The sequence below is a fragment of the Vreelandella lutescens genome (genome assembly GCF_014640815.1).
Taxonomy (GTDB): Bacteria; Pseudomonadota; Gammaproteobacteria; order Pseudomonadales; family Halomonadaceae; genus Vreelandella; species Vreelandella lutescens.
The window spans coordinates 630,063-686,877 of record NZ_BMHM01000002.1 but is presented as its reverse complement, the minus strand read 5'-3'; the positions used below and the strand labels follow the sequence as shown (position 1 = coordinate 686,877).

Here is a 56,815-nt window from a genome sequence, read left to right as displayed (position 1 = left end):
CGGTGACGTGCTTTTCTGCGCTTTCGTGGAAGCTAGAAGTGCCTGCTTGGCGCTGCCCTTGGCTATCAACGGTATGGCGTGCCAGCGGACTAGAGCCTTGGATATGGTCATGCAGCTCGCGGCGTGCGCGGCTGCTATCACCGTCCAGCTTAGTGAGCGTACGCATGGAGCATGACCTCTTGTGTGGGTGCCGAAAGCGAAAGATATAGGCGCTCAAATAGATTGGCTGCCGCTTGCTGACGATAGTGCTGACTGCCTCTAACATCGCTCATCGGCTGAAATTCGTCAGCGAGTGACCGCTGTGCGGCTTGAAAGCTTTCTCGCGTGACAGGCTGCCCTGTTAACGCGGCTTCTGCCTTTAACGCTCGTTTAGGAACACCCGCCATGCCGCCAAACGCAATACGCACATCGCTTAATACACCATCAACGAGCCGGTAATGAAAAGCGCCTAGTACGGCAGAGATGTCATCTTCACGCCGTTTGGAAAGCTTCCATACCTTAAGCGTCGCATCCTCAGCCATCCGGGGTATGAAAATTTGGCTCACGACTTCATCGGCGGCTAACGCTGTCTTTTTATAATCGAGGAAAAAATCGCTAAGCGGGAGCGTGCGGGTGCCATCCTGATTAGCCAGCTCAACCCAAGCGTTGAGCGCCAGCAGTACCGGCGGGGTATCGCCGATAGGGGAAGCGTTGGCAATATTGCCACCTAGCGTGCCGCGGTTACGCACCTGCTGAGAACCTAGCCGATGAAGCAGGTGGGCGAAGGCCGGGTAATTAGCCGCGAACAAAGGCTCGAGCTGTGAATAGGTCACGCCTGCGCCGACCCACCAGCCTGGCTGTTCATTAAAGGGGCTCTCTTCAATACGGCCAAGCTCTTCGACGCGAGTGACGTCAATCAATTGATTCAGCACCGCTAAGCGCTGCGTGCTTTCCAACCACAGGTCAGTGCCACCTGCCACAAGGCGCGCAGAGGGGTAGCGTCGACGTAGTTCCGTCAGCTCACTGAGCGTGCTGGGTTGGGCAAAGAGGTCGATGTCATTGGTATTCGATTGAGGGGCTGAAAGCAGCGTTTGAGTGGGCTGGCAGGCATCAATCCACTGCGGGGCGTTCCAAGGCACTTCCTGCATGCTAAGCGCCGCATCACGAATAGGCCGATACCCTGTGCAACGGCATAAGTTACCGCCTAGGGCCGCCTCAAGCCGCTCTGGAGTCAGTGGGGCGGGGTGCGTTTGCTGCTGAGTATGTAGCGTAAATAGTGACATCACGATGCCGGGGGTGCAGAAACCGCACTGGCTGCCGTGGCACTCCACCATGGCGCGCTGTGCTGGGTGTAGCTCTCCGTTAGCAGCCAAACCTTCTACCGTCAGCAAATGCTGACCATGTAACTGGTGGGCGGGCGTAATACACCCATTGATACTCGCAAAGTGGGGGTCGTTATTGCCTTTGATCGCAACGGTACACGCGCCGCAGTCACCTGATGCGCAGCCCTCTTTCGTACCTGTCATCCCCAAATGATCACGTAACAGCGTTAGAATACTGGTGTCAGGGGGCACGTGACATTGGGTCGGGGTGCCATTGAGCAAAAACTCAATTGTAGCCATGCCAAACTCCGTTATGATTGTTCTGACCGATCGGTCAATAATATTGAGCTTGGGACAAAATGGCGCACCTTGCAAGACTTTGTTAAATGAGATCTGACATGCACGAGAAGCGGGCATTTAACAGACCATTGCACGCCTATAAAGCATGCCTTCTCAAACACATTACCTCGACAGCATGCCGCAGGGATTAAGACAGGAGCTTATGGAATGACAGCGGATACCGCGAACCAAGAAAACGCCAGCAGAGATCGTATTGAACAGACCATATTAAGCGCTGCGGAGCAGGTGTTTTCTCAACATGGGTATCGTGGTGCCAGCCTCCAGGCGATTGCAGACCAAGCCAAGCTGCCAAAAGCCAACATCCTGTATTACATGGGCAGCAAGCAAGCGCTGTACGTGCGTTTGCTCAACCGCATGATGAGCCGCTGGAATGCGGTGCTGGAAGATATTACGGCGGAGAGCGACCCAGGGCAGGTGCTTAGCGATTTTATTCGTACCAAAATGGTGCTTGGCCAACGTTATCCCGAAGGGTCAAAGCTGTTTGCTGCTGAGATATTGGCCGGGGCACCTTTTCTAAAAGAGTATTTGTCGGGCGAGCTGAAAGAGTGGGTGACTTCCCGTGCGGCGATTATTCGTCAGTGGTCTCAGCAGGGAAAAATGGATGATGTCGATCCGCGCTGGCTGATTTTCTTGATTTGGTCTGCCACTCAGCACTACACCGAGTACAGCGCGCAAATTAGCGGCATTCTGGGCGAAGAGGTGCTCAGCGATGCTGATTTGGCCTCTATCTGTGAGTTTTTGGAGCACGTGATCCTGAAAGGTTGCGGTATCGCCCGAACTCCCCCGGTCGCACACGCTTACCTATGACGACATCGCTTCCTATCGAGCAGCATTTAGCCGCTATTCAGGCGTCGTTAGCAGAATACCCGCGACTTATGCTGGTAGCGCAGCCGGGTGCCGGTAAAACGACCCGCGTTCCGTTAACGTTGCTATCAAGCGAATGGGCGAAGGGGCAGCGGCTGTTACTGCTTGAGCCACGTCGTGTCGCCGCTCGCCTTGTCGCCACGTTTATGGCAGCTCAGTTGAATGAGCAGGTGGGTGAGACGATTGGTTATCGTATGCGTGGCGATAGCCAGGTGGGCCCCGCGACTCGGCTTGAAGTGGTGACTCAGGGTGTGCTGACGCGGATGCTGCAAGATGACCCTTTGTTGGAAGGGGTGGCGGGAATTATTTTCGATGAATTTCATGAACGAAGCATCGAGGCAGACCTGGGACTGGCGCTAGCGCTTGATGTGCAGGAGAGTGTCCGCGATGACCTTCGCCTCGTCGTCATGTCAGCCACGTTGGATGTTACGGCGTTAAAAGACGTATTGGGGCATACCACACCTGTGATTGAGTGTGTTGGCCGCGAATTTCCAGTGGAAACGCATTATCGCCCCGTGGCCGCTTCAGAACCTTTGGAGAGGGCTGCGCTGCGCGTCACTCAGGAAGCAGTGGCACGCGAGGGCGGTGGCGATGTGTTGATCATTCTGCCGGGTGTTGCGGAAATTTCTCAGCTCGTAAACATGCTTGAACGCAGTGGTATGGACATTGAGGTTCGAGCGCTGCATGGCAGAATGCCAATCGATGCCCAGCAATCGGCATTAAAGCCTCATGCAACACGCCAGCGAGTGATTGTGTCAACCGCCATTGCTGAATCCAGTGTGACCGTTGATGGTGTGAATAGCGTGGTTGATGCTGGTTTGGAACGGGTGCCGCTATTTCATCCTCGCACTGGGCTGACGCGACTCACTACTCGGCGGGTCAATCGGGCGAGTGCTGACCAGCGGCGAGGTCGAGCGGGTAGGCAGCAACCGGGCGTTTGTTATCGCCTGTGGGCATCCGAGCAGCCATTAGTGCCTTATGGTGAGCCTGAGATGCTGCAGGCGGATCTATCTAAACTAGCATTGGAGCTGGCGCTATGGGGGGCGCGTGACCCTCGGGAGCTTTCTTGGGTCTCGCCACCGCCAGAGGGTGCATGGAATAGCGCCCAATCGTTACTTCGCCAGCTCCACTTGATTGACGCGGCCGGTATGCTGACGCCGCTAGGCCGGCAGAGTGCTCAATTACCGCTCGAGCCTCGTTTGGCAGCGATGCTCATAAACGCTATGTCTCTAGAGGCGATGCCGCTTGCCTGCGCACTAGCAGCCTTGCTAGAGGGAAGAGAGCGTATCCAGGGCAGCTTGCGTGATGCCGTGCAACAGCGTATTGACCAGCCATCGGCCTTTCCCCAATGGAGACAAGAGGTTAAGCGGCTTTCACGGCTCATGAATACATCATTGCCAAAGAGTCTGGCTTTTGAACCCCTAGGTGCGCTGCTTGCCGTAGCGTACCCAGACCGCATTGCTCAACAACTCCAACCAGGGCGGTTCAAACTTGCTAATGGCAAAACAGCCACACTGCCCACGAGCCATCCGCTGGCCCAGGCTGCTTTCATAGTGGCGGTTAACGTAGAGAGCGCGACAAGTGAAGCCAATATCTATGTCGCTGAAGCCATCACTAAAGAGACTTTAGTCAGCCTTTATCCCACCACCCAAGCGTGGGAAGAGCGTATTACGTGGTCGGAGGAGCAGGGCAAACTGGTGGGCGACGCTGTTCAGCGCTATGGAGAGCTTGTGTTAGCCTCGCGCCCACTGCAGCAATTGCCTGCCGAAGCGGTTGAAAGCGCATTAATAGCGGCACTTAAACAGCGACCAACGATGCTGCTTAACGAACATGTATTGCAATTGCAGGGGCGCATGGCACTACTGAAGATACATGATGAGCGGTGGTATGACTGGTCAACGCCTGCGCTACTAAGCATCCTGACGACATGGCTAGGCCCCTACATGGCTGGCGTTACTCGCTTAAGTCAACTGGAAAAACGGCCCTTTCACACCTACTTACTGAACACCCTCGATTGGGAGCAGCAGACTGAATTGGAGCGGTTAGCGCCTGTTTCTATCGTCGCACCCAGCGGCAACCGCATTAATGTAGATTACTCACCCTGCCGCGAGGGTGGGGCACCTGTGCTCGCGCTAAAGTTACAGGAAGCCTTTGGCTGGCAAGCAACGCCCACGGTCGTCGGTGGGCGTGTGACGGTAACGCTTCACTTGCTCTCTCCTGCACGGAGGCCGCTGCAAGTGACACAAGATTTGCACAGCTTTTGGTTAAACGGTTATTCAGAAGTACGCAAGGAGATGCGTGGTCGCTATCCTAAGCACCCCTGGCCAGAAGACCCCTTCACTGCTCCAGCGACCGCGTATACCAAGCGTCGTCTGGGTCAATAATCAGTTGTTTTACTCATCTTCTGAAGATGATTGCGGGATATCGCCCGGCTTGCGATAACGAACGCCATCGGCACGGGGCTCTTCATAGCGGCGGTTCTCATCTTCAGGTACCACGCCCAGTACGGTCTCTTGAGAGCCATCTGGCCATGTATATGTGGTACAGCCAGCGAGGGATAAAAGCAGCAACAAGGTGAAACACAAGTGGCGGGAAACCACTCCACGAGGTGTGGGCATATACGGCTCCATTAACAGTCCATTGCGATTTTAGCGAGGTAATGCGCGTAGTGTGAATTGCCTCGCTATCCGCCGCAAGCTTAATTGCATCGCTAGATTTCCTCCCACAGGCAGCGTCGAAAGTCGTGCGACAGCTGGGTTACTCCTGCGATACGCTCTGCATGGGCATCGGTCAACATTTTTGCCCAGGAGTGATAGTGTTCGTTCATTTCAGCGTGTGTACAACGCTTGGGGTTTTGCGTGAGGCACTGCATCAACGTAATGTTGCTTTGGGTAATGGCGTGAAATAAATCAGCCTCGAGCTGTATAGCCTGTGTCATGTTCTCAAGCCAGATTAACTGCAGTCGCAACAGTGGTTGCGCACTCTGCAAATAATAGTCTTGCCACTCCCTGGGTGTCAGCTGAAAAAAGTGGGTGGGAGATGGCACTGCTTCTTTCGCCTTCATGACGTACTCCTTTCTTATCCCGCTGCTTTTTAGGGCAGCACGATTCAAAAAATTGCCTATCCTCAACTATAGCTGAGTGCTTCAGGCCAGTTGCCAAATTGAGAATGAAAAATTCCAGTCTTAAGAGGGGGCGCTATGTGGCCAGTGGTCAAATCAGTGTTGGCAGCGTTGCTAGGCGTTCAGAATGACCGCCAGCGCCAGCATGATTTCTCAACCGGTAAGCCGGCAGTTTTCATCATTGTGGCGGTGCTGGTGACCCTTATATTTGTGCTGCTCTTAGCAGGTATTGCGATATTTGCTGCAGGATGATGCGTTGAGACACATCACGCTAGTAGTACGTGACGAATGCCACATGTTTTCTATACTGATCAATAACACTTAATCCTGACCTAATAAAAAGGTTGGCGAGCACAACAATAATAAAGGAGGTTTCTATGCGCCTACCGTGGCGATGGCTACTGTCCGTTACCAGTGCTGCAACTCTCTCTCAAGCCCACGCGAGCAGTTGGAATATGCCGGTGGGTGTTACTGACATCAGTCGCGATATTTTTGGCCTACACATGACCATATTTTGGGTTTGTGTCGTGATTGGCGTCATCGTGTTTGGTGTGATGTTCTACTCATTGTTTCGCTATCGCCACTCTAAAGGCGCGAAAGCTGCACAATTTCATGAGCATACGTCGGTCGAAGTGCTCTGGACGGCTATTCCCATTTTGATTTTAGTGGGCATGGCGGTACCGGCGACTGCCACGCTTAAAAATATGTATGACACCTCCGAGGCAGACCTGGACATTATGATCACTGGGCAGCAGTGGCGCTGGCGCTACGAGTATCTCGGCGAGGATGTTGCTTTTACCTCCAATCTCAGCACGTCTCGTGAGCAGATTCGCGGCGAGGCCGAGCGGGGTGAGCACTATCTATTAGATGTCGATGAGCCGCTGGTGCTGCCCATTAATCGCAAAGTACGTTTTCTGATGACCTCGGATGATGTTATTCACTCATGGTGGGTACCTGAGCTAGCCGTCAAGCAGGACACCATTCCTGGCTTTATTAATGAAAATTGGGTCCAGATCAACGAACCCGGTATTTACCGTGGTCAGTGTGCTGAGCTGTGCGGTGTGAATCATGGCTTTATGCCAATTGTTGTGCATGCCATGGAGGAAGCTGATTATGAAATATGGCTTGCAGAGCGCAAAGAAGCTGCTGAGCAAGAAGCGATGGGCGTTGATCGCGAATGGGCTCTGGAAGAGCTAATGGCACGAGGCGAGACGGTGTATCAATCCATTTGTTCTTCTTGCCATCAAAGTGAAGGCCAGGGCGCAATGCCTGCTTTTCCAGCACTGGCCGGTAACGAGCAGCTAATTGATGATCTTGATTGGCACTTGGATCGCATTATTAACGGCGTATCTGGTGCGGCTATGCCAGCTTTCCGCAGCACACTCAATCCCGTAGAAATTGCATCTGTTGTGACCTATACACGTAACGCCTGGGGTAATGATACTGGCGACGTCGTACAGCCAGCTGCAGTAGCCGAGCTGATCACCCAATAAGTATTGCTTAATTTCCACTAATAAAACAATAACGTATGCGGAGAGACACATGGCGCCTAAACTACCTCCACAACACTCCCTGCAGCATAGCTCGACTGCTGTGGCTGGTGGACCGTCTCAAGAGCACCATGCCCACGTCGCTCACCCTAAAGGTGTCATGCGTTGGCTGTTAACCACCAACCATAAAGAAATTGGCTCGCTATACCTGATCTTCTCACTCACGATGTTTTTTGTCGGCGGTATTTTTGCACTTGTGGTGAGAGCAGAGCTATTTCAGCCTGGCTTGCAGTTAGTAGAGCCTGAGTTTTTCAATCAAATGACCACCATGCATGGTTTGATTATGGTGTTCGCTGCCGTCATGCCTGCGTTTACCGGCTTAGCTAACTGGATGATCCCGCTGCAGATTGGGGCGCCTGATATGGCCTTGCCGCGGCTAAATAATTTCAGTTTTTGGCTGTTGCCCATTGCTTTTACCCTGCTGCTTTCTACTCTGCTAATGCCCGGCGGTGGGCCAAATTTTGGCTGGACTTTTTACGCGCCTTTATCCACGACGTATGCGCCTGCATCTACGACATTCTTTATCCTAGCGTTACACATTGCCGGAATTAGCTCCATTTTAGGCGCTATTAATATCATCGCTACCATCCTGAACATGCGTGCTCCCGGCATGCGCATGATGGATATGCCACTCTTTGTTTGGACATGGCTGATTACTGCCTTCCTGCTGATTGCGGTTATGCCGGTACTGGCAGGCGTCATTACCATGATGTTGATGGATATTAACTTTGGTACGAGTTTCTTTGATGCGGCGGGTGGGGGAGATCCTGTCTTATTCCAGCACTTGTTCTGGTTTTTTGGGCACCCAGAAGTTTACATCATGATCTTGCCAGCATTTGGAATTGTATCGGCGATTATTCCTACGTTTGCTCGTAAACCCCTCTTTGGCTATGCCTCGATGGTATATGCCACTGCAGCCATTGCCCTGCTCTCATTTTTGGTGTGGGCGCACCATATGTTTATTGTGGGGCTGCCACTGACGGCTGAGCTTTTCTTCATGTACTCCACCATGTTGATTGCTGTGCCTACAGGGGTGAAAGTATTTAACTGGGTGACAACGCTGTTTCGTGGATCCATCAGCTTTGAACCTCCGATGCTATTTGCCCTTGCGTTTGTGGTGCTATTTACTATCGGTGGTTTTTCAGGACTCATGCTCGCCATTGCTCCTGCCGATTTTCAGTACCACGATACCTATTTCGTGGTAGCACATTTCCATTACGTGCTCGTTCCTGGAGCGATCTTTGCCATTATGGCAGGGGTGTATTATTGGTTGCCCAAGTGGACAGGCCACTATCCCAATGAGCGCTTAGCGCAGTGCCACTTTTGGTGCTCAATTATTGGTGTGAATCTCACGTTTTTCCCTATGCATTTTGCGGGTTTGGCTGGCATGCCCAGGCGTATTCCTGACTATGCACTGCAATTTGCTGACTTCAATTTACTTTCCAGTATCGGTGCGTTCTTCTTCGGCGCTTCGCAGTTGCTCTTTGTTCTAGTAGTGGTGCTGTGTGTTCGAGGCGGCCAAAAAGCACCTGCGAAAGCTTGGGAAGGTGCAGTTGATTTGGAGTGGAGCGTGCCTAGCCCAGCGCCGCTGCACACCTTTGAAACGCCGCCAGTATTTCACCGTGCGCAATCACATGATTAATAGGCAAGTGCATGGTTGGGGGGACGTGAAATGACAGAAAATGGCGCTCAACAAGCTGGCGTTAAACGCACCGTGATTCGCACCGTGGCAGTCCTTATCGGCATGTTCGCCTTTGCCTTTGCTTTAGTGCCGCTATATGACGTGTTTTGTCGCATAACGGGATTAAATGGCAAGGTGGACACCACAGCGAAGGCGATTATTCACGAAGAAATCGATCAGTCGCGCTTCATCACCGTACAGTTTATCACCCGTGGTAGCGCAGGATTGCCGTGGCAAATGAGTGTTGAAGCACGCCAGATGCGAGTACATCCAGGCCAAACCGCTGAAGTGGATTTTACGTTTACCAACAATAGTCAGCGGGAGAGTTGGGGGCGAGCGGTGCCCAGTGTCTCTCCCTCTAGCGCCACAACGCATCTGCGCAAAGTTAGCTGCTTCTGCTTTCAAGAGCAGCAGTTACAAGGGGATGAGCGGCTAACTATTCCACTGATATTTCAATTAGCGAGGGATTTGCCGGAAGATATTCACACCATCACCTTGGTATATACCCTTTATCCAGTTCAGCGCGTTGCGTTGAGTCCAGTCAATAACAATAAGTCGGCGGGGGATAGCATATGAGCAGTGGCAGCTACTACGTTCCGGCAACTAGCCGATGGCCAATTTTGGGGTCGCTTGCGCTGGGCGCTATGATGGTAGGTATTGGTCTTAAGCTGGTATTTGATACAGGAGCACCCTTACTCATTATTGGCTTATTAGGCGTGATCAGTGTGATGGGGTTGTGGTTTCGCGATGTGATCCATGAATCCATGGGTGGATTATACGACACGCAAATGGATCGCTCGTTTCGCTGGGGAATGGGTTGGTTTATCTTTTCAGAAGTGATGTTTTTTGCGGCTTTTTTTGGTGCCCTGTTCTATATACGAACCTTTACGATCCCATGGCTAGGCGGGGAGGGGGCAAAAGGCGTTTCAGCCCTATTGTGGCCGGGGTTTGTTCCTCAGTGGCCGCTACTCAACCCACCTGATGCGGCCGTGTCGGGTCCTACTAGCGTGCTTAGCCCTTGGCAGCTACCGCTGGTCAATACACTCATTTTGGTCACTTCGAGCATTACCCTGACGGTTGCCCATGAAGCGTTAAAGCTGGGTTATCGCCAGACCTGTCGCAATTGGTTAGCAGGTACCGTGATGCTCGGGCTTTGCTTTATTGTGATCCAAGGCGTGGAATATTACGAAGCTTATCATCATTACGGCATCACCCTTGAGGCCGGGATTTTTGGCGCAACGTTTTTTATCCTTACAGGATTTCATGGTATTCACGTCATTATCGGTACGCTTATTTTAGCCAGTATGTTGGTGAGAATTATCAAAGGGCACTTTGCCAATGACCACCATTTCGGCTTTGAAGCTTCCTGCTGGTATTGGCACTTTGTGGATGTGGTGTGGGTGGGGCTCTTTATCTTTGTTTATGTTTTTTAGTCGGCTACCCAAGTTTGCCTGATAAAAAGCCAAAGAGGAGTAACCCCATCAGCACGCACCCTAACGCAATTCGCCATTTAAGCGATGTGATCAGACGTCGAGAGGCGCTATCGTCGTGAAGTAAAAAGCCTGCACCAGCGGCTAAGCTGGCCACCATTCCTATAAACACGAGTGCAATGAGCAGTTTTAACCACATGACGAAGCCCTCTTATTTTCCTGCGCGATTGTACGCATGGTATGTGTTTTGGAGTGTTGTAGTGGTGTTAGGTTTGTTCCTAGGACTATGGCAGTGGGAAAGGGCGGATGACAAGCGCGAACTGCTAGCAATGCGAGACGCGGCCCCTATGCTGGTTGAGCCAGAACAGACTCCATTAGAGGGTTCGGAGGTACATCTGCGAGGCGTGTATCTAGAGCAGCACACGCTTTATTTGGATAACCGTATTGTTGAAGGTCGCTTAGGCGTCGCCGTACTGACACCATTACGAGATACACACGGGCAGCTTTGGCTGGTGCAGCGTGGTTTTATTGAAACAGGTACCAGCAGAGCCTCGCCTTCTGTGTCAACCCCTGAAGGGATGGTTGAAGTATCTGGTGAGTGGCAACAAGCACATTCAATGGGGCAGCTTTATGGTGCCAATCAAGAGGGGGTGAGGCTTCAGCAGTTGAGCTTAACGCCTTGGGAGGCCGAATTAGGTGCGTTTAGTCACGATGGCTGGCTTCATGCTACACAGGGTACAGGCGTCTTTTCCCCTTGGTGGGAGGCAAATGTTATGCCGCCGAGCCGTCATATTGGCTATGCTTTTCAGTGGTGGGGGCTGGCACTAGCCGCGTTTGTCATCATGCTGTTGGGAGGGTTCCGACTAATAACGGATTGGCGTGATAATTATAAAAGGGGGTTCTAGCGTGCATCATTATCAACCTGTACGTTATCCAAGGCTTAAGGTGGCTCTCCTATTTGTCATTTTTGCCGCTCCCATTGTCACAGCATGGGGCATGATAACTTGGAGTGTAGGGATACCTCAGGATCATACGGCGCACGGGAAGGTCATCTCAAATGTGCCTCTCCTTGATGATTGGCCGTTGACCGCCTCCGTCGTTGACGCAGAGCAGTGGACGCTGGTACTTGACTGCGGCACTCGTTGCGAACAGCAGCAAGACGAGCTGTGGCGGTTGCACCGTGCTCTAGGGCGTGAGGCTGCTAGACTGCAACGGCTGAGAATAGGCGGCAGCAACGCCGCGCTACCAGGCGAAACCGTCGTTGCATGGCAACATCAACCCGCTTGGAGCCATGATCACACCGTTTGGTTATTTGACCCGATGGGTAGGCCTGCGCTTGCCTTCAGTCCCAACGTATCGACCTCTGACATCCTAGACGATATCCGGCACCTATTTAAAGTAAATCCGATTTAGCCTACGTTCGGTTGATCATAGCCGTAAGGAAACGCAATGCAGACCTACCAAGAGCGCAGACTTCGCTGGCTTGTAGGAATCACACTGGCTGGAACGCTATTGACCACGTGCGTCATATTAGTAGGTGCATGGACACGTTTAGTGGATGCTGGCCTGGGCTGCCCCGATTGGCCTGGATGTTATGGGCGCTTAGTGGTGCCTGATAGCGAGCATGCTGCGCTTCGTCATCCAGATGCGCCTTTAGAGCCTTTCAAAGCATGGGTGGAAATGGCTCACCGTTATGTGGCTAGCTTTTTAGGGCTGATTGTCCTGAGTGTATTAGCGCTTGGCTGGTCGATGCGAAAGCATGCAGGTTATCCATGGCGATTAAGTCTGGCGCTATTAGTGGTTATTCTTTTTCAAGGTGCGTTTGGTGCTTTTACGGTGACATTAAAGCTATGGCCGCAGGTGGTAACGCTACATTTGCTGGGCGGGCTTAGCGTTTTGATGCTGTTTTTTTGGCTGCATTTTCGTATGAGGCGTGTTTGGCGTGGCTCGATAGGGCAGCCTCAAAAAGCCAGTGGGCTTTGGTATATCGCTGGAGCGATGTTGGTACTCCAGCTCGCGCTGGGTGGCTGGGTCACTAGCAACTATGCTGGTATTGCTTGTCAAGGATTCCCCACCTGTAATACACAGTGGTGGCCGAGCATGGATTTGAGCGAAGGCTTCCATTTGACACAAACCGTTGGGCCTAACTATTTGCATGGTCAACTGCATGCAGATGCACGTACGGCTATTCATGTGGTTCACCGCATAGGGGCTATATTGTTAGGCGCTGCGTTGATAGCACTCTGGTGGCGTCATCGAGGTTTGAAAGCCGTCGGTACTGCCCTGAACGTCGTCATGGTTGCTTACTTTGCTCAGGTAGCACTTGGAATTGCCAACGTTTTACTGTGGTTGCCACTTTGGTTGGCACTCTTGCATACGGCGGGCGCTGTACTGTTAGTGCTCAGTATGGGCTGGGCATGGTGGTGCTGGCGGTATCGATATTCAGAAGAAGCGATGCATGTGCAACCACAGCGTGGAAGCATGACCTCCTTGTACAGCTAAATGGATGCTTTTTTACGAGTTAATGAGGCCGTGAAGATTGAGGTGCATGAATCAGATTGGTCTACGTGAGGTGATTCGGTGTACAATTCTCGTTAAGCTATTTATTACTGAAGAGAAGGAGCTCTATGAGTTCTACGGTTGCACTTGTACTGCTTGCCATTGCCATTGCGGTCGTTGCTGCACTTGGTGGTTACGCTTTCTCTCTGCGTAAGGAAGTAAGACGACGCGATGCGTTCCGGCTCGATGAAGAGCAGCGCGCACAGCAAAACAGTCTTGAAAATCTAGATTACGTGGTGAGTGCGCTTGTTCAAGAGCAGGTCGATATCACCGAGGGATCTTGGCGTTGTAAGGTGCTGCTCGAAATTGTTGATCCCAGCTTGACGGAGCGTCCTGAGTTCGAGGCATTTGCTCAGGTATACAACCGTACTCGCCATTTAAAAACACATTCTGCCCGTAAGCAGTTGACGCCTAGGGAAAGAATGCAAGAAGACAAAGAGCGCTTAGCGGTAGAAGAGGAAATGCGCCCGGCGGTTCTGGCGGCGGCTGCAGAGGTCATCAAGTGGCGCACCAAAGGACCCTCGGCACTTCATTAAAATTTTTTAATGTCAACGATGTCAGCTTTGCTATGCTGGAAGGGTCGGTATAGGCAAGAAGTTGATATCTCGGCATTGTTGCCTTCTAACGCTGAAACGTTAATGATAGGCACCTTGTTCGGTTTCAAGGGGCAGGGATTCCTAATCCTGAAGCAGAACAGCGAAAAATGGATGCTCTCGCGATAAGAAGCATTGGATAGATTTGGTCTTTAGACCATGTCAGCATTGGATCAAGAAGGAGTCTTGCATGAAAAAATCAACAACTGGCCTGCTAATCGGTTCTGCACTAGTAGTAGGTCTTTCTGGCTGTGCTAGCTCAGCCTCCCAGTCTTCCGGCCAGGCGAGCGCTAGCAGCGGTCAAAGCTGGTATCAGCACCCGGCAGTTTGTGGTCTTGCTGGCAGCATCATCGGTGGCAGCATTGGCTACGCGACGAGCAGCAGCTCTGATGAAGACGCTGGCGCAGCCACGGGTGCAGCAGCAGGCGCTGCTATCGGCGGTCTGCTGTGTGCAGATCGTACCCCTGAGCCGGTAGCTCCTCAGTGCCCGAGCTACGGCGAAGTGCCTGCTGGTGTTGCTGTTGACGCTGAAGGCTGCCCGCTGGACTCCGACGGTGACGGCGTGCCGGACTACCGCGATCAGTGCCCAGGCACCCCTGCTGGCGTTGAAGTGAATGCCAATGGTTGCCCGCTGGATTCTGATAACGACGGCGTTCCGGACTATCGTGACCAGTGCCCCGACACCCCGGCTGGCGTTGAAGTCAACGCACTGGGCTGCCCGGCAAGCGTTGTTCTGCGTGAAGTGAACTTTGAGTTTGACTCAGCTCAACTGACTGCTAACGCACAAAATGTCCTGAATGGTGTTGCTGAGCGTCTGGTTAACAACCCTGACGTTCGTGTAAGCATCGAAGGTCACACCGATTCTCGTGGTTCTGATCAGTACAACAAAGACCTGTCTCAGCGTCGTGCTGAATCAGTGGCTGCTTACCTGAACCAGCGTGGCGTTGAAGCTAACCGCATGCGTGCAGTTGGTTACGGTGAAGAGCGTCCGGTGGCGACTAACGACACTGAAGAAGGTCGTTTCCAGAACCGCCGTGTAGAACTGGATGAGTGGAACTAATCCAGTCATTCATCGCGCCATCAATAGGTAGCACCAGCTTGCTGGAGTGATCTATCTTTTGATACAGAACGGGAGGCTCATTGCCTCCCGTTTTATTTTACCAAGTCATAAAGTCTGATAGGCTTGGCAGCCTTCAAGATGTGCTTAATTCTCCGACCATTGATAGCGAAATGTGATCCTTGGTATGGATCACCACTGCGCTCAAGGAATACCTGAATGCCCATTGTAACACTGCCCGATGGCAGCCAAAGAACGTTTGAAGCTCCCCTTTCTATTATGCAGCTGGCAGAATCCATTGGCCCTGGTTTGGCCAAGGCCTGCGTAGCCGGCAAGATTGATGGTGTGCTGGTTGATGCTGCCGATATCATTGAGCAGGATGCAGACGTTTCAATTATTACTGCCCGTGATGAAGAAGGGCTTGAAATTATCCGCCACTCCTGTGCTCACTTAATTGGGCACGCGGTGAAGCAGCTATACCCCGATGCCAAAATGGCGATCGGTCCAGTCATTGATGATGGCTTTTACTACGATATCGATTTTGGTAAGTCGGTAACGCCAGAAGATATGGAAGCCATTGAAAAAAGAATGCAGTCGCTGATCGATCATGAATACGATGTTGTTCGTGAGTATGTCGACCGCGAGCAAGCGATGGCAGCCTTTGAGAAGCGTGATGAGACCTATAAGCAAGAGATCATTCGCGACATTCCCGAAGGTGCGACCATCCGTCTTTATCACCATGAAGAGTACACGGACATGTGCCGTGGCCCGCATGTGCCTAATACTCGGCATTTAAAAGCATTCAAGTTGACCAAGCTTGCGGGTGCTTACTGGCGTGGTGACTCCTCTAATCCGATGCTGACGCGTATTTATGGCACGGCATGGGGTGATAAAAAACAGTTAAAAGCCTACCTGAAGAGGCTGGAAGAAGCGGAGAAGCGTGATCACCGTAAGCTAGCGCGGAAAATGGATTTATTTCATCTTCAAGAAGAAGCGCCGGGCATGGTCTTTTGGCACCCTAATGGCTGGACAATGTACCAGGCATTAGAAGAGTACATGCGTAAAATTCAGCGTGAACACGGTTACCAAGAGATCAAAACGCCGCAAGTGGTGGATCTCTCTCTTTGGAAAAAATCAGGACACTGGGGACACTACAGTGAACTGATGTTTACGACAGAGTCGGAGAAACGTGAGTATGCCGTTAAGCCGATGAACTGCCCATGTCACGTGCAGGTTTTTAATCAAGGCTTGAAGAGCTACCGTGATCTGCCGCTGCGCTTGGCCGAGTTTGGCAGCTGCCACCGTAATGAACCTTCAGGTTCACTCCATGGTTTGATGCGAGTACGTGGGTTTACCCAGGACGATGCGCACATTTTCTGTACCGAAGGCCAAATTCAAGCTGAAGCTGAAGATTTTATAGCGTTAACGCTGCAGGTGTATAAAGCGCTTGGCTTCGAAGATGTTGAGCTGAAGCTTTCAACGCGCCCTGAAGACTTCCTTGGTGAAGCCGAAATGTGGGATCAGGCTGAGCAAGGTCTAGAGGCGGCATTGAATGCGACGGGCTTGAAGTGGGATCTGCAGCCGGGTGAGGGAGCGTTTTATGGCCCTAAAATTGAGTTCGCATTGCGTGATTGTCTGAATCGTGTTTGGCAGTGTGGTACCCTACAGCTCGATTTTAACTTGCCAGGACGTTTAGGGGCTCAGTACGTTGATGAAGATGGCGTGCGTAAGACCCCAGTGATGCTTCACCGCGCAATTTTAGGCTCCTTCGAGCGTTTCTTGGGGATTCTGATTGAGCACTATGCGGGCGCTATGCCATTATGGCTTTCGCCACAGCAGGCGGTTATCATGACCATCACCGATTCACAGCGTGAATATGCGCTTGAATTAGAGAATCGCCTGCAAAAAAGTGGCTTGCGTGTTAAAGCGGACTTGAGGAACGAGAAAATCGGCTTTAAAATCCGTGAGCATACGTTACAGAAAGTTCCCTATCTCCTTGTGGTAGGAGATAAGGAAGTCGAAGCTGACTCAGTGGCCGTGCGAACACGCAGCGGCGAAAACCTCGGTACAATGACGGTCGATGAATTTATTGAACGCCATACTGCCGAGAGAGCAGCCCTGGCGACATCGTCAATTGCCTAAGGAGACGGAACGATCAAGAGAAGCAACCAGCGCGGGCGTCCAGCAGACAAACGCCCACCAATGAACGAGCGTATTATCGAAGAAGAAGTGCGTCTAATTGATGCCGAAGGTGAGCAGTTGGGTGTTGTGCCCACCACCGAGGCTCTTGAACGTGCGGAAGCTGCCGGTTTAGACCTCGTGCAAATTTCGAATGCCGACCCCATCGTCTGTAAGATTATGGATTACGGCAAATTCGTTTTTGAGACCAAGAAGCAGAAAGCGGCTCAAAAGAAAAAGCAGAAGCAAATCCAGGTTAAGGAAGTTAAATTCCGTCCTGGCACCGACGAAGGCGATTATCAGGTTAAGCTTAAAAACCTGATCCGCTTTTTGGAAGGTGGTGACAAGGGTAAGGTCACATTGCGCTTCCGTGGTCGTGAAATGGCGCACCAGGACATTGGCCGTAAGCTAATGGAACGGATCGCGGCAGACCTGGAAGAGATCGGAGCGGTGGAGTCTTTCCCCAAAATGGAAGGCCGCCAAATGATCATGATTCTTGCCCCGAAAAAGAAGTGATCCAACGGCGAAGTTAACGGGCCAGCGCGAAGGCGCTGGTCGGCCCTGGGTTTTCTAAAAAATATCGAGCGGAGTTCTCTCATGCCGAAAATCAAAAGCAACAGCGGCGCTGCAAAGCGCTTCAAAAAGACCGCTAACGGCTTCAAGCACAAGCAGTCTTTCCGTAGCCACATCTTGACCAAGAAGTCGACCAAGCGTAAGCGTCAGCTGCGTGGCATGAAGCAGATTCATGCGTCAGACAAAGCGCTGATTCAGCGCATGCTGCCGAATCTGTAAGGTCGATTTATCTTATCTGAGCGCATTTAGCCTCAGTCATAAAGTCAGGAGTGTGTTATGACCCGTGTTAAGCGTGGCGTAGTTGCCCGTCGTCGCCATAAAAAAGTACTGAAGCAGGCCAAAGGTTACTACGGTGCCCGTTCGCGTGTTTTCCGCGTAGCCAAACAGGCTGTTATCAAAGCCGGTCAGTATGCGTACCGTGACCGCCGCAACCGTAAGCGCCAATTCCGTGCGCTGTGGATTCAGCGTATCAACGCTGGTGCGCGCATTAACGGCATGTCTTACAGCCGCTTTGTTGGCGGTTTGAAGAAAGCCGGTATTGAAATTGACCGTAAAGTATTGGCCGACCTGGCAGTACACGAAAAAGCGGCGTTTGCTGCTATCGTGGAAAAAGCCAAGGCTGCCCAATAAGGCAAATCACACTGATCCAGTATCAGTGTGAAATGTCCGAGGTCATTTCAGTGTGACCCATGCAGGGGAAGAGCAGCCGCTCTTCCCCTGTTTTTTTGTCACCTTCAACATGCCAGCCATCCTTAGAGATGGAACCGCTTAATTCGGAGTAAATCGGATGGACCACCTTCCTACTCTGGTGTCAGAGGCCCGCGATGCTATTCAAGCTGCGCAGAGCGTCTCAGCGCTAGATGAGTTGCGCGTACGTTACTTAGGTAAAAAAGGCGAAGTGACGGCCTTATTGAAAGGGCTGGGCAAGCTATCGGCTGAAGAGCGTCCTGCGGCTGGTGAGCAAATTAACCAAGCCAAGCAAACGCTATCAGCTGAGATCGACGCCAAGCGTCAGCAGCTTGAGAGCGAGGCGCTGAATGCTCGTTTGGCAGCAGAGCGGATCGATGTCACATTGCCGGGACGTGACCTGGAGAGTGGTGGCTTGCACCCTGTGACGCGCACGCTTGAGCGTATCGAAGGCTTGTTTACCCGCATTGGTTATGATGTAGCGGTGGGTCCTGAGATTGAGGATGACTACCATAACTTCGAGGCGCTCAATATCCCCGCCCATCACCCTGCGCGTGGGATGGCCGACACGTTTTATTTCGACGCCACCCGCTTGCTGCGTACTCATACCTCTCCCGTGCAAGTGCGCACAATGAAGAGTAGTGAGCCGCCCATCCGTATCGTGTGCCCGGGGCGCGTCTATCGCAGCGACTCGGACCTGACGCATACGCCGATGTTCCATCAGGTAGAAGGCCTGTTGGTCGATGAGGGCGTGAGCTTTGCCGATCTGAAGGGGACCATTGAAGACTTCCTCCAGGCATTTTTTGAGCGTGATGATCTATCGGTTCGCTTCCGTCCCTCCTACTTCCCATTCACTGAGCCCTCTGCTGAGGTCGATATTCAGTGCGTGATGTGTAGTGGCAACGGTTGTCGTGTTTGCTCACATAGCGGATGGCTTGAGGTCATGGGTTGCGGCATGGTGCACCCTGAAGTATTCCGGCACTCCGGCATTGATACCGAGCGATACACCGGCTTTGCCTTTGGTATGGGCGCTGAGCGTTTGGCGATGCTGCGCTACGGCGTTAATGACCTGCGCTTGTTCTTTGAGAACGACTTGCGCTTTCTTCGTCAATTCACCTAAGACCGCTGCCAGCGACGGGAATCCCTATGAAATTTTCAGAACAGTGGCTGCGTGAATGGGTAGCCCCGCAGCTTAATACGCAGGCCATTGCCGATCAGATCACCATGGCGGGCCTGGAAGTAGATGCCGTAGAGGCCGTTGCCGCTGCGTTTAGTGGCGTTGTTGTAGCTGAAGTGCTTACTAAAGAGAAGCATCCTGATGCTGATAAGCTTAACGTGTGTACCGTGAATGACGGCACAGGTGAGCCAGTGCAGGTGGTGTGCGGTGCGCCCAACGTCGACGTAGGCCAGAAAATTCCCTTTGCTCAGGTAGGGGGCGTGCTGCCGGGCGATTTTAAAATCAAAAAGGCAAAGCTGCGCGGCGTTGAGTCTCGCGGCATGATTTGCTCGGCATCCGAGCTGGGGCTGGAGGAAGAAACTTCGCCTGGCATTCTGGTGCTATCAGTGTCCGCGCCCGTCGGAACAAGCTTTCGCGAGTATATGCAGCTTGACGATATGACCATTGAGGTCGATCTCACGCCGAATCGTGGCGACTGTCTCAGCGTTAAAGGTCTTGCAAGAGAGGTGGGTGTTCTCAACCGTCTACCTGTCAGTGGCCCTGAGATCATTGCTGTTGAGGCGAGTATTGATGATACCTTTCCCATCAGTATTGAGGCTCCTGAGCAGTGTCCGCGCTATTTAGGGCGTGTCATTAAAGGCGTTAACGTTAGTGCAGAGACGCCGCTGTGGATGGTTGAGCGGCTGCGTCGTAGCGGCGTGCGCTCGATTGACCCGGTAGTGGATGTCACCAACTACGTGATGCTAGAGCTGGGTCAGCCGCTGCACGCGTTTGATCGTGATAACTTGCAGGGCGGTATTACTGTCCGTTTGGCACGAGAGGCTGAGCGTTTAACACTGCTGGACGGCCAAGAGGTGGCGCTGCGCCCTGAAACGCTGGTCATTGCTGATGAGCGTGGCCCCTTGGCCATGGCTGGCATCATGGGGGGAGAAAATTCAGGGGTAAACGAAAAAACCCACACGATTTTTCTTGAGTCGGCCTTTTTTGCGCCGCTTGGCATTGCCGGGCAAGCGCGTTCTTATGGTTTGCATACCGATGCGTCGCATCGCTTTGAGCGAGGCGTTGATCCAGAGCTTCCTGCCATGGCGGTGGAGCGTGCGACAAAGCTCCTTATAGACATATGTGGTGGTCAAGCGGGGCCGGTGGTGGAGTCCCTGAGTCAAGAGCATTTGCCTGCGGCTCGCTCTATTTTGCTGCGCGAGGCTCGGTTAGAGGCCGCTCTGTCCAAGCAGCTGCCTGCTGACGATGTGACCGATATCCTTCAGCGCCTGGGCCTTCAGGTCGATAAGCAGGTAGAAGGTTGGTCAGTTGTAGCGCCTAGCTGGCGTTTTGATGTTGCCATTGAAGAGGACCTCATTGAAGAAGTCGCTCGTATTCATGGCTACAATAATCTGCCGGTTCGTCGTCCAGCCGCTCGGTTATCGCTGCGGCCAGCCAATGAAGCAGTGCTGACGCTGTCACAGTTACGCAACCAAATGGTGGCACGTGGCTTCCAGGAAGCAGTCACTTATAGCTTTGTGGCACCTGACCTGCAGGCAGCGATGCTGCCCGAGGCGGTGTCTCCGGTGCTCGCAAATCCGATTTCATCGGATCTTTCGGTGATGCGGGCGAGCCTGTTTCCCGGCCTAGTGCGTGCTCTTGAACATAACCTCAATCGCCAGCAAACACGTGTGCGTCTTTTTGAGAGCGGTTTGGTGTTCAACGGCCATCTTGATAACTTAACCCAGGTGCCGATGATGGGGGCCTTGGTATGTGGTGGACGTGAAGCAGAGGGATGGAGCGGTGCCAAGGCCCCGGTAGATTTTTATGACCTGAAAGGGGATTTAGAGAGCCTGCTAGCAATGGGCGGTGCCTTAGATCAATGGCGTTTCGAGCCAGGTGAGCATCCTTCGCTGCATCCTGGGCAAACAGCGCAGCTATTCCATGAAGGCAAGCCAGCAGGTTGGATTGGCACGCTACACCCGCAAGTACGTGCCAAGTTAGGGCTCAAGGTGGATGCGGTTCTCTTTGAGGTTCGCCTTGATGCGTTGAGTCAGGGGGCCATTCCAGCCTTCGAGCCGCTTTCCCGCTACCCAGAGGTGCGTCGCGATTTGGCTTTTATGCTAAAAGAGGCAACGCCCGTGCAAGCGCTGCTGGATTGTGCAAAAGCGCAAGCAGGCGATTACTTGAAAGACATTAAGCTATTTGATGTCTATGCTGGTAAAGGCGTCGCCGATGGGTATAAGAGCATTGCATTGGGCTTGACCTGGCAGCACGCTTCGCGCACGCTAAATGATGAAGAAATCAACCAGTTGGTTGATTCGATCGTCACTAACGTGCGAGCTGAACTAGATGCCGAGCTTCGCGGCTGAAAAGCTATGTCATAACAAGCTATACCATGACACAGCGCTTATCACGTTCTTGGCAATGCGTTTGCTACACCGTTTGCTACATGGAGGAGCCATATGGGTGCGTTGACCAAAGCAGAGCTAGCTGAGCATTTGCATACTGAGCTTGCGCTGTCAAAGCGAGAGGCTAAAGCGATGGTGGAGGCTTTCTTTGAAGAAATCCGCGCCTGTCTGCGTGAAAACGAGCAGGTAAAACTGTCGGGGTTTGGTAACTTTGACTTACGTGATAAGCGCGAACGTCCTGGGCGAAACCCAAAGACGGGTGAAGAGATTCCTATCTCAGCCCGCCGGGTAGTGACGTTTCGTCCGGGGCAGAAGTTAAAGCAGCAGGTAGAGTGTTATTCAAGTAGCCAGTGATGGCACTGTTGATACTGTGAGCTTGCTCTATGTGAAGGAGTGCCATGTGGCACTCCTTTTTCATGATGGATAAGCGATGATAAGGAACCCGCTAGACGCCTCTACCCTCAATTAGCCACGTGATCACTACTTTTATGACATAGCCCAACATTCCCGCGCCCAATACGACAAACAGCATAATGGTGCCAAATTTACCCGCATTCGATTTCTTTGCCAGATCCCAAATAATAAAACACATAAAAATCATCAAGCCGCCAACCATGATGGGCGTGATCCATGTCTCAAAGGCCTGTTGCATAAGCGCTCCTCTAGAACGATTGTCGGTAGCCCATGGTGGGGCGTGCGTCATTTTTGCTAGTCGTGTTAATATTTGAGCAAATTCATCAGGTATTTGTCGACTCAACTTTGCTAGCTTCACAAAGTGCAGAGCGACACCTTTGCCGAGGAGTAGCCCGTGCCTAAGTTAACTATCCTGGTCGGCACCATGTACGGTGGTGCATTAGACGTTGCAGAGCAGGTCAAGCCGCTGTTTGAACAGGCGGGGTATGCGGTTGATATCTCAGAACAGCCCTCTGTTGAGGATGTGGTGCAAGCGAATGACCTAACGCTTTTTTGTGTCTCTACCACCGGGAGCGGTGATTTTCCTGGAAACTTTGTGCCTTTCGTTCGCAATCTTAAAACCCAAAGCCCTTCGTTGGCAGGTATGCGCTATGGGCTCATCGCGCTAGGCGATAGCTCCTATGGTGATACATTCTGTGGTGCGGGTAGGGCGTTGGACGATCTACTCCAAGACCACGGTGCCCATCGCTTGGGTGAGCGTTTGGAAATTGATGCGATGGAAACATTTATGGCGGATGACGCAGCAGTTCCTTGGGTAGAAGAGTGGATTAATACGCAGCAATTGAAGGTCGCGTGATTATGCAGCGAACGCTTTACTCTCCTCAGCGTGTGAGCGTGGCGATTGGATTATGTATCGTCATGCTCTCTGCGCTGCCGCGTTATATGGTGGGTGGACATGAAACTCGGCAAACGCTGTTGCTGATGGCCTTGGCCTTAGTGGCCGTGGCTGCCGCTGTTCAGTGGAAAATGTTGCCCTTATCTGCCCGGCAAGCACTGCCAGCCTTGCTGAAACGTCTTGCCGCGATGCTAGTGCTTGGTGCAGTAGTCATGGGGGCTTGGCACGCGGTGTTCACCGACTGGATCAGTTGGCAAGTATTTATCTCGCATGCGGCTACCTGCGGTTTATTGCTTCATGCTGTGTCACTATGGTGGTCGTCGCAAGAGTAAATGTTTTACAGTCATTAAGTGTCCAGATTCCATAGAAATGACTAAAAGCGGTGGTTTTCACTGCTTAAACCCTTGTAATTGATGCTTGCGCCCCCATCTTGCGAGCATGGCGCTTGCCACCATGCGTCAGGGTTCTTAAAATTGCCCCCTTGAACATATTTTACGCAATCAACACAACGCCCAGCCGCTAGAGGACAATTCATGCAAGTTTCCGTCGAGACGACCTCCCAGATCGAACGCCGCATCACTATTCAAGTGCCGGCAACTGAAATCGACGAGGCCGTCAGCGCTCGCTTGAAAGACACCGCGAAAAACGCTCGTTTGAACGGTTTTCGCCAAGGCCGGGTGCCAATGGCCGTCGTGCGTCAGCGCTATGGCGACAGCGTCCGCAGTGAAGTGGTCGGTGAAGTAATGCGTGAGCGTTACGTGCGTGCGATCACTGAAGAGGGCCTCAATCCCGCTGGTTTTCCGCAAATTGAGCCAAAGGTCAACGAAGAAGGTAAAGACCTTGAGTTTGTAGCGGTAATGGAAATTTATCCGCAGGTTGAGCTAGCGTCTATCGAAGGCACTGACGTTGAGCGCCCCGTAGTATCTGTTAGTGAAGCAGACGTCGATGAAATGATCGACACGCTGCGTAAGCAAAACGCAGGTTGGGAAGAAGTCGAGGCAGCTGCCGCTGACGGCGATCAAGTGACAATCGACTTCCAAGGCTTTTTGGGCGACGAGCCGTTTGACGGCGGTAGCGCAGAAGGGCACGCGCTAGTGATTGGCTCCAATAGCTTCATTCCAGGCTTTGAAGAGCAGTTGATCGGTGCTAAAGCTGGCGAAGAGAAGACTCTTTCTGTGACGTTCCCGGCCGATTACCAAGCCGAGCATCTGGCTGGCCAAGACGCTACCTTTAAAGTCACTGTTCATAAGGTAAGCAGCCAAAAACTGCCGGAAGTTGACGCTGCATTCATTGAGCGTTTTGGTGTGGAAGGCGGAGACGAAGCCAACTTCCGTGCTGAGATTAAGAAGAACATGACTCGTGAAGCCTCACAGGCGGTCGATAATCGTGTTAAGCAGCAGGTATTGGACGCGCTCAAAAAGGCGAATGATATCCCTGTGCCTAGCGCCCTTGTTCAGCAAGAGACGGATGGCATGAAGCGCCAAGCCGCTCAGCAGTTTGGCCTGGGTGAAGATTTCGACGTGAGCCAGTTGCCTAACGAGCTTTTTGAAGAGCAAGCTAAGAGCCGCGTCCAAGTAGGTTTGCTGCTGGCTGAAGTGATCAAAGCTAATAAGCTGGATGCAGACGACGCGGCCATTAAAGCTAAAGTAGAAGAGCTGGCTGAGCAATATCAGGACCCCTCTGAAGTCGTTGAGTACTACATGGGTAATGAGCAGCTGAAAACGCAGGTAAAATCTGCCATTCTCGAAGAGAAAGCCGTTGAGAAGCTGCTGGAGCAAACGAACGTTAAAGACGTAGAAATGTCTTACCAGCAAGCGCTGGCTGCTGCTCAGCAACAAGCTGAGCAAGATGAGAACGCCGAAGAAGGCGAACAGGCAGGCGCCTGATCTCATCGCGTGGCGCACCCTGTCGGGGTGCGCTTTTCCCTTACCGGACGCAAGGAATCACCCGAATGAGTGAGTTTGAAATTCAAAACGCCGGCGGTTTAGTGCCCATGGTGGTTGAGCAGAGCGCCAAAGGGGAAAGAGCCTACGACATTTACTCGCGTCTTCTTAAAGAGCGCGTGATCTTTTTGGTAGGCCCGGTAGAAGATTACATGGCCAACCTCGTCGTGGCGCAGCTGCTGTTTCTTGAGTCTGAGAATCCCGATAAGGACATTCACCTTTACATCAATTCACCCGGTGGTTCGGTAACGGCGGGTATGTCGATTTACGACACCATGCAGTTCATTAAGCCGGATGTATCTACTGTATGTATCGGTCAAGCCGCCAGCATGGGTGCACTGCTGCTAACCGCTGGCGCTGCTGGTAAGCGTTACTGCTTGCCTAACTCCCGCGTGATGATTCATCAGCCGCTGGGTGGTTATCAAGGTCAGGCCTCAGATATTGAGATTCACACTCGTGAAATCCTCGGTATCCGGGAAAAACTCAATCAAATTCTGGCCCATCACACTGGGCAGGATATTGAGAAGGTTGCCCAAGACACTGACCGCGACAATTTCATGAGCGCCAATAAAGCAAAAGAGTATGGCTTGATTGACGCAGTGCTGGATAAGCGGCCTACATCCTGATAGCGTGATAGGATTCTGCTTTTCTAACGAGCTTTTTAGGCGGCGTCAGCCGCCGCAGTGACAGAGGTACGCGAATGGCCGACGGCAAAGGCAAGGACGAAGGTGGCAAACTGCTTTACTGCTCGTTTTGCGGCAAAAACCAAAACGAAGTACGTAAGCTAATTGCTGGCCCGTCCGTGTATATCTGCGATGAGTGTGTCGACTTATGTAATGACATCATTCGCGAAGAAGTTCTCGAAGCCGATGCCGAGAGCGATGAGGAGCGTTTACCTACGCCTCGCGAAATACGTCATACATTAGACGACTACGTCATCGGGCAAGACCGCGCCAAAATGGTGCTGTCAGTAGCGGTGTATAACCACTACAAGCGCTTGAAGTCAGAAGTGCGTGAAGGCGATGTAGAGCTAGGTAAATCCAACATTCTGCTCATTGGTCCTACGGGCAGCGGTAAAACGCTGCTTGCTGAGACTATGGCGCGGCTATTGAATGTACCTTTCACTATTGCTGATGCAACGACGCTGACTGAAGCAGGCTACGTGGGTGAAGATGTTGAAAACATCATCCAAAAGCTGCTGCAAAAGTGTGACTACGACGTTGAGAAAGCTGAGCGCGGCATCGTCTATATCGATGAAATCGACAAAATCTCACGTAAATCGGATAACCCATCGATTACTCGTGATGTTTCTGGCGAAGGCGTACAACAGGCGCTGCTCAAGCTGATTGAAGGCACAACGGCTTCCGTTCCTCCTCAAGGTGGTCGTAAGCACCCGCAGCAGGAGTTTGTGCAGGTCAATACGGCCAATATCCTGTTTATCGTGGGTGGTGCGTTTGCTGGCCTGGATAAAGTCATTCGCGACCGTGCTGAAAAAGGCGGAATTGGCTTTAATGCCAGCGTGAAAAGTAAAGAGTCTTCGCGCGGTGTTGGCGAGCTGTTAGCGGACGTTGAACCAGAAGATTTGGTCAAGTTTGGCCTGATCCCAGAGTTCGTTGGCCGCCTGCCGGTCATTGCGACGCTGACCGAGTTAACAGAAGATGCATTGGTACAGATTTTGACGGAGCCTAAAAACTCGCTGGTCAAACAGTACGCTAAACTCTTCGAGATGGAAGATGTGGGACTTGAGTTTAGAGACGATGCACTACGTGCTGTAGCTACAAAAGCAATGGAACGTAAGACTGGTGCACGTGGCCTGCGCTCTATCCTAGAGTCTGTGCTGCTAGATACCATGTATGAAATTCCTTCTTTAGAAGGTGTCAGTAAAGTCGTCATCGATGGTTCAGTTATCGCTGGCGAAAGCGAGCCACTGTTGATCTACTCGCAGCAGGAAGACACCCGTGTCGACGGTACTGACGGCTAGCCCTTCGGTACGCTTCACGGCCTAGCTTTCACCGCTTGCGCCAAACCAAGGGGTCGCCTAGGCGGCCCCTTGTTGTTCATTGGTTATTGATGAAACGGCTGGCCTGCACACGGTTGGTGCACCAGGTCGTGCCTTTCACACTGTGAGGTACTTGGCTAAGTACCCTTCAAGTACTCATCCGAATTTGAGGAACGTCTGCGATGCAGCAGAACGCCGATCAGACACAATGTCTACCCCTGTTGCCTTTGCGGGATGTGGTTGTGTACCCGCAAATGGTTATTCCACTTTTTGTTGGCCGTGAGAAGTCCATCCAAGCCTTAGAAGCTGCGATGGAAGCCGACAAGCGTGTACTGCTGGTGGCTCAGCGCGAGGCCTCACAGGACGATCCTGATAATGCGGATCTCTATGCCATGGGGACTGTCGCGGACATCATGCAGCTGCTCAAACTGCCCGATGGCACTGTTAAAGTGCTGATCGAGGGTAGCTTCCGTGCTGATGTTATTGAGATTGAAGAAAACGAAGCGGGCTACACCCAGGCGCACTTAACGCCCCGTGAAAGCGAGCCCCTCACCAGCCGCGAGCAAGAGGCACTGGTGCGTGTTCTGCTCAATCAGTTCGAGCAGTACGTCAAGCTGTCTAAGAAAGTGCCCAATGAAGTGCTGAATTCGCTATCTGGCATTGAAGACCCAAGCCGCTTAGTCGATACCATCTGTGCCCATCTGTCGCTCAAAATTGGTGACAAGCAGGAACTGCTTGAAATGGATCGCGTGCGTGATCGTATCGAGCACTTGATGGCGCTGATTGAGTCAGAAATCGATCTGCTTCAAGTTGAGAAGCGTATCCGCTCACGGGTTAAAGAGCAGATGGAGAAGACCCAGCGCGAGTACTACCTCAACGAACAGATGAAGGCCATCCAGAAAGAAATGGGTGAGCTGGATAACGTTCCTAATGAAGCCGAGAAGTACGAGCAGGCGATTAAAGAGTCGGGGATGCCCAAAGAGGCGTCTGATAAGGCGACTCAAGAGCTGAATAAGCTCAAAATGATGGCGACCAACTCTGCTGAGGCGACGGTTGTCCGCTCATATCTGGATTGGCTGATTGCGGTGCCGTGGAAAAAGCGCACGCGCGTGAAGCACGATTTGGTTAAAGCCCAGCAGGTGCTGGATGAAGACCATTATGGTCTGGAAGAAGTGAAGGCGCGCATTTTAGAGTATTTGGCGGTACAAAAGCGCGTTCGTAAACTAAAAGGCCCTGTGCTGTGCCTCGTAGGCCCGCCTGGGGTGGGTAAAACCTCGCTAGGGCAGTCGATTGCCCGCGCAACCAATCGTAAGTATGTACGCTTGGCTCTGGGCGGCGTACGAGATGAATCAGAGATCCGTGGTCATCGCCGCACTTACATCGGTTCACTGCCCGGCAAGCTAATGCAGCGCATGAGCCGTGCTGGTGTAAAAAACCCGCTTTTCCTATTGGATGAAGTCGATAAGCTCGGCATGGACCATCGTGGTGATCCGGCATCAGCGCTCTTGGAAGTGCTAGACCCCGAGCAGAATAATAGCTTTAGCGATCATTATCTTGAGTTAGATTATGATCTTTCCGAGACGCTATTTATCTGTACGGCGAACTCGATGAATATTCCTGGGCCCTTGCTTGATCGCATGGAGATTATTCGTCTGCCCGGCTACACCGAAGACGAGAAGCTCGCCATCGCAAAGCGCTACCTGCTGCCCAAGCAGCTAGAGGCGAACGGGCTCAAAGCAGAAGAGTTAGCGCTGAATGATGACGCACTTCTTGAGCTGGTGCGCTATTACACGCGTGAAGCAGGCGTGCGCGAACTAGAGCGTCAGATCGCAAAAGTGTGTCGTAAAGTGTTGCGTGAGCGCTTAGAGGCCGAGCGCACTTCTGAAGATAAGTCGGGTAGTAAGCTTCAAGCACAACAGGTGCTGTCGGCCGATCACATTGAGACTTACGCCGGGGTTCGTCGTTACAGCTACGGCTTGGCGGAGCAGGAAGATCAAGTGGGTCGTGTGACAGGGTTGGCTTGGACATCGGTGGGTGGTGAGCTACTTAACATTGAATCCGTCGTCACACCTGGTAAGGGGCGCATTAATAAAACGGGCTCTCTTGGCGATGTCATGAAAGAGTCGGTCAGTGCGGCGCAAACCGTCGTCAAGGCGCGTGCGCAAGCGTATGGTATCGATCCACAGCGTTTCGAGAACGAAGATCTGCATATCCATGTCCCAGAAGGTGCCACGCCGAAAGACGGGCCCAGTGCGGGTATTGCCATGGTAACCGCGATTGTCTCCGCCTATACTCAGCGTCCGGTTCGTTGTGATGTGGCCATGACCGGGGAAGTGAACCTGCGTGGTGAAGTATTACCGATTGGGGGCCTAAAGGAGAAATTGCTGGCGGCCCGGCGGGGTGGTATAAAGACCGTCCTAATCCCTGAGGAAAATCGTCGAGATCTCAAGGAAGTACCGGAGAATATCAAAGGAGCGCTTGATATTCGTCCCGTACGGTGGATAGATGATGTGCTGGCCGTTGCGCTGGCGGAGAACGTAGCCGAAGGTGCCTCGTTAAAGGGCGCAGATAAGTCGTTCAATACAAATGCTGTAGCAAGCACCCATTAAGCATTAAAGCAGTTTTGCTTTAATTTTACTTAATAAATTTGCCCAATGCCTTGAGCGGCGGGCATTTCACGTCTCGGTCGCTTGACAGGTGTTTCAAGGCATTGCTATAAAACGCAGCTATGCTTTGAGGTTGATGCACTCGGTGACCGTGCCGTTCAGAGCCATTTTTTTGAAACAGTTAAGGGGTGAAGTGTGAATAAGTCCGAGCTGATTGAAGCTATTGCCGCGTCTGCTGATATTCCTAAAGCAGCGGCAACCCGCGCATTGGATGCCATGGTGGAGTCTGTCACCGATAGCCTCAAAAAAGGCGAGAGTGTTTCTCTGGTAGGTTTTGGCACTTTCGCTATCAAAGAGCGTGCTGCACGTACTGGTCGTAATCCCCAAACGGGCCAGCCGATTGAAATCAGCGCGGCAAAAGTGCCCAGCTTTAAAGCAGGTAAAGCGCTGAAAGACGCCGTCAACTAATTGGCTCGCGTTTGCTGTAACCTAATGGGCGCATCGCATCCGCGATGCGCCCATGTTCTTTTCTGGCCCGATGGTTTGGGCGATAGATGGCTTTGATGATCTGAGGCTAGCATGCTGCAAAGTATACGAGATGGCTCCAGAAGCTGGGGTGCCAAGATAATTATTGGTCTCATGGTGGCTGCCATGGCACTGTTTGGCGTGGAGTCGCTGTTTAGCGTATTTGGCAGTGACCCTAATGAGGTTGCAAGCGTTAACGGCGAGCCGATTATGCGCCAGCAGGTTGAGCTGGAAGTACAGCGTGCGCTGCGCTCTGGACAAGTACCTCCCGAGCAAGAGCGCGCTCTGCGCAACGATATGCTCGACCAACTGATTACCCAATCACTGTTGACTCAGTACGCTGAAGACGGCGGTTTCCTTGTCTCCGATGCGCAGCTGGATCAAATGATTGTTAGCCTCCCTGAGTTTCATGATCAGGATGGCCGGTTTTCGGCAGAGATATTCCGTAACCGCTTAGCCGGTGCTGGCTATACGCCGTTATCTTTTCGTGAAGAGCTGCGGGTTGATATTAAGCGTCAGCACCTGCAGCAGGGGCTCGCGTTTAGTGACTTCAGCTTACCCAGCGAGGAAGAGCGTTTAGCCGAACTGCAGCGTCAGCAGCGTGATTTCCGCTATGTAATGTTGAGTGCTGATGATGTCGACATCAATGTGGCGGTGACGGAAGAACAGCGACAAGCGTATTACGACGATAATCAGGATCGGTTCGAGCGTCCAGAGCAGGTCCGCGTTGAGTACGTCATGATTGACCGTCAGACCATGGCTGAAAATGTTGAGGTCGATGAGCAGGCACTTCGGGATGCATGGCGTGAGCAGAACCAAAGTGCTGACCGTCGCGTGTCGCACATCATGGTCACCTTTGGCGATGAGCGTAGTCGCGAAGAAGCCGAGACGGTAGCGAATGAAGCGTTAACTTCTCTCGATGATGGTGAGAGTTTTGCAGACACTGCGTTGCGCTACTCTGACGACACGGCCAGTGCTGAAAATGGCGGTGATCTTGGTGTCATCAGTCGTGGTTTCTTCGGCGATGCGTTTGACGAGGCGGCATTTTCATTAGGCGTGGGTGAAACCTCGCGACTGGTAGAGATGGATGGTGCTTTCCATATTCTGCAAGTAACCGAGCTATCAGGCCCATCGTTTGATGAGCAGCGCGATATGCTGGCTCAAGAGGTTGCTCTGCGTAACGTCAGTGATGAGTTTAATCAGCAGGTGCAAAGACTGATTGACGAAAGTTTTGCTGCCGATGACCTGCAAAGCGTGGCTGATGATCTTGGCCTGACGCTCAACCAAACAGACTGGCTGGCGCGTGGTGAGGGAGAGGGCGCGCTGTCCGAGCCGGGAGTATTGGAGGAAGCTTTCAGCGCTGACGTATTGGGAGAGGGTTACAACAGCGAAGTGATTGAGCTCGATAATGACCGCCGCCTCGTGCTGCGTGTCGCCGAGCACCGCGATGCTACCGTCTTGCCGCTAGAGGAAGTGCGCGAGGAAGTCGAGCAGGCCGTTGCTGCTCAGCAGCGCCAAGAAGCATTGCAAGAGCAGGCAGCAGAATTGATTGCCTCTCTGCGTGCAGGTGATGTCACGGAACTGGAGTGGCTGGAAGCCAATAACGTCTCCCGTCAATCGGATAGCACGTTGCCTCAGGCGCTGGTGGGAGAAATTTTCCGCATGCCTCGCCCAGAAGAGGGTGAAAGTGTTTATCGTGCCGTGAACATGCCGCAAGGGGTTGCTGTGGTTGCATTGGACAGCGTTTCTGTTGGCGACGTAGATGAGCAGATGACATCGTTTGTCGCGCAGATGGCCGAACAGCTGCGCGCCCAGTCGGTGATCCAGGGGTTGGTGGATGATCTGCGTAGCGACGCGGAGATCGAACGTTAAGCGTGATGGATGTTGACGCTAACGCATGAAACGAAAAAGCCGATCGAAATGATCGGCTTTTTTGTGGCTATCCGTATGGTGATTACGGTGGAGTGCTGAGCGTAAACTGGCGCAGAATAGGTTCTGCGTGGCGATCATCCGAGCGTTCAACCACCACATCCCAGCCGTGCTCGCTGTCCCAGTCACCTAGCACAAAGCGTTTGGCCGGCACGTCTTCCACCGTCAGGTCGTGTACTTTTGGCCGATGGGTATGACCATGAATCATGATCGATACGCCACAGCGTTGCATCAGCGAAACGACCTCTTCCTGAGTAACGTCCATGATGTCCTCAGCTTTTCCTGCATTGGCATCACCCGACTGCATACGCAGGCTCTTGGCGAGTTCAAGCCGCTGCTCTAGCGGCAGCGCAAGAATTTGTGCTTGCCACTGTTCACTGCGTGACTGTGCACGAAAGGCCATGTAGGCATCGTCTTTGGTGCACAGGCTGTCGCCATGCAGAATGACAACGGGCACGCCTTGCAGCTCGACCTGTTCGCTTTCAGGTAACAGCGTGGCTCCGCAGTCATTGATGAAGCGTTCGCCCAACAAAAAATCTCGATTGCCATGAATGAAATACACAGCCGTCCCCGCGTCGCTTAACACACGCAGGCGCTGAGTCACCTCATGAGCCACTGCGCTCAATGGGTGGGGAGTGTCTAGCAGGTCGTCGCCAATCCAGGCATCAAAAAGATCGCCCAAAATGTAGAGCGCGTCCGCACCTTGAGCGGTCTGTTCCAAGTAACGATAGAACCCCTGATTGATCTCAGGGGTATCGTGACTTAGATGCATATCAGCGATGAGCAGAGTACGCATAAAGCTCCTAACGGTTATTCCGCTTCCTTCACGTAAGCGCGCTCGATGATGACATCTTCCGCGGGCACGTCGGCATGCATACCACGACGCGTAGTGCTAACGCCCTTAATAGCGTTAACCACATCCATGCCTTCAACGACTTCACCAAATACCGCGTAACCCCAGCCTTGCAGGCTTTTGCCGCTGTGGTTAAGGAAGCTGTTGTTACCCACGTTGATAAAGAACTGCGCAGTGGCAGAATGCGGGTCTTGGGTGCGGGCCATTGCCAGGGTGCCGACAGTATTCTGCAGGCCGTTGTCCGCTTCGTTTTCAATCGGATCGCGGGTGGCTTTCTGGTTGAAATCCTGATCGAAGCCGCCGCCCTGAACCATGAAGCCATCAATGACCCGGTGAAACAGCGTGCCGTCGTAAAAACCGTCGCGCACATACTGCTCGAAATTCGCCGCGGTGGCCGGGGCTTTTTCATGATTAAGCGCAATGGTGATGTCACCGTGGTTCGTCTGTAATACGATCATAGATAAATTCCTGTTCAATAAAGGCGTTCGCCTTGGCGCTGTGCATCGGCGTCACGTTATAATAGCGGTTTTGCTCGGCACCGCGAAGCGCAAACCCGGATTGCGTTCGTATCGTTTGCCCAGCACGCCATCCACCATGAGGTTATTAACACCACCATGACCAACGAGACCACCCCAGCGCCGAACTTCATTCGCAACCAAGTACGCGACGAGATAGAGGGCGGCCAGGTCACCAAAATTGTGACGCGCTTTCCCCCCGAGCCTAACGGTTTTTTGCATATCGGCCACGCCAAGTCGATTTGCCTTAACTTCGGGTTGGCAGAGCAGTTAGGTGGTGAGTGTCATTTGCGCTTTGACGACACCAACCCAGCGAAAGAAGAGCAGGCGTACATTGACGCTATCAAAGAGGACGTCAGTTGGTTGGGCTTTGAGTGGGCAGGCCCCGTGCGCTTTGCCTCCGACTACTTCGACCAGCTTTACGCCTGGGCTCAGCATCTGATCCGTGAAGGCAAAGCCTATGTGGATGACCTGTCTCCGGATGAAATCCGGGAGTATCGCGGTACCCTCACTGAGCCGGGTAAGCCAAGCCCGTATCGCGAGCGCAGCGCCGAGGAAAACCTTGATTTGCTAGAGCGGATGCGTAACGGCGAGTTTGGCGAAGGTGAAAAAGTGCTGCGTGCCAAAATTGATATGGCATCGCCCAATATTAATCTGCGCGATCCGATCCTGTACCGGATTCGTCACGCCCACCACCACCAAACCGGTGATAAGTGGAAAATCTACCCCTCGTACGATTTTACCCACGGCCAGTCGGATGCCATTGAGGGCATTACTCATTCCATCTGTACGTTGGAGTTTGAAGACCACCGCCCGCTGTATGAGTGGTTCTTAAATAACCTGCCGGTGCCCGCGAAGCCCCGTCAGATCGAGTTTGCACGCCTTAATCTTGACTACACCTTAACCTCTAAGCGCAAGCTGAAGCTGTTGGTGGATGAGCAGATTGTTGATGGGTGGGACGACCCGCGGATGCCGACCATCTCCGGTATGCGTCGTCGTGGCTACACCGCCGCTTCCATCCGCAAATTCTGCGAGATGATTGGTGTCACCCGTTCCGACGGTGGTTTGGTGGATATTGCCATGCTGACCCATGCCATCCGCTCAGACCTGGAAGATAACGCGCCGCGCGCCATGTGCGTGATGAAGCCGCTGAAAGTAGTGCTGACCAACGTTCCGGAAGATCATGAAGAGGTCTACGAGGTGCCTGGGCACCCGGCGCGTGATGATATGCCAATGCGTAAAGTGCCGTTTGGTCGCGAGCTCTATATCGACCAAGACGACTTTATGGAAGACGCGCCGAAGAAATTCTTCCGCCTAGCACCGGGCAAAGAAGTGCGCCTGCGTAACAGCTACGTGATTCGCTGTGATGAAGTGATTAAAGACGACGCGGGCGAGATTGTTGAACTGCGCTGCTCTGTGGACTTCGACACCCTGGGTAAAAACCCGGAAGGACGCAAGGTGAAAGGGGTCATTCACTGGGTAAGCGCAACTCACGGTGTGCCGGTAGAAGTACGTCTGTATGACAACCTGTTTATGGTTGAACAGCCGGATCGAGATAAAGATGTTGATTTTCTCGAACATTTGAATCCGGAGTCCCTGGTGGTATGTCAGGCCATTGGTGAGCCAAGCCTCGCCCATGCGGCACCTGAAGACCGTTTTCAGTTCGAGCGTATGGGGTACTTCTGCGCAGATCGCCATGCCTCCACCGCTGAACACCTCGTATTCAACCGTACCGTCGGTCTGAAAGATAGCTGGGCGAAAATCAAACAGAAGGGTTAAGGAAACGTCATATGCACATTTACAATACGCTGACACGCCGCAAAGAGCCTTTTAGCCCACTGGTTGCTGGCAAGGTCAGCATGTACGTTTGCGGCATGACGGTGTATGACTACTGTCACCTTGGCCACGCCAGGGTGATGGTGGCCTTTGACGTGATTACCCGCTATCTGCGCCACCGTGGCTACGACGTAACCTACGTGCGTAATATCACGGATATTGACGATAAAATCCTCAAACGGGCCGAGGAGAATGGCGAAAGCATCAGCGCGCTCACCGAGCGCATGATTGCTGCGATGCACGAAGATGAGGCGCGCCTGAACGTGCTGCCGCCGAGCCAGGAGCCCCGTGCCACGGGGCATATTGGCGATATCGTTGCCATGATCGAAACGCTCATCGAAAAAGGCTTTGCCTACGCAGCAGCCAATGGTGACGTATATTACCGAGTGCGTAAATTTGCCGACTACGGCAAATTGAATAACCGTCAGTTGGATGACATGCGCTCTGGTGCACGGGTCGATGTTGATGTGCACAAAGAAGACCCGCTGGATTTCGTGCTTTGGAAAGCGGCCAAGCCCGGTGAAGCCCACTGGCACTCCCCTTGGGGAGACGGGCGACCGGGTTGGCACATTGAGTGCTCCGCGATGTCGACCTGCTGCTTGGGCGATACCTTCGATATTCATGGTGGCGGGCCAGATTTAACTTTCCCCCACCATGAAAACGAGATTGCCCAATCGGAAGCGGCGACAGGGAAAACCTACGTTAATACCTGGATGCATGCCGGAGCCGTTCGCGTCAATCAAGAGAAAATGTCCAAGTCGTTAGGCAATTTCTTCACCATTCGCGACGTGCTCGCCGAGCACGACCCAGAAGTCGTGCGCTACCTGTTGGTGGCCAGCCACTATCGCAGCGCTATTAACTACTCGGTGGATTCGCTGGTCGAGGCACGCAAGTCACTAACGCGGCTTTATACGGCATTAGACGGAGTTGACGCTGATGAGCAGGCAGCCGCCAGCGACGCGTCAGAGCGCTTCACAGCGGCAATGGACGACGACTTCAATACGCCCATCGCCTTGGCCGCGCTATTCGACTTGGCTCGTGATCTCAACCGTGCAAAAAGCGATCAGCCAGCAGAGGCACCACGCCTGGCAGGCGAATTAAAGCGTTTGGCCAGTGTGCTGGGGCTATTGCAGCAAACGCCACAAACGTTCCTGAAGGGCGCTCAGCAGCAGGTAGCCCTGAGCGAATCGGAAATTGAAGCGAAAATCGCTGAGCGACAAGCGGCAAAAGCCAATAAGGACTTTGCCCAGGCTGATGCCATTCGCGATGAGCTGGCTGCCCTTGGCATCATTCTCAAAGATTCTCGGGAAGGAACCACCTGGGTCATCGAAGCGCCTTAATCGTTGTAAACGGTCAGTCGTCGTTAACGCGGCGTCTGACTTCAACGCAGCAGGCTCTTATACTGAAACGATACGACCAAGACGCTCATTGAAAAGGACGACCCCATGCGCTCACTGTTTACACCTGCCATGGCTGCCTGTTTATCGACGGTGGCCTTTTCTGTGGCGACCCTCTCTACGGCCAATGCCAACGACCCCGTAGTGGTCTCCTCTAAAATCGACACCGAAGGCTCTGTACTAGGCGAGCTGATTATTCAGACGCTAGAGCGTAACGGTATTCCCACGGAAGATCGGCTTCAGCTTGGTGGTACCAGCGTGGTACGCAGTGCGTTGCAGGCGGGAGAGGTTGATCTTTACCCCGAATACACCGGCAACGGTGCGTTCTTCTTTGATATGACAGATAGCCCGGTATGGAACAGCGCTGAAGACGCCTACCAAACCGTGCGCGAGCGTGATGCGGAACAGGGCCTAATCTGGCTTCAGCCAGCCAGTGCCAACAACACCTGGGCCATGAGCATTCGTCAGGATGTGGCCGAATCCAACAGCTTAACCACGCTGGATGATTTGGCCGCTTACCTTGCCGACGGCGGGGAGTTCAAGTTCGCCGCCAGCGCTGAGTTTGTGGAATCCGCCCAGGCGCTACCTGCTTTCCAAGAAGCCTACGGCTTTGAGTTAAGCGATGACCAACTGCTGGTACTGTCTGGTGGCAACACGGCTGCGACGATGCGTGCAGCGGCTCAGCAAACCAGCGGCGTCAATGGTGCTATGACGTATGGCACCGACGGTGGCTTAAGCGCTTTAGGCCTTGTTGTGCTTGAAGACTCTAAAGGCGTCCAGCCGGTGTATCAGCCAGCGCCAGTGGTGCGGGAAGAAGTGTTGAATGCCTATCCGGAGATGGAAGCGCTGCTGAATGAGGTATTCGCCACGCTAGACCTTGTAACGCTGCAAGAGCTCAACGCAGATGTCGCGGTGAATGGTTTCTCGCCGGATCAGGTCGCCAGCGACTACCTCGACGGCCTGGATGACTAATGAATGTCGTTAATCGACGCCTTGCCATCGCCCGCCCTCCGTCGCCGTTCATGGCATCCTAATAGTGTATTGTTATGCCTAAGCGGCGTCATGTTGGCGTCCGCTTGGCTATTCAGCCTTGTCAGCGTTGCTCCTAATCGTATTGTCACCGGTACGTCCTTTGGCATAGTGGATGCCATTGGGTGGCCGGGTGCCGCGCTAATATCCATGCTCTTTATGGCTATTGCCGCGTTGGCTACTGTGCCAAGCCAGGGTCACTACCGTGCCATATTAGGCATTATTATGTTAACGCTGCTGCTCATGCCCTTTGGCTTGATGGTGGCTGGACACTGGCTGGTGGACGCCTCAATGCCCCAAGCGCGATTGGGAATCGGGGCAGCTTATTGGACGGTGCTCTTTGTTTTGCTGTTGTGCTTAGTAGAGCTGCGTTTGCGGTTGGGGCTATCACGGTGGTGGCCAACGCTGATTCTAAGTGCCATCGGCGCGGTGTGGTGGGGGTGTGCCGCATTGTGGTTGGGTAATCTGGCCCTAGTACAAGAGTTCCAGGCACGAGACACACAGTTTTATCAGGCGGTGAAACAGCATATTGCACTAGTCAGTATCGCGGTCGGAGTTAGCGTTGTACTTGGGCTGCTCTTAGCGATGCTGATGCGCCGGTATCAGCGCCTGCAAAAGGTGGCCTTCGCACTGCTTAACTTCCTGCAAACGATTCCCAGCTTAGCGTTGTTTGGTTTGTTGCTTGCCCCGTTGGCCTGGCTTGGGGCTAACGTGCCTATGCTGGCGGCGTTGGGAATTAGCGGTATTGGCAACGCTCCAGCTTTGATTGCTCTGATCGCTTACAGCCTGCTGCCTATGGTGCGTAACACCTATATTGCCCTGGAAGAGGTCAGCGTTGAGACACTTCAGGCGGCAAAAGCGATGGGCATGCGCACCGGGCAGCGTTTCTGGCAGGTGCGTTTTCCGTTAGCGCTTCCCGTATTATTGGAAGGGGTGCGTATTACGGCGGTACAGGCTGTCGGGTTAACCGCCGTGGCGGCGCTGATCGGTGCTGGCGGTTTAGGAACGTTTATTTTTCAAGGGTTGGGACAGGCCGCGATGGACATGGTGTTACTTGGTGCGCTGCCTATCCTGATCTTGGCACTGATGGTGGATGCAGGTTTAGGGGCATTGGCCGACGCGCTGCGCCCCGGAGGACAGGAATGATAGAGCTTTCCCATGTTTCAAAACGCTTTGGTGACGAGACAGCGGTTGATGACATTACGTTGCGGGTTGCGAAAGGAAAGTTCTGTGCGTTGGTAGGAACGTCTGGGTGCGGTAAATCCACCACCTTGCGGATGATCAACCGACTGATTGAGCATAGCAGCGGCGATATTATCCTGGATGGGCAGTCGATTGAGCAGTACGACCCGGTGAAACTGCGTCGACGCATTGGTTATGTGATTCAGAGCACGGGGCTTTTTCCACATTGGAACGTTGCGCGCAATATTGGCTTGGTGCCTCGGCTGCTGAAATGGCCTGCAACAGAGATCACCGCGCGTGTAGAGGAACTGATGGGTGTGCTTGGCCTGCCGGTGGGTGAGTTCGCCCATAAATATCCGCATCAGCTCTCGGGTGGCCAAGCGCAGCGGGTAGGCGTGGCCCGGGCCTTAGCCGCAGACCCCGATATACTGCTGATGGATGAGCCGTTCGGCGCACTCGATCCTATTACCCGTGAAAAACTGCAAGATGAGCTTGCCAAGCTTCAGTCCCGACTGCATAAAACGGTCGTGTTTGTGACCCACGATATGGATGAAGCGCTGAGGCTGGCTGACCACCTAGTGGTGATGCGTGATGGCCGCATTGTTCAGCAGGGCAGCCCGCTAGCACTGCTGCAACAGCCTGCTGACCCGTTCGTGGATTCACTGCTAGGTGGGCTTGAGCGAGGGTTGAAACAGGCAGCGTTAACCCGAGTGAAAGATCATATGACATCGCTTGGCCCGACGTTGCCGGCGCAATCTCGAATTCCTACCGATTTCTCGCTGCGCCAAGCGCTTTCCATGATGCTGCGCGACCACTGTGATCGCTTAACCGTGGTGGATCAAAACGACATGCCGATAGGAGAGCTTTCACTGCGCCGTATTGTGAAAGAGGCGCAGTTGGATAAGGTGAGCCAGCGTGACGCCTAATGCTAACGTGGGGAGCGTGACGAATGTGCCCAACACTCAGTGGCTCCTGCCATTTGGCTGGGCACTGTTGCTGCTGATCAGCATCATGGGAATGCCGCTTCTGGAGAGCGTGTTTCGCTGGGTGGAGCCCGACGCGCGTCAGGTGATTTACAGTCGCGCAGCGTTTTACGAATTGCTCGGGCGTCATGTATTGGTAGTAGGAGTCGCGGCGGTAGTGACGATAACGGCCGGAGTGCTGGCAGGGATTGCCGTGACCCGTGAGCGCGGGCGTGATTTTTTACCGCTAGTGGGGCAGTTGGCGTCTCTTGGGCAAACGTTCCCCCCGGTGGCAGTGTTGGCACTGGCGGTGCCCGTTCTGGGGTTTGGTACGCTGCCTATTATCGTTGCGCTGATGCTCTACGGCCTGCTGCCGATTGTACGCAATACGCTGGCAGGAATTAACGACGTCGACGCGACCATCAAAGAGGCGGCCCAGGCGATGGGCATGACCCCTTGGCAAGTGTTGCGTCATGTGGAGTTGCCCCTGGCAGCCCCTGTTATTCTGGCGGGTGTGCGTACTTCGGTGACTATTAATATTGCCACGGCTGCACTCGGTGCCACCGTAGGGGCCAGTAATCTGGGAGATCCCATTATCGCGGGCATCGTCAATGGCAACATGGCCTACGTGCTGCAAGGCGCATTATTGATTGCACTGCTGGCGCTGAGTGTGGACAGCGCCTTTAACGTCTACCAACAGCGACTTCGACGCCGCCTCTCTGCGTTCTAGGTGCTCTCTGCGTCTTAAGTTGAATCCCTAAATGGCGTGCACTGAGTTACTGTCCAAGTGTTGCGTTGACCCGTGTCAGATAAATCCACTGGCACAAACGGTCATCACCGACAACACTGCCCTCAAAAGGGGTAAAAACAAGGACAATAATGATGACTCAGTACGTACACCAGCCGTCCTTCATGACTGGCGATGAATTCTCCATTGAAACCTTCTGCCTACTGAACCCCGACGGGGAGCTATACGAAGGTGCCGAGGAGCCTGCACTCACGCGGGAACATGCCCGCAAGCTCTACCAGGCCATGCTGGCCACCCGTATTCTTGATGAACGCATGATGGCCGCACAGCGCCAAGGGCGGCTAAGTTTCTATATGCAGTGTACCGGCGAGGAAGCCGCCGTGGTGGGTGCTGCCGCTGCACTTGATGACGCCGATATGATCATGGCCCAGTACCGTGAGCAAGGCGCTCTAATGTATCGCGGTTTCTCTATTGATGAGTTTATGAATCAGCTGTTTGGCAACGAGCTTGATTACGGTAAAGGCCGCCAAATGCCGATTCATTACGGCTCTCGCAAACTGCACTACATGACCATCTCTTCCCCATTAGCGACCCAGATTCCTCAAGCCACCGGGTACGCCTATGGCCAAAAGCTGGCGGGTGAAGGCCACTGCACGCTGACCTTTTTTGGTGAAGGGGCGGCCTCAGAAGGGGACTTCCACGCCGCGCTCAATATGGCCTCGGTGCATCAGGTGCCGGTGATCTTCTTCTGCCGCAACAACGGCTACGCTATTTCTACTCCCTCCACAGAACAGTTTGCTGCCGATGGCATCGCTCCTCGTGCCTTTGGTTACCATATGCACGTGATTCGTGTGGATGGTAACGACGCCCTAGCGGTGTATGAAGCGACCCGGCAGGCGCGAAAAATCGCCGTTGAACAGAACCAGCCGGTGCTGATTGAAGCCATGTCTTACCGGTTGGCCGCTCACTCCTCCTCGGATGACCCGTCGGGCTATCGTGCTAAGAGCGAAGAGGAAGCGTGGCGCGTAAAAGACCCACTGCTGCGTATGCAGCGCTGGCTGGCTAAGAAAGGCTGGTGGAGCGATGAAGAGGAGGCTACCCAGCAAGAGACGCTGCGCCGTGAAGTGCTGGAAACCATGAAACGTGCCGAAAAACGCCCGCCGCCGCCGCTTGAATCGTTAATCAGCGATGTTTACGCCGATGTGACGCCTGCGCTACAGCGTCAGTTGGATCAGTTGAAGCGACATATTCGCCGCTACCCAGAAGCCTACCCGCGTGGTGCAAAATCGCTAGATCTGACGCTTTCGTCAGCCACTGATTCCCAGGGAGAGGCGTAATATGGCAACAATGAACATGCTCCAGGCGATTAATAACGCGCTGGATATCGCCATGGCGGAAGATGAAAAAGTCATCTGTTTTGGTGAAGACGTCGGTATTTTTGGCGGGGTTTTCCGTGCCACCAGTCATCTACAAGAAAAGTACGGAAAAGCGCGCTGCTTCAATACGCCGCTGGTTGAGCAGGGCATTATTGGCTTTGCTAACGGTTTAGCCGCCCAGGGCTCAGTGGCTGTCGCTGAAATTCAGTTTGCGGATTACATCTTCCCTGCGTTTGATCAAATTGTTAACGAAACCGCCAAATTCCGCTACCGCTCGGGGGATCTTTTCAACGTGGGTGGGCTCACCATTCGCACCCCTTATGGCGGCGGCATTTCGGGTGGGCTTTATCACTCACAGTCTCCTGAAGCCTACTTTACCCATACACCTGGTTTAAAAGTGGTGGTGCCACGCAACCCCTATCAAGCCAAAGGGCTGCTGCTAGCGGCGATTCGTGACCCTGATCCCGTGCTGTTTTTAGAGCCAAAACGACTTTATCGTGCGGCGGTAGGGGAAGTGCCTGAAGAGGATTACCAGCTCCCGATTGGTGAGGCAGAGGTAATCAAAGAGGGCACCGATATTACCCTGGTGGGCTGGGGGGCGCAGATGGAGGTGATCAGCAAAGCCGCCGAGCTTGCCGAAGAGCAGGGCATTGCCTGCGAGGTCATCGACCTGCGCTCGCTGCTTCCTTGGGATGTGGATACCGTGGCAGAGTCGGTATTTAAAACCGGCCGTATGATTGTTAGCCATGAAGCGCCGCTTACCGGCGGTTTTGCCGGTGAAATTGCTGCAACGATACAGGAGCGCTGTTTTCTCTATCTGGAATCGCCGATTACTCGGGTGACCGGGCTAGATACGCCTTTCCCGCTTGTGCTGGAGAAGGAGTACTTGCCCGACCACCTGAAAATTTTTGAAGCGATTCGCGAAAGCGTGAACTTTTAGCGCCAGGGAGAACAGCCATGAGTGATTTTTTACTGCCGGATATCGGCGAAGGCATTGTTGAGTGTGAAGTGGTGGAGTGGCGCGTGGCCGAGGGCGACACCATCGAAGAGGATCAGCCGATTGTCGAAGTGATGACCGACAAGGCGCTGGTGGAAATCACCGCCCCTGAAGCCGGTACGGTGACCAAACTGTATGTGCCCCAGGGAAAGATCGCCAAGGTGCATGCGCCGCTTTATGCATACCAAACCGCCGGTCAGTCGAACAGCGACACTACCGCTACCGAGCAGGTACCTTCAGCGCCGCCCAGTAGCCACGGGGTGGCCGCTGATGAAGATAGCCAGCCGCCTACAAGCCAAGCCGTTACCTCTATTGCTTCAAGCAAAGTGCCCGCTAGCCCTGCGGTACGGCGCTTAGTACGCGAGCACAGCCTAGCCCTGTCGGAAATTTCAGGCAGTGGTAAAGATGGTCGAGTGCTGAAAGAAGACGTGCTAGCACACCTCAACGCGCCAGCGGTATCTACCCAAACGGCCAGCGTTTCGGTGCCTTCAAGCACAGGCTTAGCACCCTCAAAAGTAGAGCCGCTACGAGGCGTGCGGGCGGTAATGGCCAAGCGTATGGTAGAAGCTGCCAGCTCCATTCCCCATTTTCACTACGGTGAAGAGATTGATGTGACGGAGCTGTTAGCGCTGCGCGAGCGGCTCAAGCCTCAGGTAGAGGCGAAGGGCGAACGGCTCACGCTGATGCCGTTCTTTATGAAAGCGATGGCGCTGGCCGTGGCGGAGACGCCGATCATCAATGCGCAGTTAAACAGCGAAGCCAACGAGCTGAGCTACTACGACCAGTGCAATATCGGCATGGCGGTGGATAGCAAAGCGGGGCTTTTGGTCCCTAACGTGAAGGGTGTCGAGGGCTTAACGCTGTTTGAGATTGCCAAAGAGGTCGGCAGGTTAACCAAGGCGGCACGGGAAGGGCGCGTGGATCAGGCGGATTTAAAGGGTGGCACCATCAGCATCTCCAACATAGGTGCCCTTGGGGGCACCTACGCCGCGCCGATTATTAACGCGCCAGAAGCCGCCATTGTGGCCATTGGCAAAACCCAGTGGCTGCCGCGCTTTGATGAGCACGGGGCTGTGCAGCGCCGGGCTATTTTGACGGTCACCTGGGCAGGCGACCATCGCTTTATTGATGGCGGCACCATTGCACGCTTCTGCAACGCCTGGAAAGGTTTTCTAGAAGCGCCGGAAAACATGCTGCTTCATTTGGCTTAATTGTGTAGGCACCTTGCTATGAGCCAGGCACCGCTGCAGCAGTTTTACATACCCGAAGAGCAGTCGGTTTACCTGCTAAGCCATCACGATGCCCGAAAGCTAAAAGACTGGGTAGCGCTGTGCCAATCACAGCTTGCCCAGTTGGGTTACTCAGATATCGAGCTGATTGGTAAGGGGGCCTACGGGTTTGTTTTTGCAGGTAGCGCCTGGCAGCAAGGGGCCATGGCGCACTATGTTTTCAAGTTTTCTCGGATCACGCTGCCCACCCACTTACAAGAGCGCCTCGAAGAGGAGGCGTTTATGTTGGATCAGGTGTCTCATCCGAGAATTCCAAAACTGATTACGTATCAGCGTGCCCGTGGCCAGTCGATTCTGGTCATGGAGCGTGCTCCAGGGTGGAATCTAGAACAAGTCTCACTGAAGCAGGGGCGTCTCTCGCCCCGATTGATAGTGCGTATTGCTGCTCAGTTGGCAGATATTTTATTGGCCCTACGTCGTGAAGCAGGTCCTCATGCGCGACCGGTGGTTCATGGCGATATCAAACCTTCCAATCTGGTCTTCGACGCCGTCAGCGAATCCATTGCGCTAATTGATTGGGGCTCTTCGGTGTTTGCTCAGTTGGATCAAACGCTGCAGTTTGTGGGGGCTAACGTAATGGAGCTGATGTCCGACAATCTCCAGCAAACCAATGCGCGGCTGGGCGATGTCTACTTCATCGGTGACGAACAGCTCAACGGGGCGCTCTCATCACCTCGGTTTGATGAGCAAGGGGTGGCGGGAACGTTGTATGCATTGGCCTCTGCACAGTCCTGTCGTTTTGGTCATCGAGCCATACCGGCAAGCTCCCTAGGTCTGCCCATAGAGTTCGCCCGAACTCTGGATGGCCTGCTAGACCCAGACCCATTGATGCGACGCAAGGCAGGGGATCACTTTATCCGTGAGATGCCGCGTATGGCGAAGGTCGTGATGGTCGACTTACCTTCGCTACCACAAAGGCCGTTAGTGCCGGTTTGGGGAAAAGGACCACGCCGGCCGTCCAGTCAAGAGATCGATACCGTGGTGTACAGCTCGCGCAAGGCATTCTTGCGGGAGGCAAGCGCTGAAGAGACGTTAAACGACGTCAACGATGTGCAGCTTGATCGCTACTACAAACAGTTTATGCAAGGTATGGGAGAAACCGAAAAAGCCTTTTTGGCCTCGGTGAGTCGGCTAGGCAAGTACCCCGTAGTGGGCGGTTTAGCGGTGCGCTGGGAGCGAGAGGGGGTCTATATCGATTCGTCACTCAACCTGCATGACCCGGCGCTAAAACCCGCGTTTATCGAAGCCGTGAATAATATGGTGCACCTGGCGCGGGCCATTCATCGCCAGGGGGTATTTAAAAGCTGTCTGTTCAATGCCCGGCAGACGCTGCACTTAGAGCGCACAAGCCCTGAGGAGGCGTTTCACTGCCAGCCAGAGATGGCGATTAACTACGAAGTAAGCGCCGTGCCGGAAATGGAGGATCGCACTCGGCAGCATAGCTACTTTGAGGATGGTCCAGACCCAGAGGAGCTGTTGGTACTGCCTGATACGATTATGCAGCTACTAACGCGGCTTAACGAGATCCACCATACCGGTATGATCATTTTTGAAGCGCTGCCCAAACACCTTAAAATTCATAGCTACTATCGGCTGCTTGATGGGGGCCGAGAGCCAGAGTTTCGTAGTCTGCTAGACCAAATGCTCGCCGCTGTCAGCCAAATTGAGGGGCTGGGCGTGTCAGGATTTATGAAGATGCCCTATAAAGACACGCGCTTTTTTACTCACTTAGAGCGTCAGCCGGCGCATTTTTATCCCAAAGATCCAAAAGAGTATCTCAGGAAAAGCACCTTGCCTTCACCGCAGCGCTAGGGGCGCGCCAGCCTCAATCAGCCACCTGGGTGGCTAACCAGCGTGCCAGCTGCTCGGTTAACTGGTCGGCCGCACGACCAAAAGCGTTCACTACATCGGGTATTTCTGTACTGGCAGCGCGCTCACGAATAGCAAAGCTGGTGGATGCCACGGGCTGTTGGTCATTCCCCACTAATTGGACATCTAGCTGCAGATTGATGCTGGGGGGGGTGGTGTCGTACTCGCTTTGGAAGTGGCGTAACTCGCTTAATAGCTGCAAGTCATGAGGCAGGCGGTCGCTGCCTACATTAGCGAACAGCTGGCGCTGTTGTAGGCCGCTAATAAGCTGAGCTTGAAGCATATCCGGCGCATCCTCATGCCAGCGAGCGCCTTCATACACGTTCACCACATTGCCATCGGGAAATACCACGATACGGTTACTGCTCAGCAGATGGCCCGCTTCTGGCGTTGCAATACCCAGTCGCGTGGGTAGCGTGGCTGTGCTGGTATGGTTCGTGACGTTGGCCGCAGGTAAGCGGTAAAGGGTTGAAGGTGCCTTTTCCGGTAAAATAGAGCAGCCCGTCAGCGTTAGTAGAGCGCTTAGAAGCAGACTGAGACGTAATGCGGGGGTTTTCATGGGCGGAACTCCTCTACTTGGTCGCGGCCCAGGAAAAAGTCAGTTGGGCTCTCTTCAAGCTGGCGGGTGATGCGATCGAGTGTCGTGAGTGTTGAACGCAACGCGGCAAGCGCCGGGGCAATGTCTCGGGTACTGTTTAACGTGCCTTCAACAGCTCCTGCGTTATCATTCACCAGTTGCTCTATGCGCTGGGCAGCGCTGGCGACATCGCGGCTGGCACTTTCGGCGCTGCGCATCACCTGCTGACCTTCTTGGCTCAGCAGGCGGTTCGCCTCCAGGCTGAGTGATTCGATGCTCTCAAGCGTGGTGGTGGCTTGGCGTGACACATCGCCAAAGAGCGCCATGTTTTCATCCAGGGCAGACTGTTGAGAAGCAATCATCTCGGTAATTTTGGCAATATTGGTCAGGATGTTGCCTGCCTGCTCACGATTATTGTCATCAAAAAGCTCGTTCACACTCTGCAAAATCGCGTTGAGGTTTTCGACCATCTCTTCGCCTTCGTCAAACAGCGTGGCAATAGGCGACGGGTCGGCTTGAATGAACGGCGTATCGTCGCTGTTTTGCGCTAGCAGGCGTTGGCTTTCTGGGGTGCCGCCGTAGAGCTGCACCGACATGCTGCCGGTAATGCTGGCAAAGGCTAGCTTTGCGCGGGTATCGACTTTGATCGGAGTGTCTTCATACACGCGGATGCGAGTGATCACCTGGCGTGGGTCGTCAGGATTGAGAGAAAGCTCGGTGACATCACCCACTTCAATGCCGTTGTATTGCACCTTGCTCCCTACCGAGAGGCCGCTGACGCTGCGCTCGAACAAAATCCGATAAGGCTGATAATCACGCTCGCCTGCGGCGTAGCTCATCCAGAGCGCAAACAGCAGGGCACCCGCCGCCGTCAATACGGTAAACAGGCCAATCAAAATATGGTGCGCGCGGGTTTCCATGTGCGTCACTCCTGGGGAGATGTTAAGCCGGCAGAGCGCTGGGCGGCGCGTCCACGGGGGCCATTAAAGTAATCCTGGATCCACTCATCGTCGGTTTTGGCGACGTTCTCAAGGGTATCCACTACGAGGACACGTTTTTGCGACAGCACAGCGACTCGGTCGCAGGCTGCGTAGAGAGTGTCGAGATCGTGGGTCACCAAAAATACGCTGAACCCCAGGGCATCTCTTAGCGTGACCAGCAGTTGGTCAAATGCGGCGGCACCGATGGGGTCGAGTCCTGCGGTAGGCTCATCGAGAAACAAAATATCCGGGTCTAGGGCCAGTGCCCTGGCCAGTGCTGCGCGTTTCACCATGCCGCCTGACAGCGACTCTGGAAACTGGCGCGCGGCATGCGGTGGCAGGCCGACCAGAGAGAGTTTAATCCGCGCTAGGTACTCGGCCTCTTCCCGGGGGAGTTTTGCGTGCTCAATGAGCGGCAGGGCTACATTTTCCTGCAAGTTGAGCGAGCTGAACAGCGCCCCACGCTGAAACAGCACCCCAAAGCGTCGCTCTACCTGGCTACGCTGTGCTTCACTAAGCTCATTGAGTCGCTGACCGAGCACATCCACCGTGCCGTCGTTGGGCCGTTTTAAGCCCACAATGCTCCGTAGTAGCACCGATTTGCCGGTTCCTGAACCACCCACCACGCCAAGGATTTCTCCTCGGTAAAGGGTTAAGTCCAGCCCCTCATGAACGACATTGTCGCCAAAGCGATTAACGAGCCCCTGTACATGTATAACCGCTTGGGGGCTGGAATCTGTTGGTGAAGTGTTTGTCTCTGTCACCAGCCCATCTCCATAAAAAATAGCGCCGCTAGGGCATCTATCAGAATGACCATAAAGATGGACTGTACGACGCTTGATGTGGTGTGAGCGCCCACCGACTGAGCGCTTCCGCTGACTTTAAATCCTTCCAGGCAGCCAATGACCGCAATTACAAAGGCAAACACCGGCGCTTTGCTCAAACCGACCAAGAAGTGAGTGACCGACACATCTTTCTGCAATGTGGTCATAAACTGGCTAATCGAAATATCCAGCGATAGGGTAGCCACCACCGCGCCGCCCACTAGGCCGCTCAACATACCTACAAAGGCCAGCAGAGGGAGACTAATGAGCATGGCCATCACCCGTGGCAGTACCAGTAGCTCAATGGGATCTAGTCCCTGGGTTTTGAGCGCATCAATCTCTTCGTTGGATTTCATTGCGCCTAGTTGAGCGGTAAAAGCGCTGGCGGTACGGCCTGCTAATAAAATAGCCGCCAGCAATACGCCAAATTCCCGTAAAAATGAAAATGCCACGAGATCAATGGTGTAAACCGTTGCACCGAAGTCTTGGAGCACTGTGGCACCTAAGAACGCGACCACGGCACCTACCATAAACGTCAACAGCGCCACAATGGGGACCGCGTTTAAGCCGCTCTGCTGGATATGCGCGACGGTAGCGGTGATACGCCAGCGAGTAGGGTGGAGCAGAAGGGAGACAAACGTTGCCAGTACAAGCCCAATAAACGCCAAGAGCTGGCGCTGCTGAGACCACAACGCCGACATCTGTTGGCCCACCGTGGCTAATGCCGAGATGACACGGTTGGCGCGTGGTTGATCACTTTCCAGCGGGCTGTCCATAGCTTCGGCAATGCGAACCAGCAGCGCTTGTTGAGCGCGAGGCAGGTCATTGGCCCAATCGCCAACCTGTTTGGCTTTATCAACGCCAATCAGCTCGACAATCAGCGCTGCGCCCGCGGTATCCAGCCCATCAAATCCTGGCAGCGCCACCGATGTGCCGCTAAGCGTGCCCTGCTGTTGTACTTCGCGCTTAAGCGCTACATAGTGGCGCAGCGTCCATTCACCATGCAGCGAGACACTCTCATTACGTTGAGTGATCCACTTGTTAGGCATCCCTGCTCTCCCTATGCCTTTACCTCGGCGTGAGAGACTATGATGCAGTCAAACGGGCGTTAGTGAAAGCGCCGTTACAGCAACTTAACGCGATGCACGATATTTGGGCGCTAATTCCTGCTTAATTTTTGCCGCGACTTCTTTCAGGCGTGGGCCTAGATTATTGACCAGGCGGTCGTGATCCAAGCGCAGGCTGGAACCCCCGCAGTTGATGGCCATGACTTCGGCACCGTCTTCTAAAATGAGCGGCATGGCCACGGCGCTGATATCCCGCTGCCAATCCTGTTCGGATAGGCAAAAGCCATACTCGGCGTAGTCGCGCAGGCTCTGCTCAATACCGGCATGAAGGCGCGGCCAGTCGTTGCCATGAAAGTCAGCAAGTTCTTGCATCACCTGATGGCGCCGCTCGCCAGATAAGCCGCATAGCCACGCCCGGCCAATGGCTGAGGTGGCGATGGGCAGCCGCGAGCCAACATCTAAGCGAATAATCAGCGGGCCGTGGCCATGGCAGGTTTCTAGGTACACCATGTCGCTGCGATCCGCGCTGCCCAGGCTGACGTTACAGTCGGTGGCATCGGCAAAGTGCTGCAGATGAGGGCGTGCAACCTCGCGAATCCCCATATTAGCTAGAAAGCGGTAACCCAACGCCAGCACACCCGGCCCGAGGCGGTACTTCTCCAAGTGACGGTTGTGCTGCAGGTAGCCTAACTGGGTCAGCGTATAGGTTAACCGGGACACCGTGGGGCGGGGGATGTGGGTGCGGTTAGAGAGCTCTGCATTGCCCAGGTACTCTTCCCCTGTTCCAAAAGCGCGGAGCAGTTCTAACCCCCGCGCAAGCGCGGTGACAAAGTTGCGATCTTTTTCAGGTGATTGCGGCTCTTCAGCAGCGGCGTCAGTGGGTTCCATCAAGCGTCTCGGCTAATCAATCATTGAGTGGCAAGTATCGCATACCTGCGCTGGGGCGTTGCAAAGCGCGATGACCAAGCTTAGTCAACGCTTGGCGCGTGGTTAGCTGTCCAGGCGCTCAATAATGGTCGCAATACCCTGGCCAACGCCAATGCACATGGTGACCAGTGCATAGCGCCCGCCGGTGGCTTCTAGCTGACGTAGCGCAGTGAGCGCCAAACGTGCGCCCGATGCACCCAGCGGGTGGCCAATGGCAATGGCACCACCGTTAGCGTTTAAGCGCGGGTCGTCGGCGGAAAGCCCCAACTGTTGAACGCAGCCCAACACCTGCACCGCAAAGGCTTCGTTGATTTCAATGACGTCCATCTGCTCAAGCGAAAGGCCGGCCCGAGCCAGCGCTTTTTGCGAGGCGGGCACCGGCCCAAGGCCCATAACGCGGGGAGCAACGCCCGCCACGGCGCTGGCAACAATACGCGCCCGCGGAGCAAGCCCAGCCCGCTCGCCTGCTGCACGCGTGCCGACAATCAGCGCGGCAGCCCCGTCGTTTAAACCAGAAGCGTTGCCTGCGGTCACGACACCGCCTTCAAACAGCGCGCCGAGTTTAGCCAGCTTCTCCTCGGTGCTTTCAGCCCGGGGGTGCTCGTCTTTATCTACCAACAGCGGCGGCTGTTTGCGCCCTTGAGGCACTTCCACCCCAAACATTTCACCTTCATAAAAGCCGTTTGCCAGCGCCTTGGCATAGCGCGCTTGGGAGCGGGCGGCAAAGGCGTCGCTGGCCTCGCGGCCGATGTTTAGGTCGTGGGCAATGTTATCGGCAGTTTCCGGCATGCTGTGGCTGCCGTACTCTTTGGCAATCCACGGGTTGGGGAAGCGAGAGCCAATCACGGTATCAAACATCGGCTGATTGCGAGCGTAGGGGGAATCGGCTTTGCCTAGCACGTAAGGCGCGCGGGACATGGACTCCACACCGCCAGCTAAAAATAGCTCACCTTCGCCTAAGCGAGCGGCACGGGCGGCATCCATCATGGCGGCTAAGCCACTACCGCACAGGCGGTTGACGGTTTGGCCTGCCACCTCAATCGGCAGGCCCGCCAGCAGCGCACCGTGACGGGCCACGTTGCGGGAATCTTCCCCCGCTTGGTTAGTACAACCCGCCAACACTTCTTCGTAGCTTTCTGGGGCAAACGGATTACGCGCCACCAGTGCTTTGAGCGTTAGGCCCAGCAGCTCATCTGGGCGAATGGCCGCTAGGCTGCCGCCATGGCGACCAAAAGGGGTGCGTAATCCGTCGTAAATGTAGGCGTCTTGCATGGTTATTCTCCTTATTTGTCTTAGCCTTACTTGAGCCGTAGTTGAAACTGAGGTGTGTCAGCCCGTTGGCCCGTCAGTGAGGGGCATACCCAGCGCAGCGCGACGGCGCAGCCAAGGGCTAGGGCGATAGCGGGGGTCACCGGTGGCGGCTAATAGGTTGTTCAAAATGGTCAGGATGCGCGAAGCGCCATAATGGTCGCCCATGCGCAGCGGGCCAAATGGGTAGCCCAGGCCAAGTTCCACCGCACGATCAATAGTGGCGGGTGCAGCGACGCCTTGCTGTGCGATATCTGCCCCAACGTTGACGATGCAGGCCACCACGCGCTGCAGTACAAAGCCGGTGCTGTCTTGTAGGGTGCTGACCGGTGTGCCGTCAGCATTCAGCAGGTTGGCGGCGGCATTGACTAGTTCGGGGCGGGTAATGGGGGAGGCCATCAGGCTGCGGCGCTTATCCAGCCCCGCCAGCATATCCACCGCGACGCACTGCTCGGCATTCAAGCCTTGGCGCAGGGCGCACTGCGTGGTGTCTTCGCCCAGCGGTGTCAGCAGGCACAGCGCCTCTGAGGAGGGCTGGTCCGCACTTTCTAGTGGCCAGCCCGCCGTGGTGACCAGTTCGGCAAGCTTGGCGGCGCTACCTGGGTCGTCTTGGCTGATCCACACGGGGCAAGGCGAGGCTGACGCAATGGCGGGCTCTTCCGGCATCTGCTGCTGGCCATCCACGTAGCGATAAAAGCCTTCACCGGTTTTGCGCCCCAGCAGGCCTGCTGAGAGCCGCTGGCGGGTGAGCGGTGAAGGGCGAAAGCGCGGCTCTTCATAATACTGGTGGTATACCGATTCCATCACCGCATGGGAAACATCCAGGCCGGTCAGGTCCAGCAGGGTAAACGGCCCCATTTTAAAACCACCTTGATCCACCATAATGCGGTCAATGGTGGCGGGGTCGGTCACGCTCTCACTCAGAACGCGCAGTGCTTCGGTGCCAAAAGCGCGCCCGGCGTGATTGACCAGAAAGCCAGGGGTGTCGGTGGCCTGGGCGGTAAAGTGGCCCATGGCCGTGCCCAGGGCATTAACCCGCTGGGTGACATCGTTAGCGGTACGTAACCCTGGAATCACTTCCACAATTTTCATCAGCGGCACGGGATTGAAAAAGTGAAAGCCAATCACGCGCTCTGGGTGCTGGCAGGAGGCAGCAATCGCGGTAACAGACAGCGAAGAGGTGTTGGTGGCGAGCACGGCATCCTGGCGAACAATGCCCTCTAAATCGCTAAACAGCCCCTGTTTGGCTTCCAGCTTCTCGATAATCGCTTCAACAACGATATCGCATGTGGCGAGGTCGGCGAGGTCGCGGGCTTCAATCAATCGTTCGCCGTACTGCTCGGCTTGGGCTTGGGTAATCCGCTGTTTGTCGGCGCTGCGCTGCCATAACCCATGAATAAAGGCAGTCGCTTCCGCCACCGCGCCTTCTTTAACATCAAATAGCATGACGTTCAGGCCTGCCTGCGCGGCGAGCTGAGCAATCCCTCTACCCATGGCCCCGGTGCCGACAATGCCAAGAGTGTAGAACGAATGGGCGACTGCGTCGTTGGACATAGGTCAAAATCCTCGCTGCAAGGGTTTGTTGTTCTGCATTGCAAAATAGTATTTCGTTTATTGACTGCCATCCTAGGCTATGCAAAAGTGCCTGACAAGAGAGTGAACGCTAGTTTCGCTATGCAGAACTGTTGCAGGCCTCACTGCCCGCGCGAACGCCAACCATAAAAATATCGTTGCCACCAGGAGCCGTTATGATCCGTGATCCCGAACTGCTGAATCAGTTGGTTGATACCATTGCCCGCTTTGTCCGGGAGCGTTTGATTCCCAATGAGGCACGGCTTGCCGAAGAGGATGCAGTGCCCGCCGAGATCCTGGCGGAAATGAAGGAGATGGGGCTGTTTGGGCTATCCATTCCTGAGGAGTACGGCGGTTTAGGGCTCACGATGGAAGAGGAAGCCTTAGTGGCTATGGAGATCGGCAAAACGTCTCCCGCGTTCCGCTCGGTATTCGGCACCAACAACGGCATCGGTGCCCAGGGCATTCTGATTGATGGCACTGAAGAGCAGAAAGCCAAATACGTGCCGCGCTTGGCCACCGGCGAAATTCTCAGTTCGTTCTGCTTAACTGAACCGGACTCTGGCTCCGATGCCGCCAGCCTGCGCACCACCGCCGTGCGCGATGGCGACCACTACGTGTTAAACGGCACCAAGCGCTATATCACCAACGGCCCGGAAGCGGACCTGTTCACCGTGATGGCGCGTACCGACCCAGACAACAAAGGCGCTGGCGGTATCTCTGCCTTTATTGTTGAAGGCAATACGCCTGGTCTGATTCGCGGCCCGGCGGATAACAAGATGGGCCAGAAGGGCGCGCATACCTGCGATATCATTTTTGATAACTGCCGCGTACCGGCTGAAAACATCATTGGCGGCAAAGAGGGGCAAGGCTTTAAAACCGCCATGAAAGTGCTCGACCGTGGGCGGCTGCATATTTCTGCGGTGTGTGTGGGCGTAGCCGAGCGTTTAGTCGAAGAGTCGCTGCGCTACACCATGGAACGTAAGCAGTTTGGTGCGCCGCTGGCGGAGCATCAGCTGGTGCAGGCTATGCTGGCAGATAGCAAAACCGAGGCCTACGCAGGCAAAACCATGGTAATGGACGCCGCACGCCGCAAAGATGATGGCGAAAACGTCTCAACCCTAGCCTCCTGCTGCAAGCTGTTCTGTGCCGAGATGGTGGGTCGCGTCGCGGATCGCGCCGTGCAGGTGCACGGCGGTGCGGGCTATATGTCGGAATACGCCGTTGAGCGTTTCTACCGCGATGTGCGTTTGTTCCGCATTTACGAAGGGACGACGCAAATTCAGCAGCTGGTGATTGCCCGGAACATGGTGCGGGAGGCGTCCTAATGGCTCTGTCGGTCCCTTACCAAGCGCCAGATGAGAAGATCTTTGGCCGTCTGGCAAGCGAGCTGTTAGCAGAACTCCCCGAGCGCTTGAGCACCCGCGTGCTGGAAAACGCGAAACGCCTAGCGGATCACCCCGCGCTTGTGGATGGCAGCGTTCGCTGGAGCTACGCCGAACTGGGGCAAGAGATCCACGCTGCCTGCAATTGGTTGAGCGCCCTGGGCGTACGCCCCGGCGACCGGATTATGACGGTCAGTGAAAATTGCCGTGCCCTGGTGGTACTGCTCTTGGCCGCTAGTGAAATGGATGTTTGGGTCGCGATTGTCAATTCGCGCCTCTCCGCTCAGGAAGTGGATCTAATCCAGGGCAACTGCCTGCCTCGCCGAGTGTTTTACACCTGCGAAGCCTCCCAAGAGGCGAGCCAGCACGCCGAGCGCCATGCGGCCGACCGCTATCAACATCCGCAGCTCGGCGGCCTAGCGATTTCACCGCTGTTTGAAAGTGAGCCAGAGCCCGTGCATGCCAGCGGTGCTGATCAAGTCGCAGCGATGATCTACACCTCAGGTACCACCGGCACGCCGAAAGGCGTCATGCTGACCCATCGCGGTATTCTGTATATCGCCTCTATTTCCGGCGGTATGCGCCATCTGAGCGAAGGGCAGCGGGTGTATGGCGTGCTGCCCATGTCTCATGTGTTTGGCCTCTCATCGGTGTGTATGGGCTCGCTGTATAACGGCGCGTGCCTGTACACCGTGCCCCGCTTTGACGCGGCACAGCTGCTGACAACGCTCAAAGAGGAGCGCATTACCGTGCTTCAGGGCGTGCCCGCCATGTATGCCCGCGCCCTGGAGTACCTGAAGCGTGAGCAGCGCGCGTTAGAAGCGCCTGCGCTGATCTATATGTCTGCAGGCGGCTCGCCGCTGGATAGCGATACCAAAACCCGTGTTGAATCCGCCTTTGGGTTAACGCTTCATAATGGCTACGGCCTCACCGAAGCTAGCCCAACGATTAGTCAAACCCGCATTGAAGACCGTCACCAGAGCAGCACCGTGGGCCGAGTGCTGCCGCTTTTGGAGTATCGGTTAGAGCCCTTAGGCAGCAGCGGCACGTCAGAAAAAGCGGGCGATGAGATCGGCGAGCTGTGGGTGCGTGGCCCCAATATCATGAAGGGCTACTTCCGCCAGCCGGACGCCACCCGCGCCACCTTAACGGAAGATGGCTGGCTCAATACGGGTGATATTGCCAAGCTGGATCACGACGATCAGCTCTATATCGTGGGCCGCAGTAAAGAGCTGATTATTCGCTCGGGCTTCAATATCTACCCGCCGGATGTGGAAGCGGTGATTAATGAGCATCCGGCAGTCACCTTAACCGCAGTGGTTGGGCGACAGGTGGCAGGCAATGAAGAGGTGGTGGCATTTGTGCAGTGTGAGCCGGGTATTGAGGTTGATATGGCAGAACTCAAAGCCTTTATTGCCGAGCGGCTTGCGCCCTATAAGCGGCCGACCCAAATTGTGTTAATGGATGCGCTGCCCTCCACCGCCAGCGGTAAGATTTTAAAAGGGCTGCTACGCGACTTGGCCCAGCAGGAGAGCGCTTTATGAGCGAAACAGACAGCGCGAACGCTTCCACTACGCCCCAGGCGCTGATGGGCTATCACGAATTGCTGGGCATGCACGTGGTGGAGTGGGAAGAGGGGCGCGCGGTGGTGGAGCTCACCATTGAGCCCAAGCACCTTAACCGTAGCGGCAATGTGCACGGCGGCGTATTGGCCTCGATGCTGGACAGCGCCCTGAGCCTAGCGGGCCTGCACTGCGATGTGCCGGGGAATATTCGTCGCGGGATGACGCTGTCACTCACTACCACCTTTGTGGGGCCTGCTCGGCAAGGCATGCTGCGGGCCACGGGCACGCTGCGCGGTGGCGGGCAAAAAACCTTCATGACCAGCGGTGAAATTGTCGATGAGCAGGGCAACCTGGTGGCTATGGGCGAAGGCGCGTTTCGCCGCCGTAGCGGCAGCGAATCGTCACAAGGTACTCCCGACCCGCAGTTGAGGGAGCCTGGCGAGTGAGCCCAGCCCGTCTGCGGGTTTCCTTTTTGCTGTTGGCCACCCTCGCCACGTTGACCTACCTAGTAGGCGGCGGCGTGATATGGCAAGCCGCCGGCATCGTTGCGCTGCTGCTCTATTTGATGACCCTGAAAGGTCAACTCACCCGCATGGCCAAGGGGCTGCTGTGTGCCGCGGGTGTGCTCACGCTGCTCGCGCTATGGCGCTCGCCCACGCCAGGGCAGCTGCTGTTTGAGGCGAGTGGGCGTTTTGCGTTTTTTGCCACCTTTGTGGTGGCGCTGA

Annotated in this window: 56 protein-coding genes (2 of these 56 only partly in view); 41 read left to right on the top strand and 15 right to left on the bottom strand. The window is 54.3% G+C overall.

Features of this window, described 5'->3' with window-relative positions:
- Both xdhB and xdhA read right to left on the bottom strand, forming a co-directional pair.
- Window positions 1-166, bottom strand: partial view of a xanthine dehydrogenase molybdopterin binding subunit gene (gene xdhB / locus IEW65_RS07540; protein ID WP_188638860.1) — the 5' end (the start) only. It extends 2,258 nt beyond the left edge of the window; only the first 166 of its 2,424 coding nucleotides appear in the window; the start codon lies at window positions 164-166; its stop codon lies off the left edge, out of view.
- On the bottom strand, window positions 150-1,601 hold the full coding sequence (gene xdhA / locus IEW65_RS07535) for a xanthine dehydrogenase small subunit (protein WP_188638859.1): 1,452 nt from the start codon (window positions 1,599-1,601) through the stop codon (window positions 150-152). Before xdhA ends, xdhB begins: the two co-directional genes overlap by 17 nt.
- A gap of 207 nt (window positions 1,602-1,808) precedes the next feature.
- Here xdhA and IEW65_RS07530 point away from each other — a divergent pair, with 207 nt between their 5' ends.
- Window positions 1,809-2,468 carry a TetR family transcriptional regulator C-terminal domain-containing protein gene (locus tag IEW65_RS07530; protein WP_188638858.1) on the top strand — a complete coding sequence of 220 codons (660 nt, stop codon included), beginning with the start codon at window positions 1,809-1,811 and terminating at the stop codon, window positions 2,466-2,468.
- Window positions 2,465-4,909, top strand: a complete 2,445-nt coding sequence (gene hrpB / locus IEW65_RS07525) for an ATP-dependent helicase HrpB (protein ID WP_188638857.1) — start codon at window positions 2,465-2,467, stop codon at window positions 4,907-4,909. The genes IEW65_RS07530 and hrpB overlap by 4 nt, the downstream gene beginning before the upstream one ends.
- 9 nt (window positions 4,910-4,918) lie before the next feature.
- On the opposite strand, the gene IEW65_RS07520 is transcribed toward hrpB, so the two are convergent.
- Both IEW65_RS07520 and IEW65_RS07515 read right to left on the bottom strand, forming a co-directional pair.
- Complete coding sequence (locus tag IEW65_RS07520) at window positions 4,919-5,143, bottom strand: hypothetical protein (protein WP_188638856.1); 225 nt, start codon at window positions 5,141-5,143, stop codon at window positions 4,919-4,921.
- 92 nt (window positions 5,144-5,235) lie between these two features.
- Window positions 5,236-5,589 (bottom strand): hypothetical protein, encoded by a 354-nt coding sequence (locus IEW65_RS07515; protein WP_188638855.1) that lies wholly within the window; start codon window positions 5,587-5,589, stop codon window positions 5,236-5,238.
- 135 nt (window positions 5,590-5,724) lie between these two features.
- Here IEW65_RS07515 and IEW65_RS07510 point away from each other — a divergent pair, with 135 nt between their 5' ends.
- From IEW65_RS07510 to IEW65_RS07490, 5 genes are all read left to right on the top strand, one after another.
- A complete protein-coding gene (locus IEW65_RS07510) occupies window positions 5,725-5,898 on the top strand; it encodes a DUF2970 domain-containing protein (RefSeq protein WP_188638854.1) in 174 nt (57 codons plus the stop codon).
- Window positions 5,899-6,023: 125 nt separating this feature from the next.
- Window positions 6,024-7,139 carry a cytochrome c oxidase subunit II gene (gene coxB, locus IEW65_RS07505; RefSeq protein ID WP_188638853.1) on the top strand — a complete coding sequence of 372 codons (1,116 nt, stop codon included), beginning with the start codon at window positions 6,024-6,026 and terminating at the stop codon, window positions 7,137-7,139.
- Window positions 7,140-7,188: 49 nt separating this feature from the next.
- Window positions 7,189-8,838, top strand: a complete 1,650-nt coding sequence (gene ctaD / locus IEW65_RS07500; RefSeq protein WP_188638852.1) for a cytochrome c oxidase subunit I — start codon at window positions 7,189-7,191, stop codon at window positions 8,836-8,838.
- Between the two features lie 30 nt (window positions 8,839-8,868).
- A complete protein-coding gene (locus tag IEW65_RS07495) occupies window positions 8,869-9,453 on the top strand; it encodes a cytochrome c oxidase assembly protein (protein ID WP_188638851.1) in 585 nt (194 codons plus the stop codon).
- A complete protein-coding gene (locus tag IEW65_RS07490; RefSeq protein WP_188638850.1) occupies window positions 9,450-10,310 on the top strand; it encodes a cytochrome c oxidase subunit 3 in 861 nt (286 codons plus the stop codon). The genes IEW65_RS07495 and IEW65_RS07490 overlap by 4 nt, the downstream gene beginning before the upstream one ends.
- A 4-nt stretch (window positions 10,311-10,314) precedes the next feature.
- Here IEW65_RS07490 and IEW65_RS07485 read toward each other — a convergent pair whose 3' ends face one another.
- The gene (locus tag IEW65_RS07485; RefSeq protein WP_188638849.1) at window positions 10,315-10,506 is read right to left on the bottom strand and encodes a DUF2909 family protein; all 192 of its coding nucleotides are present in this window, start codon (window positions 10,504-10,506) and stop codon (window positions 10,315-10,317) included.
- Here IEW65_RS07485 and IEW65_RS07480 point away from each other — a divergent pair.
- The 12 genes from IEW65_RS07480 (at window position 10,505) to IEW65_RS07425 (ending at window position 21,875) form a co-directional block, all read left to right on the top strand.
- On the top strand, window positions 10,505-11,212 hold the full coding sequence (locus tag IEW65_RS07480; protein WP_188638848.1) for an SURF1 family protein: 708 nt from the start codon (window positions 10,505-10,507) through the stop codon (window positions 11,210-11,212). The genes IEW65_RS07485 and IEW65_RS07480 overlap by 2 nt on opposite strands.
- Window positions 11,213-11,366: 154 nt before the next feature.
- Complete coding sequence (locus IEW65_RS07475) at window positions 11,367-11,720, top strand: hypothetical protein (RefSeq protein ID WP_229755492.1); 354 nt, start codon at window positions 11,367-11,369, stop codon at window positions 11,718-11,720.
- Window positions 11,721-11,756: 36 nt separating this feature from the next.
- On the top strand, window positions 11,757-12,809 hold the full coding sequence (locus IEW65_RS07470; protein ID WP_188638846.1) for a COX15/CtaA family protein: 1,053 nt from the start codon (window positions 11,757-11,759) through the stop codon (window positions 12,807-12,809).
- 125 nt (window positions 12,810-12,934) lie between these two features.
- Window positions 12,935-13,402, top strand: a complete 468-nt coding sequence (locus IEW65_RS07465; protein ID WP_188638845.1) for a DUF2489 domain-containing protein — start codon at window positions 12,935-12,937, stop codon at window positions 13,400-13,402.
- Between the two features lie 247 nt (window positions 13,403-13,649).
- Complete coding sequence (locus IEW65_RS07460) at window positions 13,650-14,519, top strand: OmpA family protein (RefSeq protein WP_188638844.1); 870 nt, start codon at window positions 13,650-13,652, stop codon at window positions 14,517-14,519.
- Window positions 14,520-14,735: 216 nt separating this feature from the next.
- Window positions 14,736-16,658 carry a threonine--tRNA ligase gene (thrS, locus tag IEW65_RS07455; RefSeq protein WP_188638843.1) on the top strand — a complete coding sequence of 641 codons (1,923 nt, stop codon included), beginning with the start codon at window positions 14,736-14,738 and terminating at the stop codon, window positions 16,656-16,658.
- Window positions 16,659-16,718: 60 nt separating this feature from the next.
- Window positions 16,719-17,210 carry a translation initiation factor IF-3 gene (gene infC, locus IEW65_RS07450; RefSeq protein ID WP_188638842.1) on the top strand — a complete coding sequence of 164 codons (492 nt, stop codon included), beginning with the start codon at window positions 16,719-16,721 and terminating at the stop codon, window positions 17,208-17,210.
- 81 nt (window positions 17,211-17,291) lie between these two features.
- Entirely contained in the window at window positions 17,292-17,486 is a 195-nt protein-coding gene (rpmI, locus tag IEW65_RS07445; protein WP_009724291.1) for a 50S ribosomal protein L35, read from the top strand.
- Between the two features lie 57 nt (window positions 17,487-17,543).
- Entirely contained in the window at window positions 17,544-17,897 is a 354-nt protein-coding gene (rplT, locus tag IEW65_RS07440) for a 50S ribosomal protein L20 (protein WP_009097607.1), read from the top strand.
- 157 nt (window positions 17,898-18,054) lie between these two features.
- Window positions 18,055-19,074, top strand: a complete 1,020-nt coding sequence (gene pheS / locus IEW65_RS07435) for a phenylalanine--tRNA ligase subunit alpha (protein WP_188638841.1) — start codon at window positions 18,055-18,057, stop codon at window positions 19,072-19,074.
- Between the two features lie 26 nt (window positions 19,075-19,100).
- Window positions 19,101-21,482: a phenylalanine--tRNA ligase subunit beta gene (gene pheT / locus IEW65_RS07430; protein ID WP_188638840.1), complete on the top strand. Its 2,382-nt coding sequence runs from the start codon at window positions 19,101-19,103 to the stop codon at window positions 21,480-21,482.
- Between the two features lie 93 nt (window positions 21,483-21,575).
- Window positions 21,576-21,875, top strand: coding sequence for an integration host factor subunit alpha (locus IEW65_RS07425; protein WP_188638839.1), 300 nt, complete (start codon window positions 21,576-21,578; stop codon window positions 21,873-21,875).
- A gap of 91 nt (window positions 21,876-21,966) precedes the next feature.
- Here IEW65_RS07425 and IEW65_RS07420 read toward each other — a convergent pair whose 3' ends face one another.
- Window positions 21,967-22,173 carry a DUF2788 domain-containing protein gene (locus tag IEW65_RS07420; RefSeq protein ID WP_188638838.1) on the bottom strand — a complete coding sequence of 69 codons (207 nt, stop codon included), beginning with the start codon at window positions 22,171-22,173 and terminating at the stop codon, window positions 21,967-21,969.
- Window positions 22,174-22,329: 156 nt separating this feature from the next.
- Here IEW65_RS07420 and IEW65_RS07415 point away from each other — a divergent pair, with 156 nt between their 5' ends.
- From IEW65_RS07415 to IEW65_RS07380, 8 genes are all read left to right on the top strand, one after another.
- A complete protein-coding gene (locus IEW65_RS07415) occupies window positions 22,330-22,791 on the top strand; it encodes a flavodoxin domain-containing protein (RefSeq protein ID WP_188638837.1) in 462 nt (153 codons plus the stop codon).
- Between the two features lie 2 nt (window positions 22,792-22,793).
- Complete coding sequence (locus IEW65_RS07410; RefSeq protein ID WP_188638836.1) at window positions 22,794-23,162, top strand: hypothetical protein; 369 nt, start codon at window positions 22,794-22,796, stop codon at window positions 23,160-23,162.
- A gap of 201 nt (window positions 23,163-23,363) precedes the next feature.
- Window positions 23,364-24,716 carry a trigger factor gene (gene tig / locus IEW65_RS07405; RefSeq protein WP_188638835.1) on the top strand — a complete coding sequence of 451 codons (1,353 nt, stop codon included), beginning with the start codon at window positions 23,364-23,366 and terminating at the stop codon, window positions 24,714-24,716.
- A 65-nt stretch (window positions 24,717-24,781) separates the two neighbouring features.
- The gene (gene clpP / locus IEW65_RS07400; RefSeq protein ID WP_188638834.1) at window positions 24,782-25,399 is read left to right on the top strand and encodes an ATP-dependent Clp endopeptidase proteolytic subunit ClpP; all 618 of its coding nucleotides are present in this window, start codon (window positions 24,782-24,784) and stop codon (window positions 25,397-25,399) included.
- A 74-nt stretch (window positions 25,400-25,473) separates the two neighbouring features.
- Window positions 25,474-26,754: an ATP-dependent Clp protease ATP-binding subunit ClpX gene (gene clpX / locus IEW65_RS07395; RefSeq protein ID WP_188638833.1), complete on the top strand. Its 1,281-nt coding sequence runs from the start codon at window positions 25,474-25,476 to the stop codon at window positions 26,752-26,754.
- A gap of 200 nt (window positions 26,755-26,954) precedes the next feature.
- The gene (lon, locus tag IEW65_RS07390) at window positions 26,955-29,381 is read left to right on the top strand and encodes an endopeptidase La (RefSeq protein ID WP_188638832.1); all 2,427 of its coding nucleotides are present in this window, start codon (window positions 26,955-26,957) and stop codon (window positions 29,379-29,381) included.
- Window positions 29,382-29,573: 192 nt separating this feature from the next.
- Entirely contained in the window at window positions 29,574-29,846 is a 273-nt protein-coding gene (locus IEW65_RS07385; protein WP_009724302.1) for an HU family DNA-binding protein, read from the top strand.
- Window positions 29,847-29,957: 111 nt separating this feature from the next.
- Window positions 29,958-31,775 (top strand): SurA N-terminal domain-containing protein, encoded by a 1,818-nt coding sequence (locus IEW65_RS07380; protein ID WP_188638831.1) that lies wholly within the window; start codon window positions 29,958-29,960, stop codon window positions 31,773-31,775.
- An 82-nt stretch (window positions 31,776-31,857) separates the two neighbouring features.
- On the opposite strand, the gene IEW65_RS07375 is transcribed toward IEW65_RS07380, so the two are convergent.
- Together IEW65_RS07375 and IEW65_RS07370 are read right to left on the bottom strand one after the other, a co-directional pair.
- Window positions 31,858-32,628, bottom strand: a complete 771-nt coding sequence (locus IEW65_RS07375; protein WP_188638830.1) for a UDP-2,3-diacylglucosamine diphosphatase — start codon at window positions 32,626-32,628, stop codon at window positions 31,858-31,860.
- A gap of 14 nt (window positions 32,629-32,642) precedes the next feature.
- Window positions 32,643-33,143 (bottom strand): peptidylprolyl isomerase, encoded by a 501-nt coding sequence (locus IEW65_RS07370; RefSeq protein ID WP_083023535.1) that lies wholly within the window; start codon window positions 33,141-33,143, stop codon window positions 32,643-32,645.
- Between the two features lie 156 nt (window positions 33,144-33,299).
- On the opposite strand from IEW65_RS07370, the gene IEW65_RS07365 reads away from it, so the two are divergent.
- The 10 genes from IEW65_RS07365 to IEW65_RS07320 all read left to right on the top strand — a co-directional run bounded on the left by IEW65_RS07365 (window position 33,300) and on the right by IEW65_RS07320 (window position 45,828).
- Window positions 33,300-34,979 carry a glutamine--tRNA ligase/YqeY domain fusion protein gene (locus tag IEW65_RS07365; RefSeq protein ID WP_188638829.1) on the top strand — a complete coding sequence of 560 codons (1,680 nt, stop codon included), beginning with the start codon at window positions 33,300-33,302 and terminating at the stop codon, window positions 34,977-34,979.
- An 11-nt stretch (window positions 34,980-34,990) separates the two neighbouring features.
- The gene (cysS, locus tag IEW65_RS07360; RefSeq protein WP_188638828.1) at window positions 34,991-36,376 is read left to right on the top strand and encodes a cysteine--tRNA ligase; all 1,386 of its coding nucleotides are present in this window, start codon (window positions 34,991-34,993) and stop codon (window positions 36,374-36,376) included.
- Window positions 36,377-36,481: 105 nt separating this feature from the next.
- On the top strand, window positions 36,482-37,405 hold the full coding sequence (gene osmF / locus IEW65_RS07355; protein ID WP_188638827.1) for a glycine betaine ABC transporter substrate-binding protein OsmF: 924 nt from the start codon (window positions 36,482-36,484) through the stop codon (window positions 37,403-37,405).
- Between the two features lie 3 nt (window positions 37,406-37,408).
- Window positions 37,409-38,608, top strand: coding sequence for an ABC transporter permease (locus tag IEW65_RS07350; RefSeq protein ID WP_188638826.1), 1,200 nt, complete (start codon window positions 37,409-37,411; stop codon window positions 38,606-38,608).
- On the top strand, window positions 38,605-39,570 hold the full coding sequence (locus tag IEW65_RS07345; protein WP_188638825.1) for an ABC transporter ATP-binding protein: 966 nt from the start codon (window positions 38,605-38,607) through the stop codon (window positions 39,568-39,570). Before IEW65_RS07350 ends, IEW65_RS07345 begins: the two co-directional genes overlap by 4 nt.
- Window positions 39,560-40,336: an ABC transporter permease gene (locus IEW65_RS07340; protein WP_422822609.1), complete on the top strand. Its 777-nt coding sequence runs from the start codon at window positions 39,560-39,562 to the stop codon at window positions 40,334-40,336. Before IEW65_RS07345 ends, IEW65_RS07340 begins: the two co-directional genes overlap by 11 nt.
- Before the next feature lie 152 nt (window positions 40,337-40,488).
- On the top strand, window positions 40,489-41,691 hold the full coding sequence (locus IEW65_RS07335) for a thiamine pyrophosphate-dependent dehydrogenase E1 component subunit alpha (protein WP_188638893.1): 1,203 nt from the start codon (window positions 40,489-40,491) through the stop codon (window positions 41,689-41,691).
- Window position 41,692: 1 nt separating this feature from the next.
- Entirely contained in the window at window positions 41,693-42,670 is a 978-nt protein-coding gene (locus tag IEW65_RS07330) for an alpha-ketoacid dehydrogenase subunit beta (RefSeq protein ID WP_188638824.1), read from the top strand.
- Window positions 42,671-42,687: 17 nt separating this feature from the next.
- On the top strand, window positions 42,688-43,938 hold the full coding sequence (locus tag IEW65_RS07325; protein ID WP_188638823.1) for a 2-oxo acid dehydrogenase subunit E2: 1,251 nt from the start codon (window positions 42,688-42,690) through the stop codon (window positions 43,936-43,938).
- 18 nt (window positions 43,939-43,956) lie between these two features.
- Window positions 43,957-45,828, top strand: coding sequence for a protein kinase domain-containing protein (locus tag IEW65_RS07320; RefSeq protein WP_188638822.1), 1,872 nt, complete (start codon window positions 43,957-43,959; stop codon window positions 45,826-45,828).
- Between the two features lie 13 nt (window positions 45,829-45,841).
- Here IEW65_RS07320 and IEW65_RS07315 read toward each other — a convergent pair whose 3' ends face one another.
- From IEW65_RS07315 to IEW65_RS07285, 7 genes are all read right to left on the bottom strand, one after another.
- Window positions 45,842-46,444: an ABC-type transport auxiliary lipoprotein family protein gene (locus tag IEW65_RS07315; protein ID WP_188638821.1), complete on the bottom strand. Its 603-nt coding sequence runs from the start codon at window positions 46,442-46,444 to the stop codon at window positions 45,842-45,844.
- Entirely contained in the window at window positions 46,441-47,382 is a 942-nt protein-coding gene (locus IEW65_RS07310; RefSeq protein ID WP_188638820.1) for an MlaD family protein, read from the bottom strand. Before IEW65_RS07310 ends, IEW65_RS07315 begins: the two co-directional genes overlap by 4 nt.
- Window positions 47,383-47,387: 5 nt before the next feature.
- The gene (locus IEW65_RS07305; protein WP_422822608.1) at window positions 47,388-48,206 is read right to left on the bottom strand and encodes an ABC transporter ATP-binding protein; all 819 of its coding nucleotides are present in this window, start codon (window positions 48,204-48,206) and stop codon (window positions 47,388-47,390) included.
- A complete protein-coding gene (locus tag IEW65_RS07300; RefSeq protein WP_188638819.1) occupies window positions 48,203-49,315 on the bottom strand; it encodes an MlaE family ABC transporter permease in 1,113 nt (370 codons plus the stop codon). Before IEW65_RS07300 ends, IEW65_RS07305 begins: the two co-directional genes overlap by 4 nt.
- Window positions 49,316-49,399: 84 nt before the next feature.
- Window positions 49,400-50,221 carry an IclR family transcriptional regulator gene (locus IEW65_RS07295; RefSeq protein WP_188638818.1) on the bottom strand — a complete coding sequence of 274 codons (822 nt, stop codon included), beginning with the start codon at window positions 50,219-50,221 and terminating at the stop codon, window positions 49,400-49,402.
- A gap of 102 nt (window positions 50,222-50,323) precedes the next feature.
- Window positions 50,324-51,532, bottom strand: coding sequence for a 3-oxoadipyl-CoA thiolase (locus tag IEW65_RS07290; protein WP_188638817.1), 1,209 nt, complete (start codon window positions 51,530-51,532; stop codon window positions 50,324-50,326).
- Between the two features lie 57 nt (window positions 51,533-51,589).
- A complete protein-coding gene (locus tag IEW65_RS07285) occupies window positions 51,590-53,122 on the bottom strand; it encodes a 3-hydroxyacyl-CoA dehydrogenase (protein ID WP_188638816.1) in 1,533 nt (510 codons plus the stop codon).
- A gap of 194 nt (window positions 53,123-53,316) precedes the next feature.
- On the opposite strand from IEW65_RS07285, the gene IEW65_RS07280 reads away from it, so the two are divergent.
- The 4 genes in view from IEW65_RS07280 to IEW65_RS07265 are tightly spaced (each overlapping or abutting the next) and all read left to right on the top strand, a layout consistent with a single transcriptional unit that may run on beyond the window.
- Window positions 53,317-54,468: an acyl-CoA dehydrogenase family protein gene (locus IEW65_RS07280; protein WP_083023559.1), complete on the top strand. Its 1,152-nt coding sequence runs from the start codon at window positions 53,317-53,319 to the stop codon at window positions 54,466-54,468.
- Window positions 54,468-56,069: a class I adenylate-forming enzyme family protein gene (locus IEW65_RS07275; RefSeq protein ID WP_188638815.1), complete on the top strand. Its 1,602-nt coding sequence runs from the start codon at window positions 54,468-54,470 to the stop codon at window positions 56,067-56,069. Before IEW65_RS07280 ends, IEW65_RS07275 begins: the two co-directional genes overlap by 1 nt.
- Complete coding sequence (locus IEW65_RS07270) at window positions 56,066-56,536, top strand: PaaI family thioesterase (protein ID WP_188638814.1); 471 nt, start codon at window positions 56,066-56,068, stop codon at window positions 56,534-56,536. Before IEW65_RS07275 ends, IEW65_RS07270 begins: the two co-directional genes overlap by 4 nt.
- Window positions 56,533-56,815: the beginning of a hypothetical protein gene (locus IEW65_RS07265; protein WP_188638813.1), read on the top strand. Its footprint extends 1,103 nt past the window's final position; the window shows 283 of its 1,386 coding nt (coding positions 1-283); the start codon lies at window positions 56,533-56,535; its stop codon lies off the right edge, out of view. Before IEW65_RS07270 ends, IEW65_RS07265 begins: the two co-directional genes overlap by 4 nt.

Coding starts and splice junctions, on each gene's coding strand:
- IEW65_RS07285 (WP_188638816.1), bottom strand. CDS start 53,122: ATGTCCAACGACGCAGTCGCCCATTCGTTCTACACTCTTGGCATTGTC.
- IEW65_RS07320 (WP_188638822.1), top strand. CDS start 43,957: ATGAGCCAGGCACCGCTGCAGCAGTTTTACATACCCGAAGAGCAGTCG.
- IEW65_RS07520 (WP_188638856.1), bottom strand. CDS start 5,143: ATGCCCACACCTCGTGGAGTGGTTTCCCGCCACTTGTGTTTCACCTTG.
- IEW65_RS07310 (WP_188638820.1), bottom strand. CDS start 47,382: ATGGAAACCCGCGCGCACCATATTTTGATTGGCCTGTTTACCGTATTG.
- IEW65_RS07410 (WP_188638836.1), top strand. CDS start 22,794: ATGCAGCGAACGCTTTACTCTCCTCAGCGTGTGAGCGTGGCGATTGGA.
- tig (WP_188638835.1), top strand. CDS start 23,364: ATGCAAGTTTCCGTCGAGACGACCTCCCAGATCGAACGCCGCATCACT.
- IEW65_RS07345 (WP_188638825.1), top strand. CDS start 38,605: ATGATAGAGCTTTCCCATGTTTCAAAACGCTTTGGTGACGAGACAGCG.
- IEW65_RS07335 (WP_188638893.1), top strand. CDS start 40,489: ATGACTCAGTACGTACACCAGCCGTCCTTCATGACTGGCGATGAATTC.
- IEW65_RS07425 (WP_188638839.1), top strand. CDS start 21,576: ATGGGTGCGTTGACCAAAGCAGAGCTAGCTGAGCATTTGCATACTGAG.
- IEW65_RS07365 (WP_188638829.1), top strand. CDS start 33,300: ATGACCAACGAGACCACCCCAGCGCCGAACTTCATTCGCAACCAAGTA.
- IEW65_RS07270 (WP_188638814.1), top strand. CDS start 56,066: ATGAGCGAAACAGACAGCGCGAACGCTTCCACTACGCCCCAGGCGCTG.
- lon (WP_188638832.1), top strand. CDS start 26,955: ATGCAGCAGAACGCCGATCAGACACAATGTCTACCCCTGTTGCCTTTG.
- pheS (WP_188638841.1), top strand. CDS start 18,055: ATGGACCACCTTCCTACTCTGGTGTCAGAGGCCCGCGATGCTATTCAA.
- IEW65_RS07325 (WP_188638823.1), top strand. CDS start 42,688: ATGAGTGATTTTTTACTGCCGGATATCGGCGAAGGCATTGTTGAGTGT.
- IEW65_RS07375 (WP_188638830.1), bottom strand. CDS start 32,628: ATGCGTACTCTGCTCATCGCTGATATGCATCTAAGTCACGATACCCCT.
- coxB (WP_188638853.1), top strand. CDS start 6,024: ATGCGCCTACCGTGGCGATGGCTACTGTCCGTTACCAGTGCTGCAACT.
- IEW65_RS07315 (WP_188638821.1), bottom strand. CDS start 46,444: ATGAAAACCCCCGCATTACGTCTCAGTCTGCTTCTAAGCGCTCTACTA.
- rplT (WP_009097607.1), top strand. CDS start 17,544: ATGACCCGTGTTAAGCGTGGCGTAGTTGCCCGTCGTCGCCATAAAAAA.
- IEW65_RS07480 (WP_188638848.1), top strand. CDS start 10,505: ATGACGAAGCCCTCTTATTTTCCTGCGCGATTGTACGCATGGTATGTG.
- ctaD (WP_188638852.1), top strand. CDS start 7,189: ATGGCGCCTAAACTACCTCCACAACACTCCCTGCAGCATAGCTCGACT.
- IEW65_RS07350 (WP_188638826.1), top strand. CDS start 37,409: ATGTCGTTAATCGACGCCTTGCCATCGCCCGCCCTCCGTCGCCGTTCA.
- xdhA (WP_188638859.1), bottom strand. CDS start 1,601: ATGGCTACAATTGAGTTTTTGCTCAATGGCACCCCGACCCAATGTCAC.
- clpP (WP_188638834.1), top strand. CDS start 24,782: ATGAGTGAGTTTGAAATTCAAAACGCCGGCGGTTTAGTGCCCATGGTG.
- hrpB (WP_188638857.1), top strand. CDS start 2,465: ATGACGACATCGCTTCCTATCGAGCAGCATTTAGCCGCTATTCAGGCG.
- IEW65_RS07460 (WP_188638844.1), top strand. CDS start 13,650: ATGAAAAAATCAACAACTGGCCTGCTAATCGGTTCTGCACTAGTAGTA.
- osmF (WP_188638827.1), top strand. CDS start 36,482: ATGCGCTCACTGTTTACACCTGCCATGGCTGCCTGTTTATCGACGGTG.
- IEW65_RS07465 (WP_188638845.1), top strand. CDS start 12,935: ATGAGTTCTACGGTTGCACTTGTACTGCTTGCCATTGCCATTGCGGTC.
- IEW65_RS07295 (WP_188638818.1), bottom strand. CDS start 50,221: ATGGAACCCACTGACGCCGCTGCTGAAGAGCCGCAATCACCTGAAAAA.
- IEW65_RS07490 (WP_188638850.1), top strand. CDS start 9,450: ATGAGCAGTGGCAGCTACTACGTTCCGGCAACTAGCCGATGGCCAATT.
- IEW65_RS07510 (WP_188638854.1), top strand. CDS start 5,725: ATGTGGCCAGTGGTCAAATCAGTGTTGGCAGCGTTGCTAGGCGTTCAG.
- IEW65_RS07470 (WP_188638846.1), top strand. CDS start 11,757: ATGCAGACCTACCAAGAGCGCAGACTTCGCTGGCTTGTAGGAATCACA.
- IEW65_RS07290 (WP_188638817.1), bottom strand. CDS start 51,532: ATGCAAGACGCCTACATTTACGACGGATTACGCACCCCTTTTGGTCGC.
- IEW65_RS07280 (WP_083023559.1), top strand. CDS start 53,317: ATGATCCGTGATCCCGAACTGCTGAATCAGTTGGTTGATACCATTGCC.
- IEW65_RS07370 (WP_083023535.1), bottom strand. CDS start 33,143: ATGATCGTATTACAGACGAACCACGGTGACATCACCATTGCGCTTAAT.
- rpmI (WP_009724291.1), top strand. CDS start 17,292: ATGCCGAAAATCAAAAGCAACAGCGGCGCTGCAAAGCGCTTCAAAAAG.
- IEW65_RS07515 (WP_188638855.1), bottom strand. CDS start 5,589: ATGAAGGCGAAAGAAGCAGTGCCATCTCCCACCCACTTTTTTCAGCTG.
- IEW65_RS07485 (WP_188638849.1), bottom strand. CDS start 10,506: ATGTGGTTAAAACTGCTCATTGCACTCGTGTTTATAGGAATGGTGGCC.
- IEW65_RS07530 (WP_188638858.1), top strand. CDS start 1,809: ATGACAGCGGATACCGCGAACCAAGAAAACGCCAGCAGAGATCGTATT.
- IEW65_RS07380 (WP_188638831.1), top strand. CDS start 29,958: ATGCTGCAAAGTATACGAGATGGCTCCAGAAGCTGGGGTGCCAAGATA.
- clpX (WP_188638833.1), top strand. CDS start 25,474: ATGGCCGACGGCAAAGGCAAGGACGAAGGTGGCAAACTGCTTTACTGC.
- IEW65_RS07275 (WP_188638815.1), top strand. CDS start 54,468: ATGGCTCTGTCGGTCCCTTACCAAGCGCCAGATGAGAAGATCTTTGGC.
- infC (WP_188638842.1), top strand. CDS start 16,719: ATGAACGAGCGTATTATCGAAGAAGAAGTGCGTCTAATTGATGCCGAA.
- IEW65_RS07330 (WP_188638824.1), top strand. CDS start 41,693: ATGGCAACAATGAACATGCTCCAGGCGATTAATAACGCGCTGGATATC.
- pheT (WP_188638840.1), top strand. CDS start 19,101: ATGAAATTTTCAGAACAGTGGCTGCGTGAATGGGTAGCCCCGCAGCTT.
- IEW65_RS07300 (WP_188638819.1), bottom strand. CDS start 49,315: ATGCCTAACAAGTGGATCACTCAACGTAATGAGAGTGTCTCGCTGCAT.
- IEW65_RS07420 (WP_188638838.1), bottom strand. CDS start 22,173: ATGCAACAGGCCTTTGAGACATGGATCACGCCCATCATGGTTGGCGGC.
- cysS (WP_188638828.1), top strand. CDS start 34,991: ATGCACATTTACAATACGCTGACACGCCGCAAAGAGCCTTTTAGCCCA.
- IEW65_RS07495 (WP_188638851.1), top strand. CDS start 8,869: ATGACAGAAAATGGCGCTCAACAAGCTGGCGTTAAACGCACCGTGATT.
- thrS (WP_188638843.1), top strand. CDS start 14,736: ATGCCCATTGTAACACTGCCCGATGGCAGCCAAAGAACGTTTGAAGCT.